At 30.3% G+C, this 57671-nt stretch carries 56 protein-coding genes (2 of these 56 running past the window's edge); 25 read left to right on the plus strand and 31 right to left on the minus strand.

Translation table 11 applies throughout. The annotated features are described in order from the left end of the window. The 4 genes in view from MED152_RS00460 to MED152_RS00475 are tightly spaced (at most 11 nt apart) and all read left to right on the plus strand, a layout consistent with a single transcriptional unit that may run on beyond the window. A protein-coding gene (locus MED152_RS00460) for a hypothetical protein (RefSeq protein ID WP_015479867.1) crosses the window boundary here: on the plus strand, positions 1 to 3147 show its 3' portion. It extends 279 nt beyond the left edge of the window; the window shows 3147 of its 3426 coding nt (coding positions 280-3426); its start codon lies off the left edge, out of view; the stop codon is at positions 3145 to 3147. Between the two features lie 4 nt (positions 3148 to 3151). After that, positions 3152 to 4444 (plus strand): glycosyl hydrolase family 17 protein, encoded by a 1293-nt coding sequence (locus tag MED152_RS00465; RefSeq protein ID WP_015479868.1) that lies wholly within the window; start codon positions 3152 to 3154, stop codon positions 4442 to 4444. A gap of 6 nt (positions 4445 to 4450) precedes the next feature. Beyond that, entirely contained in the window at positions 4451 to 5947 is a 1497-nt protein-coding gene (locus tag MED152_RS00470) for a glycoside hydrolase family 30 beta sandwich domain-containing protein (protein ID WP_015479869.1), read from the plus strand. A gap of 11 nt (positions 5948 to 5958) precedes the next feature. Further along, entirely contained in the window at positions 5959 to 7392 is a 1434-nt protein-coding gene (locus MED152_RS00475) for an MFS transporter (protein ID WP_015479870.1), read from the plus strand. A gap of 73 nt (positions 7393 to 7465) precedes the next feature. On the opposite strand, the gene MED152_RS00480 is transcribed toward MED152_RS00475, so the two are convergent. From MED152_RS00480 to MED152_RS00510, 10 genes are all read right to left on the minus strand, one after another. Next, on the minus strand, positions 7466 to 8170 hold the full coding sequence (locus MED152_RS00480) for a DUF4369 domain-containing protein (RefSeq protein WP_015479871.1): 705 nt from the start codon (positions 8168 to 8170) through the stop codon (positions 7466 to 7468). Between the two features lie 39 nt (positions 8171 to 8209). After that, entirely contained in the window at positions 8210 to 9517 is a 1308-nt protein-coding gene (locus tag MED152_RS00485; protein WP_015479872.1) for a DUF819 domain-containing protein, read from the minus strand. After that, positions 9514 to 10179, minus strand: a complete 666-nt coding sequence (locus MED152_RS00490) for a DUF2490 domain-containing protein (RefSeq protein ID WP_015479873.1) — start codon at positions 10177 to 10179, stop codon at positions 9514 to 9516. Before MED152_RS00490 ends, MED152_RS00485 begins: the two co-directional genes overlap by 4 nt. A gap of 1 nt (position 10180) precedes the next feature. After that, on the minus strand, positions 10181 to 13360 hold the full coding sequence (locus tag MED152_RS00495; protein ID WP_015479874.1) for a hypothetical protein: 3180 nt from the start codon (positions 13358 to 13360) through the stop codon (positions 10181 to 10183). Between the two features lie 102 nt (positions 13361 to 13462). Next, positions 13463 to 13627 carry a hypothetical protein gene (locus tag MED152_RS13450; RefSeq protein ID WP_015479875.1) on the minus strand — a complete coding sequence of 55 codons (165 nt, stop codon included), beginning with the start codon at positions 13625 to 13627 and terminating at the stop codon, positions 13463 to 13465. A gap of 16 nt (positions 13628 to 13643) precedes the next feature. Beyond that, positions 13644 to 14555 carry a S9 family peptidase gene (locus tag MED152_RS00500; RefSeq protein WP_015479876.1) on the minus strand — a complete coding sequence of 304 codons (912 nt, stop codon included), beginning with the start codon at positions 14553 to 14555 and terminating at the stop codon, positions 13644 to 13646. A 1-nt stretch (position 14556) separates the two neighbouring features. Further along, the gene (locus MED152_RS13690) at positions 14557 to 15054 is read right to left on the minus strand and encodes a hypothetical protein (protein WP_015479877.1); all 498 of its coding nucleotides are present in this window, start codon (positions 15052 to 15054) and stop codon (positions 14557 to 14559) included. Then, a complete protein-coding gene (locus tag MED152_RS13455) occupies positions 15055 to 15213 on the minus strand; it encodes a DUF4177 domain-containing protein (protein ID WP_015479878.1) in 159 nt (52 codons plus the stop codon). Beyond that, a complete protein-coding gene (locus MED152_RS13695) occupies positions 15213 to 15374 on the minus strand; it encodes a hypothetical protein (RefSeq protein ID WP_187288762.1) in 162 nt (53 codons plus the stop codon). The genes MED152_RS13455 and MED152_RS13695 overlap by 1 nt, the downstream gene beginning before the upstream one ends. A gap of 2 nt (positions 15375 to 15376) precedes the next feature. Beyond that, the gene (locus MED152_RS00510; protein WP_015479879.1) at positions 15377 to 16237 is read right to left on the minus strand and encodes an SPFH domain-containing protein; all 861 of its coding nucleotides are present in this window, start codon (positions 16235 to 16237) and stop codon (positions 15377 to 15379) included. A gap of 120 nt (positions 16238 to 16357) precedes the next feature. On the opposite strand from MED152_RS00510, the gene MED152_RS00515 reads away from it, so the two are divergent. From MED152_RS00515 to MED152_RS00525, 3 genes are all read left to right on the plus strand, one after another. After that, positions 16358 to 17140: a S1/P1 nuclease gene (locus MED152_RS00515; RefSeq protein ID WP_015479880.1), complete on the plus strand. Its 783-nt coding sequence runs from the start codon at positions 16358 to 16360 to the stop codon at positions 17138 to 17140. Between the two features lie 83 nt (positions 17141 to 17223). Continuing rightward, entirely contained in the window at positions 17224 to 17760 is a 537-nt protein-coding gene (locus MED152_RS00520; protein WP_015479881.1) for a TlpA disulfide reductase family protein, read from the plus strand. A gap of 3 nt (positions 17761 to 17763) precedes the next feature. Then, positions 17764 to 18372 carry a thioredoxin family protein gene (locus tag MED152_RS00525; protein WP_015479882.1) on the plus strand — a complete coding sequence of 203 codons (609 nt, stop codon included), beginning with the start codon at positions 17764 to 17766 and terminating at the stop codon, positions 18370 to 18372. 56 nt (positions 18373 to 18428) lie between these two features. Here MED152_RS00525 and MED152_RS00530 read toward each other — a convergent pair whose 3' ends face one another. From MED152_RS00530 to MED152_RS00570, 9 genes are all read right to left on the minus strand, one after another. After that, positions 18429 to 19625: a hypothetical protein gene (locus MED152_RS00530; protein WP_015479883.1), complete on the minus strand. Its 1197-nt coding sequence runs from the start codon at positions 19623 to 19625 to the stop codon at positions 18429 to 18431. 77 nt (positions 19626 to 19702) lie between these two features. After that, a complete protein-coding gene (locus tag MED152_RS00535; protein ID WP_015479884.1) occupies positions 19703 to 21481 on the minus strand; it encodes a long-chain fatty acid--CoA ligase in 1779 nt (592 codons plus the stop codon). A gap of 76 nt (positions 21482 to 21557) precedes the next feature. Continuing rightward, positions 21558 to 23342, minus strand: coding sequence for a long-chain fatty acid--CoA ligase (locus tag MED152_RS00540; RefSeq protein ID WP_368085805.1), 1785 nt, complete (start codon positions 23340 to 23342; stop codon positions 21558 to 21560). A gap of 21 nt (positions 23343 to 23363) precedes the next feature. Beyond that, positions 23364 to 24083 (minus strand): YebC/PmpR family DNA-binding transcriptional regulator, encoded by a 720-nt coding sequence (locus tag MED152_RS00545; protein WP_015479886.1) that lies wholly within the window; start codon positions 24081 to 24083, stop codon positions 23364 to 23366. A 138-nt stretch (positions 24084 to 24221) separates the two neighbouring features. After that, the gene (locus MED152_RS00550; RefSeq protein ID WP_015479887.1) at positions 24222 to 25409 is read right to left on the minus strand and encodes an acetate/propionate family kinase; all 1188 of its coding nucleotides are present in this window, start codon (positions 25407 to 25409) and stop codon (positions 24222 to 24224) included. A gap of 2 nt (positions 25410 to 25411) precedes the next feature. Next, positions 25412 to 27505, minus strand: coding sequence for a phosphate acetyltransferase (pta, locus tag MED152_RS00555; RefSeq protein ID WP_015479888.1), 2094 nt, complete (start codon positions 27503 to 27505; stop codon positions 25412 to 25414). A gap of 13 nt (positions 27506 to 27518) precedes the next feature. Then, on the minus strand, positions 27519 to 28403 hold the full coding sequence (locus tag MED152_RS00560) for a hypothetical protein (RefSeq protein WP_015479889.1): 885 nt from the start codon (positions 28401 to 28403) through the stop codon (positions 27519 to 27521). A 10-nt stretch (positions 28404 to 28413) separates the two neighbouring features. Continuing rightward, on the minus strand, positions 28414 to 30057 hold the full coding sequence (locus MED152_RS00565; protein WP_015479890.1) for an acyl-CoA carboxylase subunit beta: 1644 nt from the start codon (positions 30055 to 30057) through the stop codon (positions 28414 to 28416). Positions 30058 to 30094: 37 nt separating this feature from the next. After that, the gene (locus MED152_RS00570) at positions 30095 to 31579 is read right to left on the minus strand and encodes a helix-turn-helix domain-containing protein (protein ID WP_015479891.1); all 1485 of its coding nucleotides are present in this window, start codon (positions 31577 to 31579) and stop codon (positions 30095 to 30097) included. Between the two features lie 127 nt (positions 31580 to 31706). On the opposite strand from MED152_RS00570, the gene aceB reads away from it, so the two are divergent. Then, entirely contained in the window at positions 31707 to 33302 is a 1596-nt protein-coding gene (aceB, locus tag MED152_RS00575; protein ID WP_015479892.1) for a malate synthase A, read from the plus strand. 84 nt (positions 33303 to 33386) lie between these two features. Beyond that, positions 33387 to 35018: an isocitrate lyase gene (locus MED152_RS00580; RefSeq protein WP_015479893.1), complete on the plus strand. Its 1632-nt coding sequence runs from the start codon at positions 33387 to 33389 to the stop codon at positions 35016 to 35018. 68 nt (positions 35019 to 35086) lie between these two features. Here the strand turns inward: MED152_RS00580 and MED152_RS00585 are convergent, their stop codons facing one another. From MED152_RS00585 to MED152_RS00595, 3 genes are all read right to left on the minus strand, one after another. Then, positions 35087 to 35932 (minus strand): ABC transporter permease, encoded by an 846-nt coding sequence (locus tag MED152_RS00585; protein WP_015479894.1) that lies wholly within the window; start codon positions 35930 to 35932, stop codon positions 35087 to 35089. A gap of 19 nt (positions 35933 to 35951) precedes the next feature. Then, positions 35952 to 36851, minus strand: coding sequence for an ABC transporter ATP-binding protein (locus MED152_RS00590; RefSeq protein WP_015479895.1), 900 nt, complete (start codon positions 36849 to 36851; stop codon positions 35952 to 35954). Positions 36852 to 36940: 89 nt separating this feature from the next. Beyond that, positions 36941 to 37441, minus strand: a complete 501-nt coding sequence (locus tag MED152_RS00595; RefSeq protein ID WP_015479896.1) for a hypothetical protein — start codon at positions 37439 to 37441, stop codon at positions 36941 to 36943. A 70-nt stretch (positions 37442 to 37511) separates the two neighbouring features. Here MED152_RS00595 and MED152_RS00600 point away from each other — a divergent pair, with 70 nt between their 5' ends. Genes MED152_RS00600 through MED152_RS00610 form a run of 3 tightly spaced genes read left to right on the plus strand, consistent with a single transcriptional unit; the run spans position 37512 to position 39845 of the window. Next, positions 37512 to 37928, plus strand: a complete 417-nt coding sequence (locus MED152_RS00600) for a PaaI family thioesterase (RefSeq protein WP_015479897.1) — start codon at positions 37512 to 37514, stop codon at positions 37926 to 37928. A gap of 1 nt (position 37929) precedes the next feature. After that, entirely contained in the window at positions 37930 to 38781 is an 852-nt protein-coding gene (locus MED152_RS00605; RefSeq protein WP_041383249.1) for an alpha/beta fold hydrolase, read from the plus strand. Next, positions 38778 to 39845 (plus strand): chorismate-binding protein, encoded by a 1068-nt coding sequence (locus MED152_RS00610; protein ID WP_015479899.1) that lies wholly within the window; start codon positions 38778 to 38780, stop codon positions 39843 to 39845. The genes MED152_RS00605 and MED152_RS00610 overlap by 4 nt, the downstream gene beginning before the upstream one ends. A gap of 87 nt (positions 39846 to 39932) precedes the next feature. Here MED152_RS00610 and MED152_RS00615 read toward each other — a convergent pair whose 3' ends face one another. Together MED152_RS00615 and MED152_RS00620 are read right to left on the minus strand one after the other, a co-directional pair. Next, on the minus strand, positions 39933 to 40298 hold the full coding sequence (locus tag MED152_RS00615) for a PUR family DNA/RNA-binding protein (protein ID WP_015479900.1): 366 nt from the start codon (positions 40296 to 40298) through the stop codon (positions 39933 to 39935). A 78-nt stretch (positions 40299 to 40376) separates the two neighbouring features. Continuing rightward, positions 40377 to 42131, minus strand: a complete 1755-nt coding sequence (locus MED152_RS00620) for an ABC transporter ATP-binding protein (protein ID WP_041383251.1) — start codon at positions 42129 to 42131, stop codon at positions 40377 to 40379. Positions 42132 to 42275: 144 nt separating this feature from the next. On the opposite strand from MED152_RS00620, the gene nusB reads away from it, so the two are divergent. The 8 genes from nusB (at position 42276) to MED152_RS00660 (ending at position 48747) form a co-directional block, all read left to right on the plus strand. Continuing rightward, positions 42276 to 43214: a transcription antitermination factor NusB gene (nusB, locus tag MED152_RS00625; RefSeq protein ID WP_015479902.1), complete on the plus strand. Its 939-nt coding sequence runs from the start codon at positions 42276 to 42278 to the stop codon at positions 43212 to 43214. Between the two features lie 50 nt (positions 43215 to 43264). Further along, positions 43265 to 43726 carry a DUF1573 domain-containing protein gene (locus MED152_RS00630; RefSeq protein ID WP_015479903.1) on the plus strand — a complete coding sequence of 154 codons (462 nt, stop codon included), beginning with the start codon at positions 43265 to 43267 and terminating at the stop codon, positions 43724 to 43726. A gap of 12 nt (positions 43727 to 43738) precedes the next feature. Beyond that, entirely contained in the window at positions 43739 to 44032 is a 294-nt protein-coding gene (gene yajC / locus MED152_RS00635; protein ID WP_015479904.1) for a preprotein translocase subunit YajC, read from the plus strand. 100 nt (positions 44033 to 44132) lie between these two features. After that, positions 44133 to 45071: a CdaR family protein gene (locus MED152_RS00640; protein ID WP_015479905.1), complete on the plus strand. Its 939-nt coding sequence runs from the start codon at positions 44133 to 44135 to the stop codon at positions 45069 to 45071. Between the two features lies 1 nt (position 45072). Next, entirely contained in the window at positions 45073 to 45663 is a 591-nt protein-coding gene (coaE, locus tag MED152_RS00645) for a dephospho-CoA kinase (RefSeq protein ID WP_015479906.1), read from the plus strand. A 148-nt stretch (positions 45664 to 45811) separates the two neighbouring features. Next, on the plus strand, positions 45812 to 47344 hold the full coding sequence (locus tag MED152_RS00650) for a sensor histidine kinase KdpD (protein WP_238559148.1): 1533 nt from the start codon (positions 45812 to 45814) through the stop codon (positions 47342 to 47344). A 10-nt stretch (positions 47345 to 47354) separates the two neighbouring features. After that, positions 47355 to 48056 carry a response regulator transcription factor gene (locus MED152_RS00655; RefSeq protein WP_015479908.1) on the plus strand — a complete coding sequence of 234 codons (702 nt, stop codon included), beginning with the start codon at positions 47355 to 47357 and terminating at the stop codon, positions 48054 to 48056. 70 nt (positions 48057 to 48126) lie between these two features. Continuing rightward, a complete protein-coding gene (locus MED152_RS00660) occupies positions 48127 to 48747 on the plus strand; it encodes an L-threonylcarbamoyladenylate synthase (RefSeq protein ID WP_015479909.1) in 621 nt (206 codons plus the stop codon). A gap of 2 nt (positions 48748 to 48749) precedes the next feature. On the opposite strand, the gene MED152_RS00665 is transcribed toward MED152_RS00660, so the two are convergent. Continuing rightward, complete coding sequence (locus MED152_RS00665; protein WP_015479910.1) at positions 48750 to 49748, minus strand: glycosyltransferase family 2 protein; 999 nt, start codon at positions 49746 to 49748, stop codon at positions 48750 to 48752. A gap of 46 nt (positions 49749 to 49794) precedes the next feature. Next, entirely contained in the window at positions 49795 to 50238 is a 444-nt protein-coding gene (locus MED152_RS00670) for a type I restriction enzyme HsdR N-terminal domain-containing protein (protein WP_041383256.1), read from the minus strand. A 17-nt stretch (positions 50239 to 50255) separates the two neighbouring features. Between MED152_RS00670 and holA the strand changes: the two genes are divergently transcribed. Both holA and MED152_RS00680 read left to right on the plus strand, forming a co-directional pair. Further along, positions 50256 to 51257 carry a DNA polymerase III subunit delta gene (gene holA / locus MED152_RS00675; protein ID WP_015479912.1) on the plus strand — a complete coding sequence of 334 codons (1002 nt, stop codon included), beginning with the start codon at positions 50256 to 50258 and terminating at the stop codon, positions 51255 to 51257. Between the two features lie 9 nt (positions 51258 to 51266). Then, a complete protein-coding gene (locus MED152_RS00680; protein ID WP_015479913.1) occupies positions 51267 to 51719 on the plus strand; it encodes a DUF1569 domain-containing protein in 453 nt (150 codons plus the stop codon). Between the two features lie 54 nt (positions 51720 to 51773). On the opposite strand, the gene MED152_RS00685 is transcribed toward MED152_RS00680, so the two are convergent. From MED152_RS00685 to rlmH, 5 genes are all read right to left on the minus strand, one after another. Continuing rightward, on the minus strand, positions 51774 to 52823 hold the full coding sequence (locus tag MED152_RS00685) for a M28 family metallopeptidase (protein ID WP_015479914.1): 1050 nt from the start codon (positions 52821 to 52823) through the stop codon (positions 51774 to 51776). 67 nt (positions 52824 to 52890) lie between these two features. After that, the gene (locus MED152_RS00690) at positions 52891 to 53688 is read right to left on the minus strand and encodes an ABC transporter ATP-binding protein (RefSeq protein ID WP_015479915.1); all 798 of its coding nucleotides are present in this window, start codon (positions 53686 to 53688) and stop codon (positions 52891 to 52893) included. Between the two features lie 2 nt (positions 53689 to 53690). Continuing rightward, a complete protein-coding gene (locus MED152_RS00695) occupies positions 53691 to 54719 on the minus strand; it encodes an iron ABC transporter permease (RefSeq protein WP_015479916.1) in 1029 nt (342 codons plus the stop codon). Between the two features lie 28 nt (positions 54720 to 54747). Further along, positions 54748 to 55323 (minus strand): non-canonical purine NTP diphosphatase, encoded by a 576-nt coding sequence (locus MED152_RS00700; RefSeq protein ID WP_015479917.1) that lies wholly within the window; start codon positions 55321 to 55323, stop codon positions 54748 to 54750. 70 nt (positions 55324 to 55393) lie between these two features. Beyond that, positions 55394 to 55867 carry a 23S rRNA (pseudouridine(1915)-N(3))-methyltransferase RlmH gene (gene rlmH / locus MED152_RS00705; RefSeq protein WP_015479918.1) on the minus strand — a complete coding sequence of 158 codons (474 nt, stop codon included), beginning with the start codon at positions 55865 to 55867 and terminating at the stop codon, positions 55394 to 55396. Positions 55868 to 55926: 59 nt separating this feature from the next. Here rlmH and nadC point away from each other — a divergent pair, with 59 nt between their 5' ends. The 3 genes in view from nadC to MED152_RS00720 are tightly spaced (at most 8 nt apart) and all read left to right on the plus strand, a layout consistent with a single transcriptional unit that may run on beyond the window. Further along, a complete protein-coding gene (gene nadC, locus MED152_RS00710; RefSeq protein WP_015479919.1) occupies positions 55927 to 56784 on the plus strand; it encodes a carboxylating nicotinate-nucleotide diphosphorylase in 858 nt (285 codons plus the stop codon). Between the two features lie 8 nt (positions 56785 to 56792). Further along, positions 56793 to 57362: a pentapeptide repeat-containing protein gene (locus tag MED152_RS00715; RefSeq protein WP_015479920.1), complete on the plus strand. Its 570-nt coding sequence runs from the start codon at positions 56793 to 56795 to the stop codon at positions 57360 to 57362. A gap of 6 nt (positions 57363 to 57368) precedes the next feature. Beyond that, a protein-coding gene (locus tag MED152_RS00720) for a YihY/virulence factor BrkB family protein (RefSeq protein WP_015479921.1) crosses the window boundary here: on the plus strand, positions 57369 to 57671 show its beginning. It continues 642 nt past the right edge of the window; only the first 303 of its 945 coding nucleotides appear in the window; the start codon lies at positions 57369 to 57371; the stop codon falls past the right edge of the window.

A 57671-nucleotide genomic window follows, 5' to 3' on the forward strand; every position in this document is an offset into this window, starting at 1 on the left:
AAAAACTTGTGGGAACCATTTTCTGAGAGACAAGCAGGAATCTACAATATCAAAAGAAATATCTACAAAAACATTTACGGTAACAAGGTTATTTTTGAGGAAATAAACGAGGATTTAGAAGTTTCATTCAAGTATGAGTGGAACTCAAGTGATGAATTTGGTTTTGTAAGAAAAGCAACCTTTGTAAATAATTCTTCAGATAATTTAGAAGTTTCTTTATTAGATGGTGTACAAGATGTTATACCCTATGGAGTAGGTTCAGATATTCAAGGTATTCGTAGTAATTTAGTTGATGCTTATAAAAAATGCGAACTTGAAAAAGATTCTGGTTTAGGTATTTTTAGTTTAAGTGCTATAATTGTAGATAAAGCTGAACCTAGTGAAGCTTTAAAGGCAAATTTAATTTGGTCTTTAGGTTTAGAGAATCCGAAACATTTATTGTGTTCATTACAATTAAACAATTTTAGAAGAGGTATTGACCTTAAAGAAGAGGTAGATGTTAAGGCAGAAAAAGGTGCTTATTTATTAAATAGTTCAATTTCTGTTGCTGCAAGCTCAGAAAAATCTTGGTTATTGGTTGCAAACGTAAACCAAACCGTTTCTGATGTTGTTCGAATTTCTGAACTGATTAAAAGTGATAAAGATGTAGCTGATATCTTACAGCAAAGCATTAATTCAGGTACAGAAAATTTGATAAAATTAGCTGCAGCTTCAGACGGATTGCAATTGTCTAATGATGCTCTTGTGAATACAAGACATTTTTCGAATACGCTTTTTAATATAATGAGAGGTGGAATTTTTGATGACAATTATACCATAGAAAAAGATGATTTTGTAACCTATTTAACAAAGGCAAACAAGCCATTAAGTGAGCTTAAAGCTGATTTATTAGCCAATTTACCTGAAACTTTTTCATTACAACATATTAAAGAATTAGCAGATAATGATGCTAACAAAGATTTTAAAAGACTTTGTTTAGAATACTTACCATTAAAATTTAGTAGAAGACATGGTGATCCAAGTAGACCTTGGAATAGGTTTTCTATCAACACTAAAAGTGAAATAGATGGTTCTAAGGTTTTAGACTATGAAGGTAACTGGAGAGATATTTTTCAAAACTGGGAAGCATTAGCACATTCTTACCCTCAGTTTATTGAGAGTATGATTCATAAGTTTTTAAACGCAACTACTTTTGAGGGGTACAATCCTTACAGAGTTACTAAAGATGGTTTTGATTGGGAGGTGATTGAAGAGAATGATCCTTGGTCTTACATAGGTTATTGGGGAGATCACCAAATAATCTATCTATTAAAATTTTTAGAATTTATAGAAAAACATTATCCATCTAAATTAGCATCACTATTTAATGATGATATATTTGTTTATGCTAACGTTCCATATAAAATAAAATCGTTTAGTGATATTTTAAAGAATCCAAAAGATACTATTGATTTTGATCATAGATTAAACGAAAAAATAGAAGAAAGAAGGGCAGAAATAGGTGCAGATGGTTCTCTTTTAAGAGATAAAAATAATCAGCCTTATAAAGTGAATCTAATAGAAAAACTATTAGTAACAATATTAGCAAAGGTTTCAAACTTTATACCTGAAGGAGGTATTTGGTTAAACACACAAAGACCAGAATGGAACGATGCCAATAATGCTTTAGTTGGTAATGGTGTTTCTATGGTAACTTTATACTACTTAAGAAGGTTCATCAATTTCTTTGAAGGTGTTTTAAATGATGCCACATCTAATGAAGTTCAAATTTCTGAAGAAGTTGCAACCTTATTTAACGAAGTAGTTTCTACACTAAATAATAATCAGAGCATATTAGATTCTAGTGTTTCTGATATGGATAGAAAAAGAGTTTTAGATGGCTTAGGAAATCCTGCTAGTGATTATCGCTTAAAAGTGTATAAAGACGGTTTTTCTACAGAAAAAACAACACTATCTAAAAATGATTTATCACATTTCTTAAAAATTACAAATGAGTACTTAGAGCATAGTATTAGAGCGAATAAGAGAAGCGATAATATGTATCATGCTTATAATTTAATGACGTTAGAAAATGATAAAGAGGTTTCTATATCTTATTTGTCTGAAATGTTAGAAGGGCAAGTTTCGGTACTAAGTTCAGGTTATTTGTCTCCAAAACAAGCGTTAGATTTATTAGATGGTTTAAAGGCATCTGCTTTGTTTAGAGATGATCAATACAGTTATATTTTATATCCAAATAAAGAGTTACCAAGATTTACAAAAAAGAATAACATACCAAATAATAAAGTGGATAACTCTGAGTTATTGCAAACTTTAGTTAATGATAATAACAAAGAAGTTATAGAAAAAGATGCTTTGGGTAATTATCATTTTAATGGTAATTTCAATAATGCAGATAGTTTAAAAGAAGCTTTTAACAATTTACCAGATTCATATCAAGAATTGGTAACTAAAGAGCAAGATTATGTTTTAGGCGTTTTTGAAGAAATTTTTGATCACAAAAGTTTTACAGGTAGATCTGGAACCTTCTTTGGTTATGAAGGTTTAGGCTCAATTTATTGGCATATGGTTTCTAAATTGCTTTTAGCTGTTCAAGAAAACTGTTTACTAGCTATTAATTCTAATGAAGATGAAAAAATAATTGGAAGATTGTTAGATCATTATTATGAAATAAATGCAGGAATTGGTGTTCATAAATCACCAGATTTATATGGTGCTTTTCCTACAGATGCTTATTCACATACTCCAGCAAATAAAGGAGCTCAACAACCAGGAATGACAGGTCAAGTAAAAGAAGATTTGTTAAGTAGATTTGGTGAGTTGGGTGTTTTTGTAACCGATGGTAAAATTGTGTTTAAACCAAGATTATTAAAAGAATCTGAGTTTTTAACAGAAGCAAAAACGTTTAATTATATTTCAGTTGCAAATACAGAAGAAGCTTTAGATTTAAGGAAAAATCAATTGTGTTTCACTTACTGTCAAGTACCAATTTTGTATACAATTTCAGAAGAAGAAAAAATTGAAATCACTTTTGTTTCTGGAGATAAAAAAGTCTTTAATGCTTTAGCTTTAGATGAAGCTACAAGTAATGAATTGTTTAATAGAGCAAATAAGGTACATCAAATAGAAGTATTTATTACAAAGTAATTGAATGAAGAATAGCTTATTTACATACGTTTTTTGTGGTCTTATTTTGGTTTTATCTTCTTGTAAAAACGAAGTTAAATCGAAAGAGAGTTCAGGTTTACAACAAAAAACAGAAGTAAAACTTACAGCTAAAGATATTTTGGGTAATCCTAAATATTTAGCAATTTCTTATGGAGGCTATAGAGCTAAATCAAGAACAATTCAACCAACAATTGCACAATTAAAAGAAGATTTGAAATTGTTACATGCAATGGGTATTCGAATAATAAGAACCTATAATGTGCAAACTCAATATCCTCATGCATCTAATGTATTAGAAGCTATTCATCAACTAAAAAAAGAGGATGATTCTTTTGAAATGTATGTAATGTTGGGTGCTTGGATAGATTGTTTAAATGCTTGGACAGACAAAGCTCCAAATCACAATGAAGAAAGTCCGCAAAACGAAGGTGAAATAGAAAGAGCTGTAGTTTTGGCAAATAAATATCCAGACATTGTTAAAATCATAGCAGTAGGTAATGAAGCTATGGTTAATTGGGCTGCAAGCTATTATGTGCAACCAAAAGTAATTTTAAAGTGGGTAAATCATTTGCAACAATTAAAGAAAGATGGTAAACTTTCTAAAGATTTATGGATTACTTCTTCTGATGATTTTTCATCTTGGGGTGGAGGTCCTGATAGCTACAGAACTGAAGACTTAAGGCAATTAATTAGAGCTGTAGACTATGTTTCTATGCATACCTATCCTTATCATAACACACACTATAATTCAGATTTTTGGACTACTCCAGAAGCCGATAAAAAATTATCTAAACAAGAGATTGTAGATAAAGCCATGGTTCGTGCTTTAAATTTTGCAAAAAATCAATACGAGAATGTGTCTGAATACGTAAAATCAATCGATTCTACAAAGTCAATTCATATAGGAGAATCTGGCTGGGCAACAGTTTCTAATGGCCATTATGGATTTAATGGTTCTAGAGCTACAGATGAATACAAACAAGGTTTATATTATAAAAGTATGCGTGATTGGACCAATAAAAATCAAATATCATGTTTTTATTTCGAAGCTTTTGACGAACAATGGAAAGATGCTAAAAATGAAAATGGTTCAGAAAATCATTTTGGGTTGTTCACCTTAAAGGGAGAGGCAAAATATCCAATTTGGGATTTAGTAGATGAAGGAACCTTTGCCAATTTAAAAAGAGATGGTCATCCTATTAAAAAAACGTTTAATGGCAATATAGATATGCTTTTGTCAACTGTGAATTTACCGAACACAGATTATAAAAAGTAGTAGAATATGAAATTTAGTAAAAATGTTTGCTTCTTGTTATTTGTTATAAGTCTATTAGGCTGCAATAATGACTCTAAGGTGTTAGATGTTCAAGTTTTTGAAACATCAGCAGCTGGAAATAATTTAGTAGCATTAGAAACTTTATCAGACAATACTTCAGATAATCGATTTCAGGTGACCCTGAAACCAAATCAAACTAAACAAACTATTACAGGTTTTGGTGGTTCTTTTACAGAAGCTTCAGCTTATCTCTTGAATAACTTAAGCAAAAAGAATAGAGATTCTATCATTGAAGCTTATTTTGGTGAATCAGGAGCAAAGTATTCTTTAACAAGAACTCATATGAATTCGTCTGATTTTTCACTATCTAATTACTCTTATGCTCCAGTAGAAAATGATATGGAGTTAGAGCATTTTAGCATTCAGGAAGATTTAGGTGATATAATTCCGATGATTAAAGATGCTATGAAAGTATCTAAAGACGGATTCAAAATTTTATCCTCTCCTTGGACAGCATCACCTTGGATGAAGAACAATAAAAATTATGTAGGAGGTAAATTACTACCTGAATATCATGACACTTGGGCTTTATTCTTTTCAAAATATGTATCAGCTTATAAAGAAGTTGGGATTGATATTTGGGGATTTACTGTTGAAAATGAGCCTTTAGGAAATGGTAATAACTGGGAAAGTATGCACTACACTCCAGATGAAATGACCAATTTTGTGCAAAATCATTTAGGGCCACAATTAAGAAAGGATTATCCTGAGGTAAAAATTTTGGGATATGATCAAAATAGAGAACATTTAAAAGAGTGGGTAGACTCACAGTACAAAAACGAGGAAACCTCTTCTTATTTTGATGGTACAGCCATTCACTGGTATGCAAGTACCTATCATTATTATCCAGATGAGTTGCAATATGCTCATCAAAAAGCACCAAATAAATACTTAATCCAATCAGAGGCTTGTGTAGATTCTGAAATTCCAAAATGGAAAGATGATGCCTGGTATTGGTCTAAAGAAGCTACAGATTGGGGTTGGGATTGGGCTCCTGAAAAAGACAAACCAATGCATCCTAAATACGCGCCAGTTAACAGATATGCAAGAGATATTATTGGTTGTTTAAATAACTATGTAGATGGTTGGATAGATTGGAACATGGTTTTAAACAAACAAGGAGGTCCAAACTGGTTTAAGAATTGGTGTGTTGCACCAGTTATTGTTGATGAAAATGCCGATGAAATTTATTTTACACCTTTATATTATGTAATGACTCACTTTTCAAGATATATAAGGCCAGAAGCGAAAATTTTTGAAGTAACTCATTCAGATAAAGATTTAATGATTACTGCTGCTAAAAATACAGATGGTTCTATTGCAGTTGTTATTTTTAATGAGAAACAAAAAGATAAAAAGATAAGTTTAATGCTAAATAATAAAAGTGTTAACATAGATATAAAAGGGCAATCGTTGCAAACAATTGTTATTTCACAATCATAAAAAAAATAAGTATGTCTACTCAAACAGCACAAATAAGAAGCAAGAAAGTTCCAATGGGTCAAAAGATTGCATTTGGGGTGGGTATGTTTGCCAACCAAATGTTTCCTGCAATTCTAGGTATTTTTATGGTAATACTGGTAGAAGATTTGAAGTTTACTGGTTTAATGTGGGCTATGATTTACTTATTCCCAAGATTATTTGATGCTATAACAGATCCAATAATGGGCTTTATTTCAGATAATACAAAATCAAAATGGGGTAGAAGAAGACAGTATGTTTTAATTGGAGGTATTATTATGGGGGTTGCCTATATTTTTATGTGGCAATTGTTTAAAGAAAACTCACTGCAATATAACTTTTGGTACTTTTTTCTTTGGTCTGTAGTATTCTATTTAGGGCTTACTTTTTTTAGTGTGCCTTATGTAGCTATGGGTTATGAAATGAGTGATGATTTTCATGAAAGAACAAGTATAATGGCTATTGCTCAATGGATTGGTCAATGGGCTTGGGTAATTGCACCTTGGTTTTGGGTATTTATGTATGACCCTGATTGGTTTCCTTCTGCAGAAGTTGCTGTAAGAGAATTAGCAGTTTGGGTGGCTATACCTTGTGCGCTTTGCGCAATTGTACCTGCTGTTTTTATAAAAAGTGAATCTACTCTAGACAAAGATTACGAACCATTAAACTTTTCAAATATTGGTGGTAGTTTAAATAAAATATTACAAAGCTTTGTAGAAGCCTTTAAAATTAAAGAATTTAGAAAACTTTGTGGAGCTACATTTTTTATTTACAATGCATTTATGGCAGTTTCATCACTTACATTTTTTGTAATTGTGTACAAATTATTTAATGGTAATGCAGGCGATTCTGGTATTTGGGTTTCATTGTTTGGTTGTCTTGGAGCTTTAGGAACAACCTTCTTAGTAATACCTATAATTACGAAGATGTCTAAAATGTTTGGCAAGAAAAAAGCTTTTTTAATTGCACAAGGAATTTCAATATTTGGTTATGTACTTCTTTACTTTTTATTTGTGCCAGGTAAACCTTGGTTATATATTGTTGCATTGCCTTTTTTCTCTTTTGGAATTGGTAGTTTATTTACAATAATGATGTCTATGACTGCAGACATTATAGACGTAGATGAATTAAACACAGGCTTAAGAAGAGAAGGTATCTTTGGAGCAATTTATTGGTGGATGGTAAAAGTGGGGTTTGCAATTGCAGGTGCTTTTAGTGGCTTAATTATTTGGATTGTAGGCTTTAATTCAGAATTACCTACAACAGACCAAGTAGGAGCAGTTGATGGCTTACATGCCTTCTTTTGTGTGCTTCCAGTGTTAGGAACATTAGTTGCTATGTATATTATGAAAGATTATGATATAGATGAAGAAAAGGCCAACGAAATTAGAGCCCAATTAGAAGCTAGAAAGGCCAAGCTAGATTAAATTGCAAAATTATATAAAACAAAAAAAAACGAGCTAATTGCTCGTTTTTTTTGTTTTAAAATATCTTAAAATTCTATTGCGCTTCGTTTTTCTTGATGTTATCTAAATACTCTTGAAAACGCTTACCATATTCAGATTCTTTAATTCTTGGAGTAAGTGATGCATTTACAGTATCTAACATTTTTAAGCTAGCATCATACATTTCTGTTAATGCTAAATAAGGAGCTACTTCATAATCGGCATTTGTAATTGCAAAGTTTGTGGTGTACAAAACTCTTCTTTTTACCAATCTGTTGTAGTCATTCTCTAACTTCTCAATCAATTCTTGATCATTAGCTCTTTTGGCATCAAAATCCTTTTTAATAAATTCTAAACGCTCTGTTTGAAATCTACTTCTAACTTTATTAAATTGATCTAAAACTTCTTGATTTTTAGAACCTGTTATTTCTGGATATAACCCAAATTCATCAACATTATCGTTAATAGTTATAGTACCTTGTTCACCAAAAAATAAAATTCTTTTGTCAGTAGTATTACCATCAAAAGTTAAATAGTATAAAACAGGTGAATTTACATCATCCGTTAATCTAAAGGTATCAGAACCATTTAAAGCTACAGAATCTACAGAAACTAAAACTGTATCTTGCATTTTCTGTAAATAAAGTTTCCCCTTTTTTAAACCTTTTATTTGACCTTGAACAATCATGTTGCCATCTTTTTTAGATGAACAAGAATATAGTACGATTGCTAGTACTAAAACAGCTAAAACTCTTTTCATTTATCTCTTAAATTTACGATTGCAAATATGCTTAATTTTTTATAAAGTTGATGATAATTCCATTAAAATAGTACAAGCAATTGCGCCAATTGTACCAATTGCATAACCAAACACAGCTAGTAATACACCAACTGTTGCTAAAGAAGGATGAAATGCTTGTGCAACAATTGGGGCAGAAGCTGCACCACCAACATTTGCTTGGCTTCCTACTGCCAAAAAGAAGTATGGAGCTTTAATAATTTTGGCTACTATAATTAAAAGTACTGCATGAATGGTCATCCACACTAATCCAATTATCATTAATCCTGGGTTCTCTAAAGCTTGATTTAAATCCATTTTCATACCAATAGTGGCCACTAAAATGTAAATAAAAACACTACCTAATTTACTTGCGCCTGCACCTTCGTAGTTTTTGGCTTTGGTGTACGATAGTAGTATAGCAACAATTGTAGATACGCTTATTAACCAAAAGAAGCTAGAACCTAAGAAAGAGAAAATATTTCTCCATGTTTGCGATTCTATAGAAGCTACGAAATTCGAGAAGAATTCAGCCAGATATTTGGAACAAAAATGACCAAAACCTACAGTTCCAAATCCGATAGCTAGCATTATCATTAAGTCTGTTAAACTTGGATTTCTTCTTACTTTTTCAGAGAAATGAATTACTTTTTGCTTTAAATCTTCAATGGCAGAAGTATCTGCCTTTAACCATTTGTCAATTTTGTCTTTTTTACCAATACCTATTAATAAAATAGCCATCCAAACATTGGCAACCACAATATCTACAATTACCATTCCTCCATATTTAGAAGGATTATATTGATAAATTTCTAACATTGCTGTTTGGTTTGCTCCACCACCAATCCAACTTCCTGCTAAAGTTGATAAGCCTCTCCAAACCGCATCAAAATCTGCACCACCAACTGTTTCAGGAGAGAAAATAGAGATTAATAGAATAGCTATAGGACCACCAATAATAATACCTACAGTACCTGTAAAAAACATAATTAATGCTTTAGAACCCAAGTTAAAAATGGCTTTTAAATCTATACTTAAAGTCATTAAAACAAGAGCTGCAGGTAATAAAAATCTACTTGCCACATAATACAATTGAGATTTATTTTTAATGATTTCTCCTACTTCGTTTTCGGTTTCCCATTCAGGAGCTATAACTCTAAAAGTTGTAAAAAGAGCAGGTATAAAATAGGCCATAAATAATCCTGGAACAATTTTATAAAATTTACTCCAAAAGCCAGTTTTGATGTTTTCCGTGTAAAAAACAAAACCTAATGAAAGCATAAGAATACCAAAAACTATGGCATCATTGGTGAAAATTGGTTCTATCATTTTTTATTCTTTAGATGATTTGTGTTTAAAATAATTCCAAATTGTAATCTATGAAAACCCTCATCAGGTAATTTCTGGTAAAAGTAGCCGAACTTAAGTTTTAGTTGTTGATTAATTTGATGTAAAAATCCTGCACCTGTCCAGTTTTGAACAAATCGTTTTGATTTATCAATATTTAAAAACAGTTCATTAAATGCATAAAAAGACCAACTTTTTGTAATAGAATAATTGGCATTCAAATCGTAACGAAACCAGTGACTTGATGTTGAATTAAAAAATCGATGTTCAAAGCGTAAACGATGCCTTAGTTTAATATTGTTAAGTTTGCCCTTTAAGTTTAGGTCTTCGTACAATCTATGCTCTTCTAAATTGTTAGAATAAACCTTAAATTCAGTATTTGTATTAACATAACTATAACCAACAGTAAAATTTATTTTTGGGTTTATGGTATAATTTAAACCTAGTCTATAAATTTCTTGCTGAAATTCTCCTAAAACTTCATAATACCTATAATGAGCCATAGTTTTAATAGCAATTTTATCTGCTATTTTATGAGAACCATTATACATGTACCAAGCACCTAGTTGCTGATCTGATTGCTGCGCTTTTGTTAAAGTGGCACTTAAAACAAAAACGCAGAGTAAAACTTTTTTTAAGCTCATTCTAATTGACCGCAAAAATTTTGGTGTCTTTAAATGGAGAAATTTTTATGTTTTCAACAGATTTCTTGTACTCCATCCAATCATTATTAAAGAAAGTATTAGTTTCTGCGACTGCCTTTTTAAATTCTTCTACAAACTGATTCATAAGAACAGTTTCTGTAGAAGTTTGCTCACCAAATCTAGATCTTATATATCTACTTGCTTGACCAAAACGTTGGTTAACTGTAATTTCCGGATTTCTTGTAATACCTTGTCTTTTGTCAATTTTACCAAGATATAAAGCAATTAATTCATCTATCTTCTTATCGATTTCTTTAGATGCTTTAATTTCGTTTTTAAATTTGGTTTTATCCTCTTTTGTTAAATCAGATTTTATTGAAGCAACTGTATTTTTACTTTCAACCAATTGTTTTACAACAGCAGCAATTTTAGCTTGATATTGTTCTAGCTCTTTACTGGCATTGTATTTTTGATTTATTGCTTCATCAGATATTTTTAACCTTGGATCGTATGCTACAATAATATCTTGTTCAGAAGTTTCACCATCATAAGTCATTTTTAGTTTGTAAACTCCTGGTTTTACAGTAACTCCTCCTGGTTCTCTTGTAGATTTACGAATTCTTCTAGAAGCTCTTGCAACACCTTTTTCACGCAAATACCAAGTCGTTTTATGTATCCCTGTTTCTTTAGGAGCTTTAAATTTTAAGGTTCTAATTTTTGTTAATCCATTAAAAACTTCTAGCGTAATTGAGTCCTTCTTTACTTTCGTTGTTTTATCTGTTTTTTCGTTTTTACTTTCATCAGCCTTTTTATCATCTATCTTTACGTAGTAAGAAAGTATTGCACCACCTTTTCTGTTTTCTCCTTGATACATTGCATCTGCACCAAATCTACTTCCTGTAGGCTGTTGGCTGGCACTTTGATAAGCAACTGGAGGAGCAAATAATTGAATGTTCTTATTCAGGCTATTTTTATTAGCCATTGCTCTTAAAGGTTTAATATCATCTAAAACCCATGCAGCTCTACCAAAAGTACCAATAACCAAATCATGTTCTCTTGGGTGAATTACCAAATCCTTTACAGGAACTGTAGGAAAACCATTCGTCCATTTTGTCCATTTATCACCTGCATTTAGTGATACATAAAGACCATCATCTGTACCTAAGAATAATAGATTTTTGTTTTCAGGATCTTCTACAAGGCACAAAGTATAACTCTGCACGTCATTTTCATCTACAATACGTTCCCAAGTTTTTCCATAATTTTTAGTTCTGTATGCATAAGGAGTATAGTTGAATCTTCTATAATCATTGGCTACTAACAATGCTTCTCCTTTGTTTTTATTTGATGCTTTTATTTGAGTTATCCAACTAAATTCTGGTAAACCTTTAATGTTTTTGGCAACATTGGTCCAATTAGCACCACCATCTTTGGTGATATGCACTTGACCATCATCTGTAGCAGCCCATAAAACATCTTTTTCTAAAGAAGTAGGTTCAATTACTAAAATGGTACAGTGATTTTCTGCACCTGTAGCATCCATAGTTAAGCCTCCACTTTCAGATTGCTTTAATTTTTCTGGATTATTTGTAGTTAAGTCTGGTGAAATTACTTCCCAAGTTAAACCTTTATCAGTCGATTTGTGAACAAATTGACTTCCAAAATAAAGCGTGTTATTATCAAAAGGATCCATATTTATGGCTGCATTCCAATTGAAACGCAATTTTATATTTGGATCTTTATGTGTTGGTTTTACTGAATAGTTGTTACCTGTAATATGATCGTATCTTACCACAGATCCTTGCTGACTCATAGACCAACCATATCTTGAATCATCTTTGTCTGGCACTACATCAAATCCATCTCCAAAAGAAATTTCTTGCCAATAAGAATTTCTAATTCCTTGTGCTTTCCAAACATAGGCAGGACCTCTCCAAGAACCATTATCTTGCATCCCTCCATAAACATTATAAGGAAATTCATTATCTACATTTATATGATAGAATTGAGCTACAGGAATGTTACCAATAAATCTCCAAGATTTACCACCATCTTTAGTAATGTTTAAACCACCATCATTACCATCAATCATAAATTTACCATTGCTTGGGTGAATCCACCATGCATGATGATCTGGATGCACACCATTATCTACACCATAAGCTGGCATTAACTGTTTAAAGTTTTTACCACCATCATTAGATACATTCACATAAGTAAAAACGCTATAAACTCTATTCTCGTTTTGAGGGTCTACGTAAATCTCTGAATAATAAAAAGGTCGGTTACCTATACCAGGTTTGTCATTTACTTTCGTCCATTTAAAGCCACCATCTTCACTTTTATACAAAGCGTTCTTTTTAGCTTCTACTAAGGCATAGATTACTTCTGGATTATTTGGTGCAATAGCTACGCCAATTCTTCCTAATTCGCCTTTTGGAAAACCTTCTTTATCTGTAATTTTTTTCCAATTATCTCCTCCATCATGAGTTATGTATAATCCAGAACCTTCACCTCCAGATTTAAAAAACCAAGGATCACGTTTGTGCTCCCACATAGCAGCAATAATTTTATTAGGATTTTTAGGATCCATAATTAAATCTGCAGCACCAGTTTTATCATTGTTGTATAAAATCTGTTTCCAAGTTTTTCCACCATCTGTAGTCTTGTAAACACCACGTTCTTTATGTTCTCCCCAAGGAGAACCAATAGCGCCCACATAAACAATATCTGGATTTGTTGGGTGAATTATAACTCTATGTATGTGTCTGGTTTTTTCTAAACCCATAGCTTGCCATGTTTTACCAGCATCTAAAGATTTGTAAATACCAAAACCACCATTTAAACTATTTCTTGGGTTACCTTCTCCTGTACCAGCCCAAATTACACTAGGGTTAGATTGTTGAATGGCAACTGCTCCTATAGAAGCTGTAAGTTCATTTTCGAAAATTGGCTCCCATTTAATTCCACCAGAAGTAGATTTCCAAATACCACCAGAAGCAGTACCTACATACATAATTTCTGGATTTGACTCTACAACATCTATAGAGGTTACACGACCAGACATACCACCTGGACCAATATTTCTTGGTTTCATGTTTTTAACCAAATCCATTGAGAATTCTTGTGAAAAGAGTAGAGTAGTAGCACTCAAAAATAAAATTGTTAGTAAATTTTTCATTCGGAAAAGTTTGTTGAATTTATTGAATTGGGAACAAGATACAAAATAGAAAACGCTCAATAAAAATTGAGCGTTCATTTTAACAAAATTGAATTTATAAATTTATTCGTCCTTTTTTTTAGGTGCCCTATTTGCGTCTTTTAATGCTTGCATAAGCATCCATTCTATTTGACCATTCGTAGAGCGAAATTCATCAGCAGCCCATTTTTCTATGGCTTTAATCATATCTTCATTAACTCGCAATGCGAAAGCTTTCTTTTTTGCCATTCTATATACTAATTCTTTATTTCTTGATGAATGCTACTATTGTATTTATTAAGTCTTCTGAAATAGGATAATCTGCACTCATATAAGATTTTAAATTGTCCCCATCTTTCTCAATATTCTTTAGTACGTGATTCATGTTTTTAATAATCACCAACTCAGCTTCAGGCTTAGCTTCTTTTAAAGCTTTTGCATCTACTATTGGCACTTGTATATCTTTATCACCATTAATGATGAGTGTAGGTATTTTTACCTTTGTAATTTCTTCAATAGGGTTTAAGGCAATCCATGATGCTAAAAATGGTTGATTTTGTTTTGCAAACAGTGACATTAAATTAGGATCTACTTCTTTGATTGAGCCAGTTTCTTTTAATTCTTTCACGTATTCTGCTGTTAACTTGCCAAACTCTGCACTTTGTGCACTAATTTGTCTAACTAAAGTTTTATCTATAGTTTCACCTGCACCAGCTACAGAAATATATTTGTCCACATTATCTAAAGAAAGCATCGCAATTAAAGAGCCTTGACTATGGCCTGCTAAAATGATTTCAGAAAAACGATTATCCTCTTTAAAATGATTGATTACTTCTTTTAAATCGCTTACAAAATCTGAGAAATAGATACCATCTTCTTGAATAAATTTTGCATTTTGCGGATTTGAAGTTCGTTTATCATAACTAAAAAAGGCAATTCCTTTTTGATTGATTTTTTCTCTAAACTGTTGAATATAATTTGGTGTATTTCCATTTCTATTCACACCTCCTGAACCATGTACCCAAATTATTAAAGGTTCATTTACAGAACTATAGCTTAAAGTTCCTGGTAATTGAATGGCCATGTTATTTATAGTAATGTCCTCAGATTTTATTTGACCAAAAAGTGAGGTAGTACTATAAATTATTAAGCTGATGAAGAGTAAAGTTTGTTTCATTTTATAATTTCTTAGTATAAGTTTCGATAACGCTTGTGGCTTCTTGTTTTTTCTGAGTGCCAATGAGTATTTTTTTTCCAGTTTTCAATTCTAATTGAATGCCAATATCCCCAGAAACATTAATGGCAATTCCTTTAGATTTATTCCATAAAAATCCACCTTTTAAACCCCAGCCTCCATAATCTCCTATAGGATCGTATATTCTAACATAAGCTTTTTCGATTTCTTGCCAAGTAATTCGTTTTGTTTTAAAGTGAAAAGGAAAAAAGCGATAATGAATGCCAACTTCGTCTATTCTAGTGATTAATTTAAAGAAAAAGATAGGAACAATACTGGCAATTAATAAGCCAACTACGCCTAAAAATCCGCCCACAGTAAATTCTGAATTTTCTTTCAAGAATTCTCTAGTGATTAATACCAAGGGCACTATAAGGCTAAAGCCCATAAGTACAATTAGCCAAGTTTGCGTAAAACGTTGTTCTTCTTTAAAAACTTTCATTTATCTGTTTTTATCTCTTTCAAAAACGACACTTGTCCATCCTTGAGAAATTTCTACTACTCTCCAACCTTCTCTGGCATATTGATTTAGTATATCTTCAAAATTTTGAAATCTATTTCTAAAACCCAATTTTGGTTGAATTACTCTGTATTCTTTCATTATTTAGTTTTTTTATTTTGAGTGGCATCATATGCAATACCAAGAGCAAGCCCTAAACTTATTCCAATAGCGATATTACCAAATATGACTCCAAAGGCTGTACCAATGGCAATGCCTATAGAAAGCCCTGAACTACTTTTAGTATTTTTATTATTATCCAATATTAATGACTTAAGGTTCCTGCATTTACTACAGGAGAAGCTTCTTTATCTCCACATAAGATTACTAATAAGTTACTAACCATTGCAGCTTTGCGTTCTTCATCTAACTCAACAATATCCTTTTTATTAAGCTCGTCTAAAGCCATTTCTACCATTTCTACAGCACCTTGTACAATTTTATGTCTTGCAGCTACAATAGCAGTTGCTTGTTGTCTTTTTAACATGGCAGATGCTATTTCATTAGCATAAGCCAAATAACCAATTCTAGCTTCTAAAACCTCAATACCAGCAATGGTTAAACGTTCATCTATTTCTTTTTCTAGTGCTTCAGACACTTCATTTACACTAGATCTAAGAGTTATGTCCTCATCATGATCTTCGTCTGCAAAATTATCATAAGGATACATACTAGCCAACTTACGAACAGCTGCATCCGTTTGAACACGAACAAAGTTTTCATAATTATCAACATCAAAAGCAGCTTTGTAAGTATTTGTAACTCTCCATACTAAAATTGTAGAAATCATTACAGGGTTACCTAACTTATCATTCACTTTTAAACGCTCACTATCAAAGTTGCTTGCTCTTAAAGATATCTTCTTTTTGGTGTAGAAAGGATTGGCCCAATACAAACCATTTGCTTTTATGGTACCAACGTACTTACCAAAAAGTACTACTACTTTAGAAGTATTTGGGTTTACTAGAATAAAACCAAATAATCCAAAAAAACTTAAAACACTAACAATAATATATAAAGGTTGTTCTTGTTGAATGCCAAGTACTATACTTCCTACAAATAGGGTAAGTACAATTACTAACATTAAATAACCATTTGCTGGCTTAATAATTTTTTCTGCTGTCATGATTGATTTTTTTTGATATTAAAATGATATCATAAAGATATGTAAAACTTTTTTTATTAACCAAATATTTACGTAATTAATTTTTTACTTTAGCTAAAATTTAATCTAAAAGAGAATAAAATGAATATCAAAGTATTAGCTCTTATTTCTTTATTATTTGTAGCATCAACCCCTAAAGAAGATGTATATTTCTGGGGAAAAACTGGTCATAGAGTTACTGGTAAAATAGCTGAGAAACATTTAACTAAAAAAGCGAAACGAAAAATAGATAAGCTTTTAAAAGGGCAAAGTTTGGCATTTGTATCAACTTTTGCAGATGAAATTAAATCAGACAGAGCTTACAGAGCTTATTCTCCTTGGCATTATGTGAATATGGGGTTAACTGAAACTTATGAAGAATCAGCAAAAAATCCGAAAGGAGATTTGGTAACAGGGATCGCAAAGTGTATAGAAGTTCTTGAAGATGATGCTAGTTCAGAAGCAGACAAAAACTTTCATTTAAAAATGTTAGTTCATTTTATAGGAGATTTACATCAACCTCTACATATTGGTCGTAAGGAAGATAAAGGAGGTAATGATGTGCAAGTACAATGGTTTGGTAGAGGTACTAATTTACATAGTGTTTGGGATAGTAAAATGATAGATGATTATCAAATGAGTTATACAGATCTTGCTGATAATGCAGAGGAATTATCTAAAAAGCAAATTGAGTTTATAGAGCAAGGTTCTGTGGTAGATTGGGTAAATGAAGTGCATCAAATTACAGATGATGTTTACAATTCAGCCAAAATTGGAGAAAATTTAAGATATCGATATTCTTATGATCACTTTGCAACTGTAAGACAACAATTGCAAAAAGGTGGAATTCGTTTGGCAAAAATTTTAAATGATATTTTTGATTAAAGTTTTCATTACAGAAGTTAAACATCTGTTAATGTAGTTTTTAAATGTCGTTAAAGTTTCTGAAATTCTTAATTTTATCTATTATGAAAAAATACCTACTGGTTCTATTATCAATTTTAGCCTTCATTTCTTGTAAAGAAAATGTTGCTTCCAAGAAAGCTTCTGAGGTGTCAAATGTTGAGTCTTCATCACAAATAACTGAGGTTAAAACATATAATTATGTACAACTAAAACCACTTTTAGAAAAGGAAGATGAAAAGACATATGTTGTTAACTTTTGGGCAACTTGGTGTGCACCTTGTGTAAAAGAATTACCCTATTTCGAAAAGATTAATGAAGAATATAAAAATCAAAATGTTGAGGTAATTTTAGTGAGTTTAGATTTTCCTAAGCAAGTTGAAAAGAAGTTAATTCCGTTTATTAATAGAAAAAAGCTTCAATCTGAAGTAATTCTTCTAGATGATACTAACGAAAATGTATGGATTAATGCTATTGATGAAAGCTGGAGTGGGGCTATACCAGCAACTTTAATTTATAATAAAAAACAAAGAAAGTTTTACGAACAATCTTTTGAATACGAGAATTTAGAAAACGAATTAAAATCATTTTTAAATATATAAACTATGAAAACCATAAAAACAATTTTTGCATTAGTAGCAGTAGTAATATTGGCAAGTGCGTTTACTTTAAAATCTTCATCTAGTTATAAAGTAGGAGATACTATAGCAGATTTTTCATTAATGAATATTGATGATAAAATGGTCTCTCTATCAGATTATAAAGATGCAAAAGGCTTTATTATTATTTTTACATGCAACACATGTCCTTATTCTGTTGCAAATGAAGACAGAATAATAGCTTTAAATGCAAAGTATGCATCTAAAGGGTTTCCTGTAATTACAATAAATCCTAATGATCCTGATGTAGTACCAGATGATAGTTTTGCAGCAATGAAAGTAAGAGCAGCTCAAAAAGGATTTAATTTTCCTTACTTGCTAGATAAAGGCCAGAAGGTATATCCTAAATTTGGAGCTACAAAAACACCTCATGTTTATATTGTTAGTAAGCCTAAAATGAAAGTAGAGTACATTGGTGCTATCGATGACAGTTCTAGAAATCCGGATGCTGTTAACGAGAAATATGTAGAAAATGCTGTAGATGCATTACTAGCTGGAAAAAAGATAGAGAAGACTGAAACGAAAGCTATTGGATGTTCAATTAAGACAAAATAAAATATAAGCATTAAATAAAAAAAATCCTTGGTAATTTTACCAAGGATTTTTTTGTGTTATACAGTTTGTCTTTTTGTAACAAAGAATTCGATTAAAGCTCCTTTTGAGTTTTTGTATGGAATAATAGTGGTGCAAACTAAATTAGCATCTAACTTTAAGCCTCTTTTTTTAATATTTCCAGACCAGGTTTTCCCTGCATTTAGGGTATTCCAAATAGTGTCAAATTCTTCTGAACTAATCTCTAAATTAAGTTCAGAAAAAAGTTTATTCATTAGCTCATTGTCAGTCACATTTTCTTTAAAACGAAATAATTCATTTGTATACTTAATTTCCTTTTTAGCCTTTATTACTGAGTTGTTGATGGTATATGTATATTTTTTAAAAGTAGCATCATTGCTTTTTCTTAATTTACGCTCTATATTAAAGCTTAATATGTAAGCATACATAGATACCAAAATTAAAGTGCCTGTAAATACCCCAAAATTTGCATCAAATAAATCTAAGTAAATTCCAATAAACATCATATTTACTACAATTGCAGTAAAAAATAGTGTTTTTGGTAAAAGTTCAATTGCAGTTTTACTTAAGCCATATCTTGCTTTTACTACTTTTAAATAGAATGAGCCATAGTTGTACATAGCTAAAAATATAGAGAAAAAGAAAAATAGTATAGCTGTATGTATAGCCATTGAACTAAACAATGTTGTTTTTTCTTCTAAAGGAATTGTAAGTACATAAGATACAATTGCTAAAATGGATATAGAGAAAATTATAACATTAGCAGCTCTACCAATAAATTGTAGTTTTTTGTTTGCAGTACTAAATCCTAAAAAACCAATACCAATTAGTATACTACATATGGCTGTTGCAGGAGACATCATACCACTATTAACAATAGATAAATTATCTTTTACAAATAAATTATCTATACCCACATTAAGTGTAAAGGCATATTCTAATAAGGTAAATGAACCAATTAAAATGCTAAGAATAGAAAAAACAACAAAAATGTTTTGAAGTGCTTTTTTATCTGAAAGTATAATTGCAGTATTAATGCTTGCCAAGAAAAAAACCAAAGCAGTGTTAAACTTCATTGTAGCTCCTCCTGGTAAAATACTTAACATTTGCAGATTTCCTGTAAACCAAGAAATCATAACCCCAACACTTACAATTAATGCCAGAGAAGTTAATAAAATTTGAAAACCTTTACTCGTGTACTCTTTATGCTCTGAAATGTCTGCAGTATGAAACATATCGCTTGATTTTTAAGTTAGTTGATTTTTTTCAGGGGGTTTTCTACTAATTCTAAATCTGTTATAACTTAAAGGTACTAATTATATATCTTATCGTACAAATCTTTGTAAATGTTTTTTATAATTTCTCTCTTCATTTTCATGGTAGGTGTTAAATGCCCACCATCAATAGACCACTCATCAGGAGTTAATTCAAATCTTTTAATACGTTCCCATTTACCAAAATGCTCATTACACTTGTCAATAGTTCTTTGGTATTTAGCAATTACTTTTTCATTAGAAACTAACTCTTCATTATTGCCAAAAGAAATTCCTTTACTCTTAGCCCAATCTGAAAGGTATTCGAAGTTCGGTTGAATAATAGCTGCTGGCATTTTTTCATTTTCACCAACTACCATTACTTGTTCTATTAAAAGAGATTGTTTTAGCTCACCTTCTAATAATGGTGGTATTACATATTTACCTCCAGAAGTTTTGAACATTTCCTTGGTTCTACCCGTTATTTTTAAATAACCTTCACTATCTAACTCACCTTTATCTCCTGTATGAAAATAACCATCTCTTAAAACCTCTGCAGTTTTATCTGGTTGTTTGTAGTAACCTTGCATAACATTAGGCCCTTTAACAAGAATTTCGCCATTTTCTGCAATTTTTACTTCAACTCTATTGATCACTTTACCTACAGTACCCACTTTAAAACCTCTTTCTCCACCTTGATTTACAAAGTTTACAGAAATTACAGGCGATGTTTCAGTTAAACCATAACCTTCCATGATAGGCATTTCTGCTGCTGCAAAGATTCTAGTTAATCTTGGTTGTAAAGCAGCACTTCCAGAAACCATTAATTTTAATTCTCCACCTAAGGCTGCCTGCCACTTAGAAAAGATCAATTTTCTAGCCAAACCTAATTGTTTTTCATACCACCAACCATTGGCTCCATAAGGTTCATAACGCAAACCTAGTTTAACAGCCCAGAAAAATAAACTTTTCTTTACTCCAGATAAATCTTCTCCTTTTAGAATAATTTTATCGTATATTTTTTCATACAACCTAGGTACAGCTGTCATCACATTAGGCTTAATTTCTTGAGCATTCTCTGTCAATTTTTCTAAGCTTTCTGCAAAATAAATTTCAGTTCCACAAAGTTGGTATAAATATAAAATCATGCGTTCGAAAACGTGACAAACAGGTAAAAAACTCAAGGCCTTATCTTTACCCTTTTCTAAAGGCACTCTTTCTTCACTAGTTAATACGTTAGAAACAATATTACTATGAGATAGCATAACACCTTTTGGCCTTCCTGTTGTTCCAGAAGTGTAAATTAGCGTAGCTAAATCTCCAGGTTTTACATCTTTTTTTCTAGCTTCAACTTCTGGTTGATTGCTATCATCTTTTCCTAATTCAAGAACTTCGGTCCAGCTTTTTTCACCCTTAATATCATCAAAAGTATACACCTCTTTTAACTTGGTGTTACCCTTAATTTTATTTAATTTTTCAATAATAGTTTCATCTGAAACAAAACAATAAGTAGCTTCTGAGTGATTTAATACATACTCATAATCTTCTTTTGAAATTGTTGGATAAATTGGCACAGTCTGCGCACCAAGTTGCAAAGAACCTATATCACAAACATTCCATTCTGTTCTGTTTGTTGTAGATATAATTGCTATTTTTTCGTTAGGATTAATTCCTAATTTTAATAGACCTCTACTAAGTTGATTTGCTTTGTTTATGTACTCTTGGCTGGAAAGTGATTCCCATTTACCATTGTATTTTGTATTTAATGCTTTCTTAAGATTGTACTTTTCTAGTTGAAAATAAGGAAAATCAAAAATCCTCGAAATTTCTGTTGGCATATATTCTAATTTGTATATCGTAAATCTAATGAAATATCCTTGATTTTACAAATAGTTATTTTTTTATAGCTCAAAATTATTGATTGTATATTTTTTGATACAGGTTATTGTATTTATCGCGAATATTATTTCTTTTAATCTTTAGGGTTGGGGTTAATAATCCATCATCTATAGTCCATTCATCAGGTGTTAATTCAAATTTTTTAATTTTTTCCCATTTACCAAATCTGTTATTGTAAAAATCGATTTCTTTTTGAATTCTTGCTATAACCTTTTCATTGCTATGATAGTTTTCAATTTTTAATTGATGACGTTTTGCCCATTCAGCAATAAATTCAAAATTCAGCTGAATAATGGCTGCTGGCATTTTCTCGTTTTCGCCAACTACCATAATTTGTTCTATAAATCGTGATTGTTTAAACTCGCTTTCTAAAACAGCAGGAGCAATATATTTACCACCAGATGTTTTGAACATTTCTTTTTTTCTACCTGTGATAGATAAAAATCCTTGCTCATCAATCTCACCAATATCACCTGTATGTAAATAATTGTCAATAATGGTTTCATCTGTTAGCTCTTTGTTTTTAAAATAACCTAGCATTATGTTATCTCCCTTCATTAAAATTTCACCATCATTAGCAATTTTAACTTCTATACCTTTTAAAGGTTTACCAACAGAACCAATTTTTAAACCTTTGTTTCTTTCATCATTTAAGGTTCCTGCAGGAGAAGATTCTGTCATTCCATAACCTTCAAAAATAGGTATGCCAGCAGCAGTGAAAACTCTAATTAATTTAGGTTGTAAAGGTGCGCTTCCAGAAATCATAAATTGTAAATTATTACCTAGAGCTTCTTTCCATTTTTTAAATATAATTTTCCTCGCTATTTTTAGTTTAAAATGATAAAAAGATCCGTTTAAATGATAAGGCTTATAATTTTCACCCAATTCTAAAGCCCAAAAAAACAAGCTCTTTTTTAAGCCTTTAAGGTTACTGCCTTTATCTACAATTTTATCGTAAATTTTCTCTAAAAGTCTAGGAACAACAGCCAAGTAATCTGGTTTTACTTCTTTTATGGTGTCACCAATTTGCTCTATGCTTTCTGCAAAATAGACTTGTACACTCATGTACAAATTGTAGTAAAAAGCAGATCGTTCAAAAATATGGCAAATAGGCAAGTAGCTTATAATTTTATTATTTCCTCTTTGTAAGTTGAGTCTTTGTTCTATAGCAAAAACAGTAAAAACAATATTTTTATGCGATAACATAACTCCTTTAGGTGTGCCTGTAGTTCCTGATGTGTAAATGATTGTAGCTAAATCATCAGGTTTTATAGATGCTTTTAGTTTATCAATTTTAAGGTGATGATCAGTATTTTTGCCTAATTCTAAAAAAGAACTCCAGCCATAATCTGTGGCTAACTCTTCTAATGAAAATACATTTTTTAGCTGCGTTTTATCCATAACAGATTTTACTTTTTCATAAAGTTCGTTGCTAGATACAAAACAATATTTAGAGTCTGAATGGTTTAAAATGTATGCATAATCATTTTCGGAAAGCGTTGCATAAAGAGGTACGTTTTGAGCGCCAATTTGCAAAATACCAATATCTAAAATATGCCAATTAGGATTGTTGTTTTCGGTAATTACAGCAATTTTATCATTCGGTTTTATACCTAATGCTAGCAGTGAGCTACTTACATTGTTTGCTTTTTGAATAAAGGTTTTGGTAGAAATTGGTTCCCAATCTCCTTTATTTTTAAAGTTTAAGCAGTTGTCTAAAGGATTGTTCTCTAGTTGATAGTAAGCAAAGTCGAAAATTCGAGTAATAGCATCAGGCATTTCAAAAAAATTTCCTGACAAGTTACTAAATTTGTTCGAAGTTTAAGATTCTTCCATAGAATGGTAAACAGAGTTTACATCATCATCTTCTTCTAATTTTTCTAAAAGCTTTTCTACATCTGCTTTTTGATCTTCATTTAATTTTACTGTAGTAGTTGGAATTCTTTCAAAACCAGAAGATAAAATTTCGATATTATTGTCTTCAAAATAACTTTGTAAAGCTCCAAATTGTTCAAAAGGTGCATAAATAATTACGCCTTCTTCGTCGTCAAAAACTTCTTCAACTTCAAAATCGATTAATTCAAGTTCAAGTTCTTCCATATCAATGGTAATGTCTTCTTTTTTGATAGTGAAGTTACAGGTATGGTCGAACATAAAAGATACAGATCCAGATGTTCCTAAATTTCCATCACACTTATTAAAAGCGGCTCTAACATTAGCAACAGTTCTGTTGTTGTTGTCTGTCGCAGTTTCAATAAGAACAGCAATTCCATGAGGTGCATAACCTTCAAATAACACTTCTTTATAGTCTGCAGTATCTTTGTCTGACGCTTTTTTTATTGCACGTTCAACATTGTCTTTAGGCATGTTTGCAGCTTTCGCATTTTGAATAACTGCTCTTAATCTTGAGTTTGTATCTGGGTTAGGACCTGCTTCTTTTACAGCCATAACAATGTCTTTACCAATTCTGGTAAATGTTTTTGCCATTGCTGACCAACGTTTCATTTTTCTTGCTTTCCTAAACTCAAATGCTCTACCCATTTCTGTTGATTTTTTTAATGCTCACAAATGTAAAAATTAGCAACTTGATTTGCAATTTTTTAATATAAGGATTTCTAGTTCTCCTATTATAGTTACAATGTACTTTTAGAAGTTAAAAGTATTATGTTCAATTTCTATTTAGGCTAATAATTGATAAGCTTGTTTCGCGATTTCAATTTCTTCGTTAGTTGGAATAACTAAGATTTTAACTTTTGCTTTTTTTGATTGAATTTCCCTTGTCTCTTTAGATCTAATGTTATTTTGATCAGCATCTAAATCAATACCAAAGAATGATAAATTTTTACAAGCAAGCGCTCTCATTGCAGCAGAATTTTCTCCAATTCCTGCAGTAAAAATTAGGGCATTAACGCCATTTAATACAGAAATATAACTACCTATATATTTTCTAATTCTATAGCCAGCTAAAGCTAAAGCATTTTGGCAATCTACATTTCCTTTTTCTGCTTGTTCAGAGATTTCTCTTAAATCAGAAAAACCTGTTAAGCCCATCATTCCAGACTCTTTATTAAGTAAGTTTGCTACTTCGTCTGCAGTTTTGTTCAGTTTGTTCATCATATAGAAAATTACAGATTGATCAATATCTCCAGAACGTGTTCCCATTATTAAGCCATTCATAGGGCCAAATCCTAATGAATTCTCTATACTTTTACCATCTTTTATTGCAGACATACTACAACCATTTCCTAGATGGATGGTAATTATTTTTTTAGAATTTTCATCACCTAAATACGCTCTAGCTTTTTCAGAAACATATTTGTGGCTGGTACCATGAAAACCGTAAGCTCTTATGTTATGCGTTTCTAAATATTCATTTTTTATTGCATATTGATATGCCTCTTTAGGCATAGTTTGATGAAATGCAGTATCGAAAATGGCAATCTGTTTTGCTTTGGTAAATATGGTTTCTGCAATTTCTATACCATTTAAATTTGCTGGATTATGCAAAGGTGCAAGGCTAAACAGTTCTTTAATGTTATCTTTAACTTCTTGATTTACTATGGTGGTTTTATTAAATTTATTTCCTCCATGAACCACTCTGTGACCCACAGCTTCAATTTCATCTACAGAATTAATCACACCTATTTTAGCATCTAAAAGGGTGTTAGCTATTTTTTTTAATCCTGTTTTGTGATCTAAAATCGGTAAAGTTTCAGAGTATTCATTATTTTGAATTTCATGAGTAAAAATGGCATCATCCATACCAATTCTTTCAACTAAGCCAACACATTCTACTTGTTTAGATGGCATCTCTATTACCTGGTATTTTAAGGAAGATGAACCTGCATTTAAAACCAAAATTTTCATAATTATCCTTGTTCTGCTTGAATAGCGGTTAATAAAACAGTATTGAAAATATCATCTACAGTACAGCCTCTACTTAAATCGTTTACGGGCTTATTCAAACCTTGTAACATAGGGCCAATTGCTAAAGCTCCAGTTTCCCTTTGAATAGCTTTGTAAGTATTATTACCAGTATTTAAATCAGGGAAAATTAATACAGATGCTTGCCCAGCAACAGCTGAATCTGGCATTTTAGTTTTTGCAACAGACATGTCTACAGCTGCATCATATTGTATTGGACCTTCTATCTTTAAACTTGGTTCTTTTGTTTTTACAATATCAGTAGCTTTTCTAACTTTTTCTACTTCTTCACCTTTTCCAGAGCTTCCTGATGAATAGGATAACATTGCCACTTTTGCTTCTATACCAAAGGCTTCTGCAGATTGTGCAGATGAAATTGCAATTTCTGCTAATTGTTCTGCATTCGGATTTGGATTTACAGCACAATCACCCATAACAGAAACTCTATCTGACAAACACATAAAAAATACTGAAGAAACTACAGAAACACCAGGTTTGGTTTTTATGATTTGTAAGGCAGGTTTTATAGTGTGCATAGTTGTGTGTACAGCTCCAGAAACCATACCATCAGCTAAACCATTTAGAATCATAAGTGTTCCAAAATAAGATACATCTCTTGTTAAATCTTTTGCTGTGGTTTCTGTCATTCCTTTATGCTTTCTAGCCTCATAAAGTGTTTTGCCAAAAGCATCATTATGAATGGAATCTTCAGGGTTTAAAACTTGAATTTGTTCGAGATCAATCTGAATTCCTAATTGATTACACTTGGCCTGAATTTCTCTTTTATCTCCTAATAAAGTTAAATCAACAATATTTAAAAGTTGTAATCTAGCTGCAGCTCTAATAATTCTTTCGTCATTTCCTTCTGGCAATACAATATGCTTTTTATGTGCTCTTGCGCTTTGCAGTAAATTGTATTGAAACATGCTTGGCGTTAATCTTTCAGAATTAAAATTAGAAAGCGTATTTGTTAATCCTGTTGCGTTTACATGCGCATCAAAAGTGTCTAAAGCTAATAAAATCTTTTTTCTGTTAGTTGCATAAATTTTAGGTTTTACAGCACCTATTTTGTTTGATATGCCAAATGTGCCTCCTTTTACAGAAATAATTGGAATGGTAGATTGTACTCCTTCAATCAACTTGATAATTGAATCTTCAGGAATTAAGCCACCAGTTAAAATGATTCCAGAAATATTAGGGTAATTGCTAGATGCATTTGCTTGTAAAGCACCTAAGATAATATCTGCTCTATCTCCAGGAGTTATAACAAGTGCATTGTTTTTAATGTGAGTAAGGTAATTTCTTAGTTGCATTGCTCCAGTACTGAAACTTCCAATAGCATTATCTAAAAATTGTTCTCCAAATAAAACTTTACCCTCTAATTCTTCTACAACTTCTTTTACTGTTGGATAAGCTAAAAAATCTACTTTCGGAATTACATCTATTTGTATGTCTCCTGCAATTGATTTTGCTAGTTGATCTTTTACATACTCAATTTCGTCAGTTTCTGTTTTATTCGCAATTAAACCAATAACATCCACTTCTTTCTGAATAAAAGAGTTGTAGGTTAATTGCATTGTATTGATAAAATCCTTTTTCTTTTTACCATTTCCTGCACCAACAATTAAAACAGGAATTCCTAAATTTTTGGCAACCATTAAATTCACGTCAATTTCAGTAAAACCACCTTCACCTGAAAAATCTGTTCCTTCTACTAAAACGTAATCGAATCTTTGTTCTAAGCTTTTGTATTTGCCAATTATTTTATGAATTATTTCATCTTCTTTTCCTTCGCTTAACAACTCTACAACTTCACTTTGCTCGTAAACATGGCAATCATTGTAGTCTAGGTCTAAATTAAAAAAGTTAATAGCCGTGTTTGTGTGGTTATCAAAACTATCGGTTTTGCTTTTGTTGATAATTGGTCTGAAATAGCCCACTTTTGTAGATTTAGTCAGCATCATTCTTAAAACGCCAAGTGATATTAAAGATTTACCACTATTTGGTTCTATGGTTGTAACGTAAATTGCTTTACTCATAGCTTTATGTGTTTTATTTAAAATGTAAGAACTTCATAGTTCTACCATTTTTCAATTCTTCTCTAGCTTTTTTATGGTTTTTTTCAAATGTTTCCAAATCAGTAAACTTACAAATGCCATATGAATAGTGATATTTAAGTAATTCAAAATCATTTTCTAATAGTTTTTTGTTGTTTCTTAAGCATGAGGAAAACATACTTTCACAAGGCAATAATCTAGAAACAGAGAAATTGCCTAAAGACCTGTAAAAGAATTGATAAATATAGTTTAGATGTATTTCTTTAGATACGTTTTCATATTTGGTTAAGTTGATCTCAAGTTGAGTATTATAAATTTTATTCTTATACCATTTATTGTAATAATTTATATAATTATTGTTTGTTATTTCTTTGGAAAGCTTATTAGAATTCTTTCTATCTAGTTGATAAATTAAATAATTTGCTTTTTCTTTAGAATCTACAAATGAAATATTTAAAGAGTCTATATTATTTGATAGTTTTAATGATTTCTCTTTGATTTTATTCATATAAAAACTATCCAAAGATGCATCAAAGTATATTTTTATTGGTTGTTTCCATAGCTTCATATACTTCTTTTTCTCATTTTTCCTTAAATGATGTTTTTTATAAACTAAATCTTTATAAACGTCTAGGAATAAGGAGTCTTTAAATTCGTAATCTATGCTTTTAGAGTGTGAGTATCTTGGATCATTGTCTAAGATAAGTGTATCATTATTAAAAATCTGATACTTTCCCTTTTCAAATGATATATTTCTGTTTGGATACTTCTTTTTATAATCTTCAATTTTTAGAAATCGGTATTTTTTATTTTCTTGAGAACTAATATTATTAGTTAATGAAAAAAAAGTTAAAAGAATAAGAATTAATCTTTTTGACATAGGCTAATAATTAAACTTGTAAAACTCCCATATTAAATTTTTTCTCAATAGGAGCGTGGTTTGCAGCTTCTATTCCCATAGAAATCCAAGTTCTTGTATCAAGAGGATTTATAACTGCGTCTGTCCATATTCTTGCAGCAGCATAATAAGGAGAAATCTGTTTGTCGTATCTCGATTTTATTTCTTCGAACAATTCAGCTTCTTTTTCTGGTGTAATTTCTTCACCTTTCTTTTTTAGTGATGCTGTTTCTATTTGCAATAAAACTTTTGCTGCAGAATTACCACTCATTACAGCAAGTTCAGCACTTGGCCAAGCTACAATTAAATTAGGATCGTAAGCCTTGCCACACATTGCATAATTTCCTGCTCCATAAGAATTACCAATAACAATAGTGAATTTTGGTACAACAGAATTACTCACTGCATTTACCATTTTTGCACCATCTTTAATAATTCCTCCATGTTCAGATTTTGAACCCACCATAAAACCTGTAACATCTTGCAAGAATACCAATGGTATTTTTTTCTGATTACAATTAGCTATAAAACGTGTGGCTTTATCAGCAGAATCGTTATAAATAACTCCACCAAATTGCATTTCAGTTGGTTTAGTTTTAGAAGCTGTTGTTTTTACTAATTTTCTTTGATTAGCTACGATACCAACAGCCCAACCATCAATTCTTGCATAACCAGTTAAAATGGTTTGTCCATAACCCTCTTTATATTGTTCAAATTCAGATTTGTCTACTAAACGCTTAATGATTTCTAACATATCATATTGCGCATTTCTTTCTCTTGGTAAAATTCCGAAAATATCATCTTGATTTTCTTTAGGCTCAAAAGATTCAGTTTTGCTAAAACCTGCTTTATCAAAATCACCAATTTTGTCTACGATGAATTTAATTTTATCTAATGCATCTTTATCATCTTTAGCCTTGTAATCAGTAACTCCAGATATTTCACAGTGAGTTGTTGCACCACCTAAAGTTTCATTATCTATACTTTCTCCAATTGCAGCTTTTACTAAATAACTACCTGCAAGAAAAATACTGGCAGTTTTATCTACAATTAAAGCCTCATCACTCATAATCGGTAAATAAGCACCACCTGCAACACAACTTCCCATAACTGCAGAAATTTGTGTGATGCCCATAGAACTCATAACTGCATTGTTTCTAAAAATTCTTCCAAAATGTTCTTTGTCAGGAAAAATTTCATCTTGCATTGGTAGGTAAACCCCTGCAGAATCTACTAAGTAAATAATTGGTAGTTTATTTTCTATAGATATTTCTTGTGCTCTTAAATTCTTTTTACCTGTTATTGGAAACCAAGCACCAGCTTTAACTGTTGCATCATTGGCAACTACAATGCATTGTTTTCCTTTAATGTAACCAATTTTAACAATAACACCTCCTGAAGGGCATCCTCCATGTTCTTGGTACATGTCTTCACCTGCAAAAGCACCTATCTCAATCGATTTAGTATTGCTATCTAATAAATAATCTACACGTTCACGAGCAGTCATTTTTCCTTTTGCATGAAGTTTATCAATTCTTTTTTGGCCACCACCTAATTTTACGTGGGCAAAACGTTTTTTTAAATCTGAAACTAAAAGTTTATTGTAATCTTCGTTCTTATTGAAGTTAATATCCATAAATTTCTAAAATTTTATCCTGCTAAATTAATGATTTTTAACTGTACGATTTTATAATTTCATCAACAGTTTTTGCAATTTCTTCGTACTTTTCTTTTTTGATTAATCGACTTGGAGAGGCGACTCGATCTGAACAATTTTGTACAGAACAAGTTTCGCAAGTTACACCCACAATTTGTTTCGGAAATGTGTTTTCTTTTAAGAAATTAATTTTCTTTTTTAATTGAGGAGATAGTAACACACCAATAGTTACACTTCTGCTAATATTCTTTTTAAATGGATCTTGTGCTGCTGAGGATAGTACTAAATATTCATTTTTTTGATTTACATATGAAGATATTTGTACGCCAAAAGTAGATCTGTCTTTTTTAGAAGTTTCTAAGGCTTTTATTGTTTTTATAGATGCCCATCTTCTGCAATAATGCTCATTATTTCTATTAGCATGAGGTGCTTGCTGTTGAGTAATGTGCAATTCTTTATTTAGTCTATATTCTTTTGAGTTATTAAAATGTGTAAAGCGTAAAAAGAATAGATTTTTAATATTGAAATACTTTGGAAGTATGTTTGTTAATCGTTGATAGAATGTTTCTTGACTACAATTAAAACTTTTAATAATTTGATGCAGTTTTAAAGAGTTCCATTCTTCTTGAGCAAAGAAATTGGTTAATTTTTCAGTAAGATTTTTTCTCGGAATTATTAAAGCTCCAGCAAAATAAGAAGCTATAAAATTATTAAGAACTTGATCAAAACTTTCAAAGTTTATCCAAGGAAAAGTATATAATCGCTCTTCAATTTTTAAAAAATTGTAAGCTAATTCTTTAGCGTAAATAAAGGTTTTTTGTTCTTCGGATATTTTTGGATCTACTAACAATATTTTTTTAGACGGAATGTAAATGTTACGTAAACCTTCTAAATGTTTGTGTTTTTTTAACTCGGAAGTGTCAATCTCGTAATTAAATTCTTCAACTAAAATTTCTTCTAAATCCTTCGATTTTATGCGTTGAGACAAATTAATGTGATAAGCTTTTGCAAACTTTTCCACATCACTTTCTATATCATCAAAGTAATTATTGTGCGCTTCTTGGTAAGAACGCAAAGAGGCTAAGAAAAAGCTTTCTCTAGTTAAATTATAGTTCTGAGCAATTTTTATAATGGTGCTAATGAATGCATTAACTTTAGCTGGTGCATTTGCAATAATATCAATAAGAACATTTTCTTTGATGCCAAATAGATTTAAAGGAATTTCTTTTAGAATTTTTGATTGTAAAATCTCTCCAATAGGTGCTAAATTTTTATCAAGTTTTAGTGATACTAAATTGTCATAAGAAACCTCTAAACTTTCAGAAAGTAAAAGAATTTTGTCGGTTTTTGGATATTTTTTTCCTTTCTCTATTTCATTTAAATAAGATTTAGATAAGCCAGAAAGCTTGGCCAAACCAAAAAGAGATAAGTTTCTCTCTGTTCTTATCTGTTTTAGTTTTAATCCAAAAATTAACCTTATGTATTCGTCTTCAATTGTCATAAATTCAAAGATATATAAAATTAGCGAAATCGAATAAAGTTTAATTTTATACAAATTTAGCGAACGTTCGCTTGTAGAGTTTAAAATTTATTTATATCATTGCAAAGTAAGTTTTAAATAAATAGTTATGTATGAACAAGTAATTTCTAGAACAATTGAGTTTGAAGGTTTCGAAACTGAAACGTACAAATCAATCTTAACCCCAGAAGCGCAAGCCTTTTTGATTAAACTTCATGATAAGTTTAATGATCAGAGGTTAAAACTGTTAGAAGACAGAAAAATTGAACAGGCATATTTTGATGCAGGTAATTATCCAACGTTTCCAAAAGAAACAGAATCTATTAGAAACTCTAATTGGTTGTGTGCTTCTTTGCCAAAAGATTTATTAGATAGACGTGTTGAGATTACAGGTCCTGTAGATCGTAAAATGGTAATTAATGCACTCAATTCTGGTGCTAAAACATTTATGGCAGATTTTGAGGATAGCAATTCTCCTAGTATTCAGAATAATTTAAACGGTCAAATTAATCTAAGGGATGCAAATTGTAAAACGATAAGTTTCTATAATGAGAAGAAAAATAAAAGGTATCAATTAAATGATGATACTGCCACTTTATTGGTTAGGCCTAGAGGTTTACATTTAAATGAAAAATACTTCAAAATTGAAGGAGAGGCAATGTCTGGTTCATTAGTAGATTTTGGATTGTACTTTTTTCATAATATTAAAACATTGCAAGAACAAGGTTCTGCAACTTATTTCTACCTGCCTAAATTAGAACATTATTTAGAAGCTCGTTTTTGGAATGATGTTTTTGTATTTGCTCAAGACGAACTAAATATTCCACAGAAAACAATTAAGGCTACAGTTTTGGTAGAAACAATTACTGCTAGTTTTCAGCTAGATGAAATAATTTATGAATTGAGAAGCCACATGGCTGGTTTAAATTGTGGTAGATGGGATTATATTTTTTCTTACATCAAAAAGTTTAGAAATCATACCAATTTTATGGTGCCTAACAGAGGTCAAGTTACAATGAGTTCACCTTTTATGAAGGCATATTCTCTAAGAGTTATACAAAGATGTCATAAAAGGGGAGTTCATGCAATGGGTGGAATGGCTGCTCAGATTCCAATAAAGAATGATGAAATGGCCAATCAAGTTGCCTTTAGAAAAGTTATAAATGATAAGGAGTTAGAGGTTAAAAATGGTCATGATGGTACTTGGGTCGCACATCCTGGTTTGGTTAGTGTTGCTATGGCTGTTTTTAACGAAAACATGCCAACAAAAAATCAGATTCACGTAAAAAGAAATGATTTAAATATTTCTGAAGCAGATCTTGTAGAAATGCCTCAAGGAAGCATTACAGAAGAAGGTATTAGGAAAAACATTAACGTTGGTATTTTATATATAGAAAGCTGGTTAAGAGGAAATGGAGCTGCTGCAATCTATAATTTAATGGAGGATGCTGCTACTGCTGAAATTTCTAGAACACAGGTATGGCTTTGGTTACATAACAACATCAAGATTGATGGAAATCAAGTTTTTAATGCAGAGATGTATCAACAATTGAAAATGGAAGAATTAGAAAAAATTAAAACTTTAGTAGGAGAAAATACATTTAACAATGGTAAATTTTCTTTGGCTACAGATTTATTTGATGAATTGGTCTTATCTAAAGAATACAAAGAATTTTTAACCTTAGACGCTTATCAATATATTTAAAAAAAATGTCTCGCAACTACTGCAATAGTTAACGAGACCTAATTACTAAAATCGCAAAAACTTTAATAATCAAAAAACAAAATTATGAAAAATTTATCACAACCTAGTTACAGCTCTGCATTAGAAACAGTTCAAAATTTAAAGAAGAAGTTTGGTGGATCTTGGCAATCAATTAATGCAGAGAATGCTGCAAGAATGGTTACGCAAAATCAATTTAAAACAGGTTTAGATATTGCAAAATATACAGCAGGTATTATCAGAAAAGATATGGCTGAATATGATGCAGATTCAAGTAAGTACACTCAATCTTTAGGTTGCTGGCATGGCTTTGTTGCTCAACAAAAAATGATATCTGTAAAGAAACATCATAAAACAACAAGTAAAAGATATTTATACTTATCTGGATGGATGGTTGCTGCTTTACGCTCTGAATTTGGGCCATTACCAGACCAATCTATGCATGAGAAAACTGCTGTTCCAGCCTTAATTGCAGAAATCTATGATTTTTTAAGACAAGCAGATGCTATTGAACTGAATGATTTATTCAGACGTTTAGAAAATGGGGAAGATGTGCAGTCTGAAATAGATAATTTCGAGTCTCATATTGTGCCAATTATTGCAGATATAGATGCTGGTTTTGGTAATGAAGAGGCAACTTATTTATTGGCAAAAAAAATGATTCAAGCTGGTGCTTGTGCATTACAAATAGAAAACCAAGTTTCTGATGCTAAACAATGTGGGCATCAAGATGGAAAAGTGACTGTGCCTCATGAAGATTTTATTGCAAAATTAAATGCAATTCGATATGCATTTATAGAATTGGGTGTAGAGGAAGGAGTAATTGTGGCTAGAACAGACTCTGAAGGTGCAGGTTTAACCCAAAAATTACCTGTAAGCCAAGAACCAGGAGATTTAGCGTCACAATATTTAGCATTTGTAGATGCTGAAGAAATCACTTTAAATGAAGCTAAAGAAGATGAGGTTTTAATGAAAAGAGGAGGTAAGTTGTTAAGACCAATTCGTTTGGCTAATGGTTTGTACAAATTTAAAGAAGGTTCTAATATAGATAGAGTAGTTTTAGACTGTATTACAAGCTTACAAAATGGAGCAGATCTTCTTTGGATTGAAACACCAACGCCTAATGTAGCGCAAATTGCTTCTATGGTAAACAGAGTTAGAAAAGTGGTTCCAGATGCTAAATTGGTTTATAATAATTCGCCTTCGTTTAATTGGACGTTAAACTTTAGAAAACAAGTGTATGAAGAAATGGCATCTACAGGTTTAGATATTTTACATTATGATAAAGAAAACTTAATGGATGAGAAATATGATGGTTCTTACCTTTGTAAACGAGCAGATGAAAAAATTAGAACGTTTCAAATGGATAGTTCAAGAGAAGCAGGTATTTTTCATCATTTAATTACATTGCCTACATACCATACAACAGCATTGCATATGAATGATTTAACAGAGGGTTATTTTGGTGAGCAAGGTATGTTGGCTTATGTAAAAGGAGTTCAAAGACAAGAAATAAGAAAAGGTGTTTCTTGTGTAAAACATCAAAGAATGGCTGGTTCTGATTTGGGTGATGACCATAAAACTTTTTTTGCTGGAGATAAAGCATTAAAAGCAGGTGGTACAAAGAATACGTCAAATCAATTTGAATCTGGTAAGGCAAATAAAAAAGCCAAAATAGAAGTTTCTAAAGTGGCTTAGGTTAAGTAGTATTTTGAAAAAGAAAATTGTAAAATCTCTTTGAATTCGCATTCAAAGAGATTTTTATTTTATAAATCTCTCTTTAATAATAATCTATAAGATAAGTAAATGAATATAAAAGTCCATGCTGACACTATAAGCACGTTAGAAACTTCTACAGCATAACTTTTTGTAAATATTTCACCCATAGTATTTGCTGCAGATCTAACTGCGCCCAATCTAGAAAAAGGCTCCTTAATTAAATTAGCCATAGCTTCTAAAGGTAAAAATTGCATAATAGCGTCTACTTTTTCGCCTGTATTTTCTGCACTTTGAAATTGCCAATACAAATATCCTTTAAACATGCTTTCTATAATTAACCACACAAACATTGCACCAACAGCAAAAGCAGATCTTTTAACTAAAATCCCTAGGAATAAACCAAAAGAGAAAAACCCAACAAGCTTTACAAAAAAGGCTAATAAGTAATCTAAATCAGAAACGATTATTGAAAATTCATCAAAATCTGAATAAACAAGACCTAGAATTAAAGAAACAATAAATACAAATAGGGTAGAAATAAGCGCAAAAGCAATTACCGTATAAAATTTAGATAGAATAAATTCCTTTTTACTTAAACCATCTATCAAGTTTTGTTTTAAGGTTTTATAACTGTATTCGTTAGACATCATTGATACTATCACCAACAATAAAAAGAATTTTAAAATTGCAGCTATGTAAGTGTTAAAGTGCCAGATGTAAGGAAAATTAAAAATACCAGCATCTGCTAAATGTAATTTAAAATCGCCAAACTCAAATTTAATTGCGGCTATTAAAGCGATTGAAGTTAAAAGTCCGAAGTAAATTATAGACAATACTTTACTGGCTTTATTATATCTTAATTTATGAAATTCTATAGTAAGAAGTCTTAACATGACTGTGTTTTTTAGTTGATTAGTTGTTTTTTGTTAAATCTAAAAATTGTTGCTCTAAACTTGGTTTACGTTTTACCAAATGGCTTAAAACCAATCCGTTTTTAAATAACAAACTGTTTATTTCAGAAGCAGAAATTTCATTATTTAGTGTAGCAATAATTTGATCTTGTTCTTTTGTCACTTTTAATATTGCCTCATGATTTTCTAACAAAGAAATTAATTTCTCTTCATCAGTATCTACTTTCAATTCAAATAAACCTTTAGAAGCAGTCATTTCATCAACCCTACCAGAATATAATTTTACTCCTTTTCTAATTACAACTACATGGCTACAAACTTTTTCTACTTCGTCTAACAAGTGCGATGCTAATAAAATAGTAGTGCCATTTGCAGCAATTTTTTTTATAATTTCTCTAATTTCATGAATTCCTTGAGGATCTAAACCGTTTGTAGGTTCATCTAAAATTAAAATTTCAGGATCGTTTAACAAAGCAGAAGCAATTGCCAAACGTTGTTTCATACCTAAAGAAAACGTACTAAACTTGCTGTTTCTTCTTTCAAAAAGATTAACCGTTTGTAATTTCTCATCTATTTTTTCTGTAGATATTCCTTTTATTCTACAGATTAACGATAGATTTTGAGTGGCTGTCATGTATGGGTAAAAATTAGGTCGCTCAATTATAGCGCCTACTTTTTTTAAAGCTTCATGTGTAGATAATTTTCCATCAAACCAAGAAAACTCTCCAGAAGTTCGGTTAACAACATTTAAAATGATGCCTAAAGTGGTAGATTTTCCACTTCCATTTGGGCCAAGAATTCCGTAAACATTACCTTTTTGAATATCAAAAGATAAATCGTTTACAGCATGAACTTTGCCATATTTTTTGTCAAGATTTTTGAGTGATAAGATAGTTTCCAATGCAATTGATTTAGTCAGTTATAAAAAGTAAGACGACTAAAGTACAATTTTGTTACGAAAACTTTTAAAGTGCTCTCTAAGAAAAATCGTTAATAATCATTAAAATCAAAGTCATCATAATGCCCAAATTCGTCATTTAAATCATCTTCATCCTCGAATTCATTACCCATTTTATCTGCAACAAATTCCTTTTCTGGAGCCTCATTTGGTATTTCACCAACTTCTAAAATAGTTTGTGGCAAATCTTCTCTTTTGTCATTATTTATTTCTACAACATCAACATAGAATGTCCACATATTTAGAAAGTCGTACACATAAATAAGTTTATTGTTTTCTTCTGGTAAAGTTTCGTTTAAGATGCATGTTTGCATAGATATTGCTTCACCTGCTTCTGCCATATTAAATAACGGAATTTCTTCACCTTGATTCCATTCATCATCAGTTCTGTAAAAAGAAGCCATTTCTTGCCCTTCAAAACCAAAAGCTTTAGCAATTATGTAGTGTAAACTTTCTAGATTAATTGTATCATCAACCAAAACAGTTCTTAAAACATCTTCTTTTGTGTCTAAAATAATTCTTATTTTGTACATAAACTTACATCATTTTCAGTGGCAAAAATACGACAATTTATACGTATTTTTACATCACAAACACTTAGAAATGGATACAGAAAGTCTTTTAGCTGCTTTTAATGCGCGTAATAAAAATACGTTGATGGAAACACTTGATATTGAATATGTTGCTATTGGGGATGATTTTTTGACTGCTAAAATGCCTGTTTCACCAAAAGTACATCAACCTTATGGGCAATTGCATGGAGGTGCAACTGCTGCATTAGCAGAAACTGTGGGTAGTGCAGCATCTAATTTTTTTATTGATAATAAAAATCAGTTTATAAACGGAATTCAACTTTCTATAAATCATATAAAAAGTAAAAGAGAAGGTACTGTTTTTGCAACCGCAAAAAACATTCATAAGGGAAAAAGCACGCATTTATGGGAAGTTACCATTGTAGATGAACAAGATAATTTAATTTCTGTTGCTAAAATGACAAACATTGTTTTAGCGAGAAAGTAGTATGAAGAAATTAAAGAAATTTTTAAAATACTTCTTTATCTTGTTAGGTTTGGGCCTAGTTTTAGGCTATTTTTCGTTTTATTATTTTACAAAACCTAAGTCTGATAATCAAATTATAAGCGAATTTTCCGAGTTAAATATTCAGCCAGAACTAGCCTATGAAGATTTTAAGGGATTTTCTTATCGTAAAATTAAAATTACAAATGGAAAGAATTTGCCAACCATGGTTTTTGTACATGGCACAATTGGCTCTTCTGTAGATTTTATAGGTTATATGAGCGATTCTGTTTTGGCTAAAAGGGCTAATTTTATTAGTTATGATAGAGTTGGCTACAATTATAAAGATGAGAATGAAACTCAAGAATCGATTGCTTTTGAAAGAGATTTATTGCAAAGTATAACCAAAGATTTAGAACCAAAAGAAACAATTGTGGTTGGGTATTCTTATGGAGGTCCAATTGCATTGGCAGATACCAACAATTATAAAAAAACAATTCTTATAGCGCCAGCAGTGTATCATAAGGTAGAGCCACAGTTTTGGTTTATAAATATTTATAAATGGCAACTTACAAGATGGTTGGTTCCTAGAGTATGGAAACAAGCAGGTAAAGAAAAGTTGTCTCATGTAGAAGATTTACAAAATTTTGATGATAATTGGACAGCTAATAAGAATGCATTACTTAGCATTCATGGTACAGCAGATGTAATTGTACCTTTCTCTAATTCTGAATATTTAGAGAAGCAATTTCCAAAAAATCAATTTGATTTAGTAAAAATTCCTGGTGGAAGACACTTTCTAATTTGGGAAGATTTTGATATTATAAAAGAAGAATTCTTAAAAAGTTTAGATTGATTATTTTTAATAAAATACAAGAATATTTTACAAGTAATATGCCATTTGTGGCCTACAGTAAGCCAAATGAAAATTTGTTATCTGCTTTTTTTATGCAGAATGATGATTTGCAATTGATTGAAAATTTTGAAGTGTCAGGTTTTGTATTTGCGCCTTTTAATGAAGTTGATGATGCTGTTCTGTTTCCTCTTGAAGAAGCTGAATTCTTGAGTGAAAATATAAATTTCAATCTACTAGAAACTCAAAATAAATCTATCTTAGAAAGCGATTACCTTGATGAAACTAGAGTTAATCATATTTCAATAGTAGAAAAGGCAATTCATAAAATAAAAAATACAGATTTAGAGAAAATTGTTATATCTAGAAAAGAGTTAGTTCGTATTTCTAATTTTGATTTATTAACGGTTTATAAATCTTTATTAAAAAAATATCAAAACGCTTTTGTATATGTATGGTTTCACCCTAAAGTTGGTTTATGGTTGGGTGCAACTCCTGAAACCTTGTTACATGTGGAAGAAAATCATTTTAAAACTATGTCTTTGGCAGGTACACAAGTGTATCAAGAAAATGTAGCACCTGTTTGGAAATTTAAAGAATTGGAAGAGCAGCAGCTTGTTACTTACTTTATTAAAAATCAATTGAGAACTATTTCATCAAATTTAAAAATTGATGATACAGAAACTATTAAAGCAGGAAATTTATTGCATTTAAGAACTAAAGTAGAAGGGAAGCTCAAAAGTAGTTCTAGTTTAGAGGTTTTAATTAGAGCTATTCATCCAACTCCTGCTGTATGTGGTTTACCAAGAAAAGAGGCTAAAGAATTTATACTAAAAAACGAAGGTTATAATAGAACCTATTATACTGGATTTTTAGGAGAACTAAATTTAGTGAAACCAGCTAATTCTAATGAGAAAACGCAACTTTATGTAAATTTAAGATGCATGTCTGTAAAAAATGATGTTGCAACAATTTATGTAGGAGGTGGAATTACAAAAGATAGTATTGCAGAAAAGGAATTTGAAGAAACAGTTTCTAAAAGTAAAACCATGAAAACTGTTTTGTAAAAATACAAAACCGTAACTAATAAAAGTTACGGTTTTGCAAGTGTAAAATTGAATTTGAATTAAAATCGTTTAAAAAGAGTTCTCTTTTTAAATATCGTCGAAAGAAACATCAGTAAAACTCTTTGCAGAGGTAGTTTCTTCTTTATTTGAATTATCTTCTTTCTTAAAGTCTTTCTGATGACGTTCAGAAATTACTTCATCTCCTTTTTCTGCAACAATATAATCTGTTGCTTTTTTTAACATCTCATGAAAATCTGAGAAATCTTCTTTGTAAAGATATATTTTGTGTTTTTGATAATGGAAAGAGCCATCATCGTGTGTAAACTTTTTGCTTTCAGTTACTGTTAGATAATAATCATCTGCTTTGGTTGCTCTTACATCAAAAAAATACGTTCTTCTACCAGCTCTAAGTACTTGTGAAAAAATTTCTTCTTGTTCAACTCTCTCTGCCATAATCTTTAAAATAGTTGTTATCTTCTAATTGTTGTTGTTACAAATCTAATAAAATATTTTACTTAGCAATGATAAACATTAATTTTCTTTTTCTAAAAGTTGCTGCTCATACAGGTCTTTGTAGTAGCCTTCTGTTTCTATTAGTTGATTATGAGTTCCTTGTTGTGAAATTTTACCATCATCTAAAACTATAATTTTATCAGCATTTTTTGCAGATGAAACTCTGTGGCTTATAATAAAGGTTGTTTTGTTCTTTGATACCTTTTCTAAATTAGAAAGTATTTTTTCTTCAGTTTCAGTATCTACAGCAGATAAACAGTCATCAAAAATTAAAATCTTCGGATTCTTTATAATCGCTCTAGCAATAGAAACTCTTTGTTTTTGTCCTCCAGATAAAGTTACTCCACGTTCACCTAAAATAGTGTCATAGCCATTTGTGAATTCTACAATATTATCATGCACAACTGCATTTTTTGCAGCTTCAATAATTTCTTCTTTGCTTGCTTCTTCTTTACCAAATTTAATGTTGTTACCAATAGTATCTGAAAACAAGAATGGATCTTGAGGTACAAAACCAATTTGGTTTCTAATGTCATTAAGATTGGCATCTATAATTGGTTTATCATCCATTAAAATAACTCCATCTGTAACATCATATAATCTAGAAATTAGCTCTATTATAGTTGATTTACCAGAGCCTGTTTTACCTAAAATAGCTAAGGTTTCACCTGCATTTACGGTTAAATCTATATTTTTTAAGGCTGTAATATTTGTGTCTTCATAAGTGAAAGAAACATTTTGAAATGTTACTTTACCATTAATAGGAGTTGGGCTTTCATTGTTATTCTGAATAGCTGGAACTTCATCTAAAAATTCATTAATTCTAGCTTGCGATGCTTCTGCTTGTTGCACCATAGATGTAACCCAACCAACCACAGCAACTGGCCAAGTTAAAATGTTTACATACATTATAAATTCAATGATTACTCCAGACTGAATTTCGCCATTTATGTAGCGTAAACCTCCAACATAAATTACAATCAAATTACTAATACCAATTAGTAAAATCATTAAAGGGAAAAAAAGCGCATTTGCTTTTTGTAAATCGATATTCTTCTCTTTACTTTCATCAGCAATCTCGTCAAAATCTCTAATGATTGAGCGTTCTATTCCATAAGATTTTACTACATCAATTCCAGAAAAGAATTCTTGATTAAAGGTGGTAAGTTTCGATAGGTATTGCTGAACAATTGTACTTCTTTTATGAATTACTTTAGATAAAATAAAGATCGAAATCGACAGTAAAGGAAAAGGAATTAGTGTATATAGAGTAAGTTGCTTATCAACCTGAATCATTTGAGTAAAACCAACAGCAAAAAGTACAATCATATTCATAGTGTACATAATTGCTGGCCCTACATACATTCTTACTTTAGAAACATCTTCGCTAATTCTATTCATTAAATCACCAGTTCTGTTTTGTTTGTAAAAACTCAACGATAATTTTTGATATTGTTGGTAAATCTCATTTTTTAAATCAAACTCAATTAACCTAGAAGTAACAATTATAGTTTGTCTCATTAAAAAAGTGAAAAATCCACTTAGTAAAGCCACACCTATTATTATAAGAACATTCATTAAAAGCTCATGTTTAACAGCAGCTAAATCTTTAACTGTGTTGTCTAAATAATCTTCTACTATATTAAAAGAGTTACCAATAATTCTAGGTACTTGCAATGCAAGTAGTTTAGAAAGTATGGTAATGAGCAAACCTATTATAATTCGCCATTTATATTTCGAAAAGTATTTATTAAGATATTGTAATGCTTTCAATGAAAATATATTAAAAAGAAAGCACGAAGATACGAGTTTCAAAAAGATAAATTTTCTTAAAAAAGAATTAAAAAGAGAGTTGTTAAAAGTAAAATAATACTACTTTTGCAGAGCAACCAAAGCAAATTATTTAAGTTCTTTACAATGATTAACAGAAGACATATTCGAGTTAAAGTAATGCAATCTGTATATGCCATGCAACAGTCTCATAATGATGATATGGTAAGAGAAGAAAAGTTTTTAAAACACAGTATTTTAAAAATTTTCGATTTATATGTTTTAAACATACAGCTGCTTGTAGAAGTACAAAAATTAGCCTCAAAAAAGATTGAGTTGTCTAAAAAGAAAATTTTAGCAACTTCAGATGATCTTAAGCCAAACACAAAATTTATTGACAATAAAGTAATTAATTCCATTGCAGAAAGCATTAGCATGGAAAGTTATTTGGAAGTGAACAAACTAAACAATTGGTCTTTAGATGACGAGTATGTAAAAATTATTTTTGATGAACTTCAAAAAAGTGATTTATATAAGGATTACTTAGAAAATAAAGAAGATTCATTTAAAGTTGATAAAACTTTTGTGCACGATTTTTACAAAGAAATAATAGCACCAAACGAAAAGTTGGCAGATTATTATGAAGATAAAATGATTTCTTGGGTAGATGATATTCCTTTTGTGAATACTTGGGTTTTAAAAACTTTAAGTAAGCAAAAAGAGTCTAAAAGTTTTATTTTAGGCAATTTATACAAAGATAAAGACGATGAAGATTTTGTTGCAGATTTGTTTAGAAAAACAATGTTAAAGCACAAAACTTACGAACAAGATATTACAGACAAAACTCCTAATTGGGAAACAGATAGAATTGCTGATATTGATATGATCTTAATAAAAATGGCAATTACAGAATTTGTAAATTTTCCATCAATACCTGTAAGAGTAACTATTAATGAATACATAGAAATAGCAAAAGATTATTCTACAACCAAGAGTAGTTATTTTATAAACGGAGTTTTAGATAAAATTTCTAAAGAGTTTACAAAAGATAAAAGAATCGTAAAAATAGGAAGAGGTTTATTATAAATTTGTAAACTCCATTTTTTATTCATTATTTTTACAAAAATTAATATAACATGAAAAGATCAACAATTTTAATAGCGTTTTTAGCAACATCAATGGCTTTTATTTCTTGTGGGAATAACAGTAATGCATCATCTAAAATTAATAAGGATAACTTAGAAAATGCAAAAAACAGAGATGTAGAAATTAAAGACACAGCAGCATCAGTAACTTTTGACGAAACTGAATATGACTTTGGTACTGTAACAGAAGGTGAAATTGTAGAAACTGTTTTTAAATTAACAAACTCTGGTAATACAGATTTAGTAATTACAGATGCACAAGTAACTTGTGGTTGTACAGTTCCTGTTTGGCCTAAAAAACCAATTAAACCAGGAGCAACAGAAGAAATTCAAGTAAGATTTAATACAAATGGTAAAAGTAATAGACAACAAAAGAATATTACTTTAATTACAAATACTGAATCTGGAAGAGAAATATTAACGCTTAAAGGTATGGTTACCCCAAAAGCATAATTACATTTATAAATGGATTCAGGAAGTTTAGCAAGTATGTTGCCATTTTTGGCAATGATTTTAGTCTTATATTTTTTTATGATAAGACCACAAATGCAACGTCAAAAGAAAGAAAAAGCATTTCAAGCAGAAATTAAAAAAGGAACAAGAGTAATTACTGCTAGTGGTATTCATGGTAAAATTGTAGAAATTAATGCTACAGATAATACTATAACATTAGAAACAGGAGCAGGTAAAATTAAATTTGAACGTTCTGCAATTTCTATGGAATTAAGTAAAAAATTATTAGCACCAGCTAAAAAATAAAACTTACTTAGAAAATATTGAAGTGAGCTTTTTCTTTTAAGAGAAAGCTCACTTTTTTGTTAGCAGGCTTTTTGTTAGATTGCAGTAAAATAAAAGAGTATTGAAAACTTCTAAAAAAATACCTAAAACATTTTTCGTTTTTGTTGTAATATCATTCTTTATTTGGTTGTTAATAACCTTTTCTAAAGAATATGTTACAGAGGTTACTTTACCAGTACAATATTCAAATATTCCTCAGAATAAATTGCTTCAAAAAGCACCTATAAAAGAGCTAAATTTATCTATAAAAGCAACAGGATTTAAAATTGCAATAACAGAATTACGCAAGAAAATAATTACTATAGATGCTTCGAAATTGCAACAAAAGAAAGCAAATCAATATTACATTCTAACCAGAAATCAATTTTTAAATATTCAAAAGCAGCTAATGAATGGCGTTGATTTGCAAGAAATTGAGAAAGATACCATCAATTTAAATATAGATGAATTAGCTTCTAAATACGTTGCTCTTAAGCCAAATTTAGAGCTAGAGTATCATATTGGTTATGATTTGTTGAATGAAGTTTCAATTCAGCCAGATTCAATTCTAATTTCTGGTCCTTCTTCTCAAATAGAAAGTATAAGTCAGTTAGAATTAGAGAACTTAACCTTAACTGATATTAAATCAGATTTTAGCCATGAGTTGTCAATACTTCAACCAAAAGATTTAGAAAACATAAAACTAACTACTTCAACTGTCACAATTAATGGTAGTGTAGATAAGTTTACAGAGGGTACTATAAATGTACCTTTCACCATCAATAATTTACCAGATAATGTGAATGTGACAATATTAAATGAAGAAATACAAATAGTATTTGTTGTGGCATTGTCTAATTTTAATGAAGTATCTAAATCTTCATTTAAGGTTGAGTGCGATTATGAAATGTCTGCCAATAACGATTTAAGTTATTTGATACCTAAGATTACACTTAAACCAAGTTTTGTAAGAAGTGTAAAACTTTATCCTTCTAAAATTGATTTCCTAATTCAGAAATAGCATGAAAATAGTTGGTTTAACAGGGGGAATTGGAAGTGGTAAAACTACTGTTGCAAATTTATTTGCTGAATTCAACAATGTTGCAGTTTATATAGCTGATGTTGAAGCTAAGAAATTAATGAACAGCTCTGCAGTTATTAAAGAAAAAGTAGAACTTGAATTTGGTAAAGAATCTTATAAAAACAATGAGTTAGACAGAAATTATATTTCAAATATTGTATTTAAAGATAAATCGAAACTTCAAATCTTAAATAAAATTGTGCATCCAGAGGTAAGGAAGCATTTTCAAGATTTTATTAAAAAACAAACAAATAAAGCATTCATAATTTATGAAGCTGCTATTTTATTTGAAAGCAAAAGTAATTTATTGTGCGATTTTATAATTACGGTTTACGTAGACTTAGAAACTAAAATTGAGCGAGTTATTTCTAGAGATAATACCACTAAAAAAGAGGTGTTCAATCGTATGAAAAATCAGTTAAAAGATACTCCAAAATTACTACAATCTAACTACGTGATTTTCAATAAAAACATTCCAGAGACGAAACTTCAAGTCGAAAAAATCCACAAAATTTTAACAGAAAAAGCGTAATAGGTTTTATTATTATCAGTGATTTTGTTAAATTGTTCTTAAAATTGAACTAAATCTGTTAATCAACGTTAAAATCGAGATTTTCAATTTTTTAAAAACTTAACTTTGATTTATGGGCAAAAAAATGTTTGTTCTTATCGTAATTTTAATGAGCATTTCCTTGATAGGAATTATTGCTGTGCAACTCTATTGGATAGACAATGCTGTAAAGAGTAAAAAGCAACAATTTAGCAACGATGTTAAGATTTCTTTAATTAGAGTTGCTGAGCGAATTAATGAAAAAGAGCAAGATTTAATTGACAGAAAAATAGAGGGTATGATTGAAAATATTGGTTTGGCAAATGCAGCGCAAATCAAGAATTACTTCTTTCAAGAAATAGATACTACCTCAAAACAAACCTTTTCTTTAGGAGCTACTTATTTAGAAGAAAATTTTAAGCTTCCAGTAGAAGAGTTTTTAGATAATGATAGTATTATTTTAAAGCGTATTTCTGGTAAAAAGGATTTTTTCCAAACAAAAACTTTTTCGGGTATAGATAGCAAATCAACATCAGAAGGTATAAGAACTTCGTTTACCAAACGTTATACAAACTTAGAAAAAGAGTACAATTACGAAACCTTTAGAAGTTTATTTGAGAAAAAACCAATTAACCAGAGAGTAAGTAATAGAGAATTAAATGCAACTATAAAAGACGAATTAAATAAGAAAAATATTTTCTTAGATTTTAAATATGGTGTTTATGGTGTAGATGGTTTGGCAACAAAGTTAAAGTCTGGTTATTATACAATTGATAAGAAAGATAGTTACAGACATCCTTTGTTTTTTGATTCAGACAATCTGCCAATTCACTATTTATACGTAACATTTCCTACAGAAGACAAACATATTCTTTCAGGAATTTCAGGTATTTTATTGTTATCTCTGTTTTTTATTTTTATTATCATAATAGCTTTTTCAAGTTCATTATACCAATTAATAAAGCAAAAGAAAATTTCAGAAATTAAAACGGATTTCATTAATAATATGACTCATGAGTTTAAGACGCCAATTGCAACAATTAACTTGGCAATAGACTCTATTAAAAATCCAAAAATAATAGCAGATCAAGAAAAAGTAATTCGTTATGTAAATATGATTCGTGACGAAAATAAACGAATGCATACACAAGTAGAAAATGTGTTACGAATTTCTAGATTAGAAAAGAATCAATTGGAGATTAGTAAGGAAACTGTAGATATTCACGACATAATAGAAGAGGCTATTAGTCATGTTCATTTGCTAATCAATGATAGAGGAGGAAGTGTAGAAACACATTTTGAAGCTTTAACTCCAGAGATTATTGGTAATGAGTTTCATTTAACTAATGTGGTTGTAAACATGTTAGAAAATGCAATAAAATATACAGAAGGTGCACCAAAAATTGATGTTTATACAGAAAGCACCAATAAGTTTTTCATCTTTAAAATAAAAGATGAAGGAATAGGAATGACAAAGAGTGTTCAAAAGAATGTTTTTGATAAATTTTATAGAGAGCAAAAAGGTAACATACATGATGTAAAAGGTCATGGATTAGGCCTGGCTTATGTAAAAGAAATTGTTGATAAACATCATGGAACAGTTTTTGTAGAAAGTGAAAAAGGAAAAGGAAGCATATTTACAGTAAAATTACCTTTAATTTAAAAGTTTAAAAATGGGAAGTAAAAAGATTTTGTTAGTAGAAGACGATCCAAATTTTGGAACGGTTTTAAAAGACTATTTAGCGTTAAACGATTATAACGTTACACATGCCAAAGATGGTATAGAAGGCTTAATCATGTTTAAAAACAGTGATTATGATTTATGTATTTTAGATGTAATGATGCCAAGAAAAGATGGTTTTTCTTTAGCCCAAGACATTAGATCTACAAATAAAGAAGTGCCAATTATATTTTTAACCGCTAAAACATTAAAAGAAGATGTTTTAAAAGGTTACTCGGTTGGTGCAGATGATTATTTAAATAAACCATTTGATTCTGAGGTTTTATTGCACAAGATTAAAGCAATTTTACAAAGAAAAGAATCAGATAAATCTACAGAATCAGAACAATTTGAATTTAATATTGGTTCATTCTTTTTCAATTCTAAATTAAGACATTTATCTGTTGGTGAAGATGGTGAACCTAGTAAATTATCGCCAAAAGAAAGTAAATTATTACGAATGTTGGCAATTCACAAAAACGATTTAATGCCAAGAGAATTGGCTTTAACTAAGATTTGGAGAGATGATAACTACTTCACTTCTAGAAGTATGGATGTTTATATCGCCAAACTTCGTAAATATTTAAAAGAAGACGATCAGGTTGAAATTTTAAATATTCATGGAGAAGGATTTAGATTAGTAGATAAATCTTAAAACGATTACCTTCCCTTAAATATATAACTCAACTTATTTTTTAAGTTGAGTTTTTTTGTATTTTTATACTATGGCTGATTTTATTCGAATTTATAACGAAAACCCTAATCCTAAAGAAATTCAAAAAGCGGTTAAGGTTTTAAAAAACGGAGGTTTAATAATCTATCCAACAGACACTGTTTATGGTTTGGGGTGTGATATTACAAATACAAAAGCCTTAGAAAAAATAGCTTTGATTAAAGGTATAAAGTTAGATAAGGCAAATTTTTCTTTTGTTTGTAATGATTTAAGTCACCTTTCAGATTACGTTAAACAATTAGATTCGCCAACCTTTAAATTGCTCAAAAGAGCTTTACCTGGGCCTTATACCTTCATTTTACCAGGAAGTAATAATTTGCCAAAAGTCTTTAAGAAAAGAAAAACAGTTGGTATCCGAATTCCTGATAACAATATTGCTAGAACATTAGTTGAGGCATTAGGTAACCCAATTGTATCTTCATCTATTAGAGATGATGATGATATTTTAGAGTATACTACAGATCCAGAATTGATTTACGAAAAATGGAATAATTTGGTAGATTTAGTAATTGATGGTGGTTATGGAGATAATCAAGCATCAACAATTATTGATTTAACAGATAATGTACCAGAAGTAATTAGAGAAGGTAAAGGGAGTTTAGATGTACTTTAATCTTATTTTAATTGATTAAATTTTTTTCTGCCTAACACAAAGTATTGCCAAACAATGCTTGTATGCAAATTGTAATCTTGTGTTTTACTTAGTTGTTTTCTCTTACCTAAAAATTTTATGAAATTTCTATAAAAGCTAAGGTGTGCTTTTAAAATGGCTAAAGTATGCACTGGCTTTAATTCAATTATAAATTTTATACCTGCAATTCCATCTAATACTAACCTTGAAAATATAACAAACAGAAACCATTTTTTAGGGACATTTTTTACCACATTCAGCAAGCTATTTCTAAAATTTAAAAATGTTTTTCTAGGATTAGTCTCTTGTAATGTTGCACCTCCAACATGATAAACAGTAGAAGTACCTATGTATTTTATGGTAAAACCTAAGTTTTGAGTTCTCCAACACAAATCAATTTCTTCTTGATGTGCAAAATAATCTTCATCAAAACCTTTTAGTTGATGAAAAACTTCAGACTTAATAAAAAAACAAGCACCAGAAGCCCAAAAAATATCTGCAATATCATCAAATTGATTTTGGTCTGTTTCTAAATGATTAAAAACACGCCCTCTGCAATAAGGATATCCAAATAAATCTATAAAACCACCTGCAGCTCCTGCATATTCAAATTTTGTTTTATTCTTAAAATCTAAAATTTTCGGTTGAACAATGGCTGTGTTTTTGTTTTTTTGAAACTCATTAGTGATTGGTTTTAGCCAATCTTGAGTAACTTCAATATCAGAATTTACCAAGCCATAAATATCAGCATCAACAGAAAGTAGGGCATCATTATAACCTTTGGCATAACCACCATTTACTTTGTTTTCAATAATTTTTACGGTAGGATAAAATTGTTTAATAAATGAAATAGAATCGTCTGTAGATGCATTATCTGCAACATAAACTTCTGCTTCTGGTAAGCTGAAATTTACAACTGAGGGTAAAAACTCTTCTAAAAGTTGTTTACCATTCCAATTTAATATAACAATCGCTGTTTTCAAGGTTGCGAATTTACATTATATAACTGAGTTTTTTAATAAAGTTTTCTTAATTGTAATCAGGAATGTCTTTTAAAAAAACATAATTTTCATTCTCAAAATCCATTTTGCAATAAAAATGATGTAAACCATTGGTAACAATTAAGAAGTTTGCTTTAAGCTTTAAGTTGTAACGCGCAATTTGATCAAAAGTATCTTGTGTAATTTTAATCGATGGTGCTTTGCATTCTACTATAATATCAGGATTTCCTAAATTATCGAAAATTAAGATATCTGTTCTTTTTCTGCGGTTATTTATTACCAACTGCTTTTCTAAAGCTATTAAACTTACTGGATATTGTTTTTCTTGAATTAAATACTGCACATAGTGCTGACGAACCCATTCTTCTGGAGTTAACACAAAGTGTTTTTTTCTCAAATTATCGAAAATAAGCACCTTATTTTCGCTATTTTTGAGCTTAAAATTATACTTAGGCAGATTGAGTTTTTGCATCAATCAAAAGTAAGAAAATGAACGAAATTAGAACGATTGTTTCAGATATTAAAAAAGGTGATATAAAGCCCATTTATTTTTTAATGGGTGAAGAACCTTATTATATAGATAAAATTTCTGATTTTATTGAAGAGAATGTTTTAGATGAATCTGAAAAAGGTTTTAATCTGCAGGTAATGTATGGTAGAGATGCAACAATTGAGGATATTGTTTCGTCTGCAAAACGCTATCCAATGATGGCTGAAAGGCAAGTGCTAATTGTTAAAGAAGCACAAGATTTAAGCAGGTCTATTGAAAAATTGGTTGCTTATGCAAGCAATCCTCAGCCAACTACAGTTTTGGTTATTAATTACAAATACAAAAAGTTAGACAAGCGTAAAAAATTACACAAAGCCATTGCTAAAACTGGCTTGGTTTACGAAAGTAAAAAGCTATATGATAATAAAGTAGCAGATTGGATACGTAGAGTTTTAAGTGGAAAAAAATATCAGATAGAGCCAAAAGCAGCTCAAATGCTTGTAGAATTTTTAGGTACAGATTTAAGCAAAATTGCTAATGAATTAGATAAGTTAACTTTAATCTTGCCTCAAGAAACTATTATAAATGATACACATATCGAAGAAAATATTGGGATCTCTAAAGACTTTAATAATTTTGAGTTATTAAAAGCTATTGGAGATAAAAATGTAGTAAAAGCAAATAGAATTATCAATTACTTTGTAGAGAACCCTAAGAATAATCCTACAATAATGACCATTTCTTTACTAAATAATTTTTTTACCAAATTATTGCTATTTCATGGTTTACAAAACAAATCTAAAGATGCTGTTTCTAAAGCGCTTGGAGTCAATATTTATTTTGTAGAAGATTATTTTTCGGCTTCAAGAAATTATCCAATGCGAAAAGTAGCGCAAGTTATAACTATGTTAAGAGATGCAGATGTAAAAAGCAAAGGAGTAGGAGCAAATTTAACGCAAGGTGATATTTTAAAAGAATTGATATTTAAAATTTTACACTAAATTTAGATTATGAAAAACATTTTTAGCAAAGAAATTACGGAAGAAGTAATTGATCGAATCAATAAACTTTCTAAGGATACACAACCAGATTGGGGTACAATGTCTGTAGCACAAATGTTGGCACATTGCAGTGTAACTTACGAAATGGTTTACACCAACAGACATCAGAAGCCAAACGCTTTTACAAGGTGGATTCTTAAAACAATTGTTAAAAGGGCAGTAGTGTCAGAAAAGCCATATCCTAAAAATAGTAGAACAGCTCCTCAGTTTCTAATTACAGATCAAAAGGATTTTTTAAAAGAGAAGAAGAGGTTAGAAAATTATATTATTCAAACTCAAGAATTGGGTAAGTCACATTTTGATGGTAAAGAATCTAATTCGTTTGGTAAACTTACATCAGAAGAATGGAATAATATGTTCTACAAACATTTAGATCATCACTTAACTCAATTTGGAGTATAACATAAAAAAAGCCTGATAGAAATATCAGGCTTTTTATTCTTAGACTAAGAATTACTATTTCTCAGTTTCCTCTTTTTTAGCTTTGTCAGCTATAATTCTGGTTTCTTTATTAGCAACTTCCCAAGCAGTATGAAAAACTAAACGTGCTCTGTTTTCTAATAACTCATAGTTAATTTTATCTGGAGTATCAGTTGGTTTATGGTAATCAACGTGAGTTCCGTTAAAATAAAAGATAATTGGCACATTGTTTTTTACAAAGTTATAATGATCTGATCTGTAGTAAAAACGGTTAGGATCGTTCTCATCATTATATTTATAATCTAAGTTGATGTTGGTATATTTATCGTTCATAGCTTCAGAAATAGTATGTAATTCTGTACTTAACTTATCTGAACCAATTAAATATACGTAGTTAGGATCTGCTTTATGTCTGCTATCAGTTCTACCAATCATATCAATATTTAAATCACAAACTGTATTTTCTAAAGGAAAAATAGGATCTACATCTGTGTAGTATTTAGAACCTAAAAGTCCTTTTTCTTCTCCAGTTACGTGTAAAAATAAAATAGATCTTTTTGGCCCTTTACCAGCTTTTGCTGCCATTTGAAATGCTTCAGCAATTTCTAACATTGCAACAGTACCAGAACCATCATCATCTGCACCATTATAAACTTGACCATTTTTAACTCCTTCATGGTCTAAATGTGCAGAAATTACTACGATTTCTTCTGGTTTTTCAGAGCCTTCTATAAAAGCAACCACGTTTTCAGAATCTTTAAAAGTTCCTCTTCTCGTGTTTTTATTAATCCACTCTGCAGGTACTTCTTGAAAATAATCATCTCCACCAATTGGGCTCACAATACCTTGACTTACATAAAAGTTTTTTAAGTATTCTACAGCCATTTTTTGACCAGGTTCTCCAGTTTCTCTACCTTGAAATTCATCTGAGGCATAAGTAAAAAGGTGATTACCTAAATCTTTAGCTGTAATTGTTGCTGCGTATTTTGCTGCTTGATCTACATTTGCATCTTCTTTAGATGCTTCTTTGCTAGTACTGCAAGCCATAAAAGCGATTGCACCTGCAACATAAAGTATTTTTTTCATCGATTAAATTTAATTAATTTCTAAGATTAGTATTCAAAAATAACAAAAAGTTACAGCTTTATCAAAATTAGTTCCTCTTAATAACAAACTGTTTAAGATTCGAGTTGTATTTTATGATCTGATTAGGAAATAAATTATCTAAAGCTTGAGTTTTATTTAGTTCGTCAACAGATCCTGAAAGTACTTCATTATCTTTAAATAATACAATTGAATCAGAAAATTGAAGAGCTAAATTCACTTGATGTGTGGAAATTATAATAGTTTTTGATGTTTCATCTACCAGCTTTTTAAGAAGTGTAAAAATCTTTAACGTATGATGAAGATCTAAATGTGCTGTTGGCTCATCTAAAATAATGATATCTGTATCTTGTGCTAAAGCTCTTGCAATTAAAACGCGTTGTAATTGACCATCACTCAATTCGTAGAAATATTTTTGTTGAAGATGTTCAATCTCGGTTTGTTTTATAGCTGTTGAAATTTTTTCGATATCAACCTCAGATAATTTATCAATCCAATTCGTATAAGGTTGTCTCCCCAAAGCAACAAGCTCAAAAACGGTTAATTGACTTTCAGGTAAACGCTCTGTAAGCACTAAACTTAATAGCTTCGATATTTCTTTATTTGAATACAATTCTAATTTTTTCTCATTGATAAAAACCAGACCATTTAAAGGGTTTTGTACTTTTGCTAAGGTTCTTAAAAAAGTAGATTTACCTATTCCGTTTTTACCTAAAACTGTAATTAAATTTTGCTGTTTTAATTCTAAGTTGATGTCATTTGCTACAACAATTTTACTTTTTCTGCTTTGGTAACCAATACTTAAGTTTTCAGTTCTTAAAACGATATTTTCTTGCTTTTTATTCATGCTTAAATAAAAATTTTCTTTTTTCGAATTAATAACCAGATTACAACAGGGGCACCAAATAAAGAAGTAATAGCGTTTATTGGTAGCGTAAATTCACTTGTAGGTAACTGAGCAATTGCATCACAAATAAGCAATATAATTCCACCTAATAAAGCAACAGAAGGTATTAAGATTTTATGATTAGAAGTTGTAAAAAGCAATTTAGCAATATGAGGTACAGCTAGACCAACAAAAGCAATTGGTCCTGAAAAGGCAGTAATTACACCAGCTAAAATACTTGTGATTAATAAAATAATATTTCTATTTCTTTTAATGTTAATACCTAAACTTTTTGCATAATTTTCTCCCAGCAAAAAACTATTTAGAGGTTTAATAATGATTAAGCTACCTAACATACCAATACCATAAATAGACGCAAATACAGAAATTTCTGTCCAACTTAAATTTCCTAAACTACCAAAGCTCCAAAATAAATATTGTTGAATTTGTTCAGCTTGAGAAAAGTAGGCAAGAACACTAATTAAGGCCGAAGTTAAACTGCCAAACATTAAACCAATAATAAGTATTGACATAATGTTTCTAACTTTATTTGCTGCTACAATTACAGCTGTTAACACTAAAAAAGCTCCTAAACTCGCTGCAATTGGTAAAGACCAACTAGACAAGTTAGGTGATATTAGAATGCCTCCTAAAAAAGAAGATCCTAAAATTAAAAGAGCAACGCCTAAACTTGCCCCAGAAGAAATACCTAAAACAAATGGGCCTGCTAAAGGATTTCTAAATAAAGTTTGCATTAGTAAACCACAGATTGATAAACCAGAACCAACTAAAATAGCAGTAATTGCTTTTGGTAATCTATAATTTAAAATAATGGTAGTCCAACTTTCTTTAGTAGGTAATCCACCAAAAAGAGTTGTAAATATATCTTCTATAGGAATTGAAACTGAGCCTAGACTTACATTTACAAAGAACAATAACAGCAAAAGCCATGATAATATTATAAAATGTAGTGTGTAGTTTTTGGTTTGCATCAATACCTAATAATAAATTGATATTCGTTTAATAATTTTTCAAAAAGTCAACAAGTTTTTGCACAGCAATACCCCTATGAGAAATTTTGTTTTTTTCGGCAGCACTCATAGTTGAAAAAGATTCATTGTAATTGGTTGGTTTAAAGATAGGGTCATACCCAAAACCTTTATCACCTTGTTTACTATGTAAAATTTCACCTGTACAAATTCCTTCAAATAAAAACTGTTTATCGTCTAAATTTAAACAGATTGCTGTTCTAAACTGAGCATTTCTGTTTGATTTATTTTTTAGCTCATCAAGTAATTTTTGCATGTTTCGCTCAGCGCTTCTAGGTTCACCAGCAAATCTTGCAGAATAAACACCAGGTTTACCATCTAAAGCTTCTACTTCTAAACCAGTATCATCAGCAAAACAATTGTAACCGTAATTTTTGGTAATGTAATCTGCCTTTAGTTTAGCATTACCTTGTAAAGTGTTTTCGGTTTCGTCCACTTCTTCATTGCAATTAATGTCTTTTAAGCTTAATAATTCAATTGAGCTTGGCAACATTTCTTGTACTTCTTTTAATTTATTTAAATTGTTGGTGGCAAAAACGAGTTTCATTTATTTATTGAAAGTATTAGAGAAACAAAGTTACAAAGTTTTTGCTCCTTTTTAAGAAGATTAATAAGGTCTACTCATGATGATAGGGTTCATTCTTTAAAATGGTGAAACCTCTATACAATTGTTCAACGATAAAAAGACGAATCATTTGGTGAGAAAACGTCATTTTAGAAAGCGATATTTTACCTTGTGCTTTTTGGTATACAGCATCAGAAAAACCATAAGGACCACCAATAACTAAAACCAACTGTTTCAAACCAGCATTCATCTTTTTTTGTAAATATTTAGAAAACTCGATAGAAGTAAAATGCTTTCCTTTATCATCTAACAAAACCAAAACATCTGTATTTTGTAGTTTCTTTAAAATTTGTTCGCCCTCTTTTTCTTTCTGCTGAAGTTCGCTTAAATTTTTAACATTTTTAATGTCTGGTATAATATCTAACTCAAACTTTATATAGTGTTTTAAACGGTTTTGATACTCATCTATCAATAATGATAATTGTTTATTATCTGTTTTTCCTATCGCTAAAAGTTTAATTTTCATTTGTCAAAATTACGAATTATGACGTTTGAATTGCTATTTTTACATCACAATTAAATGATATGATTACAGAAGCACAATTTCAAAACGAGTTAGACTTAATTATAAAAAATGCCATTAGAGAAGATATAGGAGATGGAGATCATACCTCACTTTCTTGTATTCCTGCAGATGCAGAAGGCAAAGCAAAGTTATTGGTTAAAGATACAGGAGTTATTGCTGGTGTAGAATTTGCAAAACAGGTTTTTTCTTATGTTGATGCAGATTTGCAAGTAGAAACTTTTATAACTGATGGTGAAAATGTAAAATTTGGCGATATTGTTTTTCATGTTTCTGGTAAATCTAGATCTATTTTAATGGCAGAGCGTTTGGTGTTAAATGCCATGCAAAGAATGTCTGCAATAGCAACTAAAACTGCATTTTTTGCTAACCTGTTAAAAGGTACAGGTACTAAGGTTTTAGATACCAGAAAAACAACACCAGGAATTAGAGTTTTAGAAAAATGGGCTGTAAAAATTGGTGGAGGAGAAAATCATAGATTTGCCTTGTATGATATGGTTATGATAAAAGACAATCATATAGATTTTGCTGGAGGAATTACAGCAGCAATAACTAAAACTAAAAAATACTTAGCTGAAAAAAACTTAGATATTAAAATTATTGTAGAAGCTAGAAGTTTGAAAGAAATTGAGGAAATTTTATCGAATGAAGGTGTTTACAGAATTCTTATTGACAATTTTAATTATGAAGATACTAGAAAAGCAGTAGCATTAATTGGCGATAAATGTTTAACGGAATCTTCAGGAGGAATTAATGAAGATACGATTAGAAAATATGCAGAATGTGGAGTAGATTTTATTTCCTCAGGTGCTTTAACACACTCCGTTTATAATTTGGATTTGAGTTTAAAAGCCATTTAAAATAAGTGATGTTAGACTTTTTTGATAATGAAACTTTTACAAAAGTTGATTTTACGAAAACTAAAATCAGCAAAGGAGAATATGATAATTGTACATTCACGAATTGTAATTTTGAAAGTTTACATGCCTCAAACATTCAATTTGTGGAATGCGATTTTATAGATTGTAATTTTAGCAATACAATTGTCACCAATACTGTATTTAAAGAAATTTCATTTTTAAATTGTAAAATGATTGGCGTAAAATTCAATGAATGTGATCCTTTTTTGCTTCAATTTAGTTTTAAAGATTGTCAACTAAATTTTAGTTCTTTTTATCAATTAAAAATTCCGAATACTAAATTTATCAATTGTAATTTAGAGGAAGTAGATTTTACTGAGAGTATTTTAAGTAATGCATTGTTTGATAAATGCAATTTAAAAAACACCACTTTTGAAAGATCTAATATAGAAAAAACTGATTTTAGAACTTCTGCAAATTTTAGTTTTAGCTTAGAAGAAAACCAAGTAAAAGGTGCAAAATTTAGTAAAGAAAATCTTGTTGGTCTTTTATCAAAATATAAAATTGTTATAGATTAGTGGTATATGTCTAAAATTGCTGAAGATAAATTTGATAAAATTCCTGTGGTTAACTCTTTAGTTAAGCTAGGAAAAAAAATTAAGGTGCCTGGTTTAAAGGGCATGTCTTTGTACGATGTTTTAGAAATGTATTTAATAGGCATTGTAGAAGGAGCATTAACCACAAGAGCAAGTGGAATTGCTTACAGCTTTTTTATGGCTATTTTTCCTTTTCTTTTATTTATTCTAACCTTAATACCTTATGTGCCCATAGATGGTGCTCAAGAAGGTTTACTTTCTATTATTAGTGATGTTTTGCCACCCAAAACT

This window comes from Polaribacter sp. MED152 (assembly GCF_000152945.2).
Classification (GTDB): Bacteria; Bacteroidota; Bacteroidia; order Flavobacteriales; family Flavobacteriaceae; genus Polaribacter.

Coding starts and splice junctions, on each gene's coding strand:
- MED152_RS00465 (WP_015479868.1), top strand. CDS start 3,152: ATGAAGAATAGCTTATTTACATACGTTTTTTGTGGTCTTATTTTGGTT.
- MED152_RS00470 (WP_015479869.1), top strand. CDS start 4,451: ATGAAATTTAGTAAAAATGTTTGCTTCTTGTTATTTGTTATAAGTCTA.
- MED152_RS00475 (WP_015479870.1), top strand. CDS start 5,959: ATGTCTACTCAAACAGCACAAATAAGAAGCAAGAAAGTTCCAATGGGT.
- MED152_RS00480 (WP_015479871.1), bottom strand. CDS start 8,170: ATGAAAAGAGTTTTAGCTGTTTTAGTACTAGCAATCGTACTATATTCT.
- MED152_RS00485 (WP_015479872.1), bottom strand. CDS start 9,517: ATGATAGAACCAATTTTCACCAATGATGCCATAGTTTTTGGTATTCTT.
- MED152_RS00490 (WP_015479873.1), bottom strand. CDS start 10,179: ATGAGCTTAAAAAAAGTTTTACTCTGCGTTTTTGTTTTAAGTGCCACT.
- MED152_RS00495 (WP_015479874.1), bottom strand. CDS start 13,360: ATGAAAAATTTACTAACAATTTTATTTTTGAGTGCTACTACTCTACTC.
- MED152_RS13450 (WP_015479875.1), bottom strand. CDS start 13,627: ATGGCAAAAAAGAAAGCTTTCGCATTGCGAGTTAATGAAGATATGATT.
- MED152_RS00500 (WP_015479876.1), bottom strand. CDS start 14,555: ATGAAACAAACTTTACTCTTCATCAGCTTAATAATTTATAGTACTACC.
- MED152_RS13690 (WP_015479877.1), bottom strand. CDS start 15,054: ATGAAAGTTTTTAAAGAAGAACAACGTTTTACGCAAACTTGGCTAATT.
- MED152_RS13455 (WP_015479878.1), bottom strand. CDS start 15,213: ATGAAAGAATACAGAGTAATTCAACCAAAATTGGGTTTTAGAAATAGA.
- MED152_RS00510 (WP_015479879.1), bottom strand. CDS start 16,237: ATGACAGCAGAAAAAATTATTAAGCCAGCAAATGGTTATTTAATGTTA.
- MED152_RS00515 (WP_015479880.1), top strand. CDS start 16,358: ATGAATATCAAAGTATTAGCTCTTATTTCTTTATTATTTGTAGCATCA.
- MED152_RS00520 (WP_015479881.1), top strand. CDS start 17,224: ATGAAAAAATACCTACTGGTTCTATTATCAATTTTAGCCTTCATTTCT.
- MED152_RS00525 (WP_015479882.1), top strand. CDS start 17,764: ATGAAAACCATAAAAACAATTTTTGCATTAGTAGCAGTAGTAATATTG.
- MED152_RS00530 (WP_015479883.1), bottom strand. CDS start 19,625: ATGTTTCATACTGCAGACATTTCAGAGCATAAAGAGTACACGAGTAAA.
- MED152_RS00535 (WP_015479884.1), bottom strand. CDS start 21,481: ATGCCAACAGAAATTTCGAGGATTTTTGATTTTCCTTATTTTCAACTA.
- MED152_RS00545 (WP_015479886.1), bottom strand. CDS start 24,083: ATGGGTAGAGCATTTGAGTTTAGGAAAGCAAGAAAAATGAAACGTTGG.
- MED152_RS00550 (WP_015479887.1), bottom strand. CDS start 25,409: ATGAAAATTTTGGTTTTAAATGCAGGTTCATCTTCCTTAAAATACCAG.
- pta (WP_015479888.1), bottom strand. CDS start 27,505: ATGAGTAAAGCAATTTACGTTACAACCATAGAACCAAATAGTGGTAAA.
- MED152_RS00560 (WP_015479889.1), bottom strand. CDS start 28,403: ATGTCAAAAAGATTAATTCTTATTCTTTTAACTTTTTTTTCATTAACT.
- MED152_RS00565 (WP_015479890.1), bottom strand. CDS start 30,057: ATGGATATTAACTTCAATAAGAACGAAGATTACAATAAACTTTTAGTT.
- MED152_RS00570 (WP_015479891.1), bottom strand. CDS start 31,579: ATGACAATTGAAGACGAATACATAAGGTTAATTTTTGGATTAAAACTA.
- aceB (WP_015479892.1), top strand. CDS start 31,707: ATGTATGAACAAGTAATTTCTAGAACAATTGAGTTTGAAGGTTTCGAA.
- MED152_RS00580 (WP_015479893.1), top strand. CDS start 33,387: ATGAAAAATTTATCACAACCTAGTTACAGCTCTGCATTAGAAACAGTT.
- MED152_RS00585 (WP_015479894.1), bottom strand. CDS start 35,932: ATGTTAAGACTTCTTACTATAGAATTTCATAAATTAAGATATAATAAA.
- MED152_RS00595 (WP_015479896.1), bottom strand. CDS start 37,441: ATGTACAAAATAAGAATTATTTTAGACACAAAAGAAGATGTTTTAAGA.
- MED152_RS00600 (WP_015479897.1), top strand. CDS start 37,512: ATGGATACAGAAAGTCTTTTAGCTGCTTTTAATGCGCGTAATAAAAAT.
- MED152_RS00605 (WP_041383249.1), top strand. CDS start 37,930: ATGAAGAAATTAAAGAAATTTTTAAAATACTTCTTTATCTTGTTAGGT.
- MED152_RS00615 (WP_015479900.1), bottom strand. CDS start 40,298: ATGGCAGAGAGAGTTGAACAAGAAGAAATTTTTTCACAAGTACTTAGA.
- nusB (WP_015479902.1), top strand. CDS start 42,276: ATGATTAACAGAAGACATATTCGAGTTAAAGTAATGCAATCTGTATAT.
- MED152_RS00630 (WP_015479903.1), top strand. CDS start 43,265: ATGAAAAGATCAACAATTTTAATAGCGTTTTTAGCAACATCAATGGCT.
- yajC (WP_015479904.1), top strand. CDS start 43,739: ATGGATTCAGGAAGTTTAGCAAGTATGTTGCCATTTTTGGCAATGATT.
- coaE (WP_015479906.1), top strand. CDS start 45,073: ATGAAAATAGTTGGTTTAACAGGGGGAATTGGAAGTGGTAAAACTACT.
- MED152_RS00650 (WP_238559148.1), top strand. CDS start 45,812: ATGAGCATTTCCTTGATAGGAATTATTGCTGTGCAACTCTATTGGATA.
- MED152_RS00655 (WP_015479908.1), top strand. CDS start 47,355: ATGGGAAGTAAAAAGATTTTGTTAGTAGAAGACGATCCAAATTTTGGA.
- MED152_RS00660 (WP_015479909.1), top strand. CDS start 48,127: ATGGCTGATTTTATTCGAATTTATAACGAAAACCCTAATCCTAAAGAA.
- MED152_RS00670 (WP_041383256.1), bottom strand. CDS start 50,238: ATGCAAAAACTCAATCTGCCTAAGTATAATTTTAAGCTCAAAAATAGC.
- holA (WP_015479912.1), top strand. CDS start 50,256: ATGAACGAAATTAGAACGATTGTTTCAGATATTAAAAAAGGTGATATA.
- MED152_RS00680 (WP_015479913.1), top strand. CDS start 51,267: ATGAAAAACATTTTTAGCAAAGAAATTACGGAAGAAGTAATTGATCGA.
- MED152_RS00685 (WP_015479914.1), bottom strand. CDS start 52,823: ATGAAAAAAATACTTTATGTTGCAGGTGCAATCGCTTTTATGGCTTGC.
- MED152_RS00690 (WP_015479915.1), bottom strand. CDS start 53,688: ATGAATAAAAAGCAAGAAAATATCGTTTTAAGAACTGAAAACTTAAGT.
- MED152_RS00695 (WP_015479916.1), bottom strand. CDS start 54,719: ATGCAAACCAAAAACTACACACTACATTTTATAATATTATCATGGCTT.
- MED152_RS00700 (WP_015479917.1), bottom strand. CDS start 55,323: ATGAAACTCGTTTTTGCCACCAACAATTTAAATAAATTAAAAGAAGTA.
- rlmH (WP_015479918.1), bottom strand. CDS start 55,867: ATGAAAATTAAACTTTTAGCGATAGGAAAAACAGATAATAAACAATTA.
- nadC (WP_015479919.1), top strand. CDS start 55,927: ATGATTACAGAAGCACAATTTCAAAACGAGTTAGACTTAATTATAAAA.
- MED152_RS00715 (WP_015479920.1), top strand. CDS start 56,793: ATGTTAGACTTTTTTGATAATGAAACTTTTACAAAAGTTGATTTTACG.